The 57,671-nt window shown below is 60.1% G+C and carries 47 protein-coding genes and 3 pseudogenes; 13 read left to right on the forward strand and 37 right to left on the reverse strand.

Going from position 1 to position 57,671, the window contains the following annotated elements; all coding sequences use genetic code 11:
* Positions 1-155: 155 nt before the first annotated feature.
* From NKH28_RS18430 to NKH28_RS18445, 4 genes and pseudogenes are all read right to left on the reverse strand, one after another.
* Positions 156-884, reverse strand: a pseudogene (locus NKH28_RS18430) (helix-turn-helix domain-containing protein); the annotation flags it as partial.
* A gap of 104 nt (positions 885-988) precedes the next feature.
* Positions 989-1,768: pseudogene (locus NKH28_RS18435) on the reverse strand (IS256 family transposase); the annotation flags it as partial.
* 262 nt (positions 1,769-2,030) lie between these two features.
* The gene (locus NKH28_RS18440; protein WP_352979911.1) at positions 2,031-3,281 is read right to left on the reverse strand and encodes an NAD(P)/FAD-dependent oxidoreductase; all 1,251 of its coding nucleotides are present in this window, start codon (positions 3,279-3,281) and stop codon (positions 2,031-2,033) included.
* 10 nt (positions 3,282-3,291) lie between these two features.
* Entirely contained in the window at positions 3,292-4,680 is a 1,389-nt protein-coding gene (locus tag NKH28_RS18445) for an aminotransferase-like domain-containing protein (protein ID WP_352979913.1), read from the reverse strand.
* Between the two features lie 315 nt (positions 4,681-4,995).
* Here NKH28_RS18445 and NKH28_RS18450 point away from each other — a divergent pair, with 315 nt between their 5' ends.
* The 4 genes from NKH28_RS18450 to NKH28_RS18465 are packed head-to-tail and all read left to right on the forward strand — an operon-like array spanning position 4,996 to position 9,333.
* Entirely contained in the window at positions 4,996-6,162 is a 1,167-nt protein-coding gene (locus NKH28_RS18450; protein WP_502906639.1) for an ABC transporter ATP-binding protein, read from the forward strand.
* 5 nt (positions 6,163-6,167) lie between these two features.
* Positions 6,168-7,217 carry an ABC transporter substrate-binding protein gene (locus tag NKH28_RS18455; protein WP_352979915.1) on the forward strand — a complete coding sequence of 350 codons (1,050 nt, stop codon included), beginning with the start codon at positions 6,168-6,170 and terminating at the stop codon, positions 7,215-7,217.
* A 5-nt stretch (positions 7,218-7,222) separates the two neighbouring features.
* On the forward strand, positions 7,223-8,503 hold the full coding sequence (locus NKH28_RS18460; protein ID WP_352979917.1) for an ABC transporter permease: 1,281 nt from the start codon (positions 7,223-7,225) through the stop codon (positions 8,501-8,503).
* Positions 8,504-8,505: 2 nt separating this feature from the next.
* Positions 8,506-9,333 carry an ABC transporter permease gene (locus tag NKH28_RS18465; protein ID WP_352979919.1) on the forward strand — a complete coding sequence of 276 codons (828 nt, stop codon included), beginning with the start codon at positions 8,506-8,508 and terminating at the stop codon, positions 9,331-9,333.
* 672 nt (positions 9,334-10,005) lie between these two features.
* Here NKH28_RS18465 and NKH28_RS18470 read toward each other — a convergent pair.
* The gene (locus tag NKH28_RS18470; RefSeq protein WP_352979921.1) at positions 10,006-10,338 is read right to left on the reverse strand and encodes a helix-turn-helix domain-containing protein; all 333 of its coding nucleotides are present in this window, start codon (positions 10,336-10,338) and stop codon (positions 10,006-10,008) included.
* 46 nt (positions 10,339-10,384) lie between these two features.
* Between NKH28_RS18470 and NKH28_RS18475 the strand changes: the two genes are divergently transcribed.
* Positions 10,385-10,861: a hypothetical protein gene (locus NKH28_RS18475; RefSeq protein ID WP_352979923.1), complete on the forward strand. Its 477-nt coding sequence runs from the start codon at positions 10,385-10,387 to the stop codon at positions 10,859-10,861.
* Between the two features lie 144 nt (positions 10,862-11,005).
* Here NKH28_RS18475 and NKH28_RS18480 read toward each other — a convergent pair whose 3' ends face one another.
* Positions 11,006-11,239 (reverse strand): DUF6429 family protein, encoded by a 234-nt coding sequence (locus NKH28_RS18480; protein WP_352542802.1) that lies wholly within the window; start codon positions 11,237-11,239, stop codon positions 11,006-11,008.
* 668 nt (positions 11,240-11,907) lie between these two features.
* On the opposite strand from NKH28_RS18480, the gene NKH28_RS18485 reads away from it, so the two are divergent.
* On the forward strand, positions 11,908-13,494 hold the full coding sequence (locus NKH28_RS18485; protein WP_352979925.1) for an adenylate/guanylate cyclase domain-containing protein: 1,587 nt from the start codon (positions 11,908-11,910) through the stop codon (positions 13,492-13,494).
* On the opposite strand, the gene NKH28_RS18490 is transcribed toward NKH28_RS18485, so the two are convergent.
* The 15 genes from NKH28_RS18490 to NKH28_RS18560 all read right to left on the reverse strand — a co-directional run bounded on the left by NKH28_RS18490 (position 13,491) and on the right by NKH28_RS18560 (position 29,397).
* On the reverse strand, positions 13,491-13,640 hold the full coding sequence (locus NKH28_RS18490; RefSeq protein WP_352821751.1) for a hypothetical protein: 150 nt from the start codon (positions 13,638-13,640) through the stop codon (positions 13,491-13,493). The two genes, NKH28_RS18485 and NKH28_RS18490, sit on opposite strands and share 4 nt — an antisense overlap.
* Positions 13,640-13,885: a type II toxin-antitoxin system VapB family antitoxin gene (locus NKH28_RS18495; RefSeq protein WP_352818583.1), complete on the reverse strand. Its 246-nt coding sequence runs from the start codon at positions 13,883-13,885 to the stop codon at positions 13,640-13,642. The genes NKH28_RS18490 and NKH28_RS18495 overlap by 1 nt, the downstream gene beginning before the upstream one ends.
* Before the next feature lie 234 nt (positions 13,886-14,119).
* On the reverse strand, positions 14,120-14,941 hold the full coding sequence (gene cysQ / locus NKH28_RS18500) for a 3'(2'),5'-bisphosphate nucleotidase CysQ (protein ID WP_352979927.1): 822 nt from the start codon (positions 14,939-14,941) through the stop codon (positions 14,120-14,122).
* Entirely contained in the window at positions 14,919-16,856 is a 1,938-nt protein-coding gene (gene cysN / locus NKH28_RS18505; protein WP_352979929.1) for a sulfate adenylyltransferase subunit CysN, read from the reverse strand. Before cysN ends, cysQ begins: the two co-directional genes overlap by 23 nt.
* A gap of 2 nt (positions 16,857-16,858) precedes the next feature.
* A complete protein-coding gene (cysD, locus tag NKH28_RS18510; RefSeq protein WP_352979931.1) occupies positions 16,859-17,764 on the reverse strand; it encodes a sulfate adenylyltransferase subunit CysD in 906 nt (301 codons plus the stop codon).
* 341 nt (positions 17,765-18,105) lie between these two features.
* Positions 18,106-19,422: an O-antigen ligase family protein gene (locus NKH28_RS18515; protein WP_352979933.1), complete on the reverse strand. Its 1,317-nt coding sequence runs from the start codon at positions 19,420-19,422 to the stop codon at positions 18,106-18,108.
* A complete protein-coding gene (locus NKH28_RS18520) occupies positions 19,419-20,597 on the reverse strand; it encodes a tetratricopeptide repeat protein (protein ID WP_352979935.1) in 1,179 nt (392 codons plus the stop codon). Before NKH28_RS18520 ends, NKH28_RS18515 begins: the two co-directional genes overlap by 4 nt.
* Entirely contained in the window at positions 20,560-22,935 is a 2,376-nt protein-coding gene (locus NKH28_RS18525; RefSeq protein ID WP_352979937.1) for a GumC family protein, read from the reverse strand. Before NKH28_RS18525 ends, NKH28_RS18520 begins: the two co-directional genes overlap by 38 nt.
* A 47-nt stretch (positions 22,936-22,982) precedes the next feature.
* On the reverse strand, positions 22,983-23,771 hold the full coding sequence (locus tag NKH28_RS18530; protein WP_352979938.1) for a polysaccharide biosynthesis/export family protein: 789 nt from the start codon (positions 23,769-23,771) through the stop codon (positions 22,983-22,985).
* Positions 23,771-24,580 carry a tyrosine-protein phosphatase gene (locus NKH28_RS18535; protein WP_352979940.1) on the reverse strand — a complete coding sequence of 270 codons (810 nt, stop codon included), beginning with the start codon at positions 24,578-24,580 and terminating at the stop codon, positions 23,771-23,773. Before NKH28_RS18535 ends, NKH28_RS18530 begins: the two co-directional genes overlap by 1 nt.
* A gap of 126 nt (positions 24,581-24,706) precedes the next feature.
* Entirely contained in the window at positions 24,707-24,868 is a 162-nt protein-coding gene (locus NKH28_RS18540) for a hypothetical protein (protein ID WP_352979942.1), read from the reverse strand.
* Between the two features lie 261 nt (positions 24,869-25,129).
* Positions 25,130-25,606, reverse strand: coding sequence for a hypothetical protein (locus NKH28_RS18545; RefSeq protein WP_352979944.1), 477 nt, complete (start codon positions 25,604-25,606; stop codon positions 25,130-25,132).
* 800 nt (positions 25,607-26,406) lie between these two features.
* Entirely contained in the window at positions 26,407-27,582 is a 1,176-nt protein-coding gene (locus NKH28_RS18550) for a glycosyltransferase family 4 protein (RefSeq protein WP_352979946.1), read from the reverse strand.
* The gene (locus tag NKH28_RS18555; RefSeq protein ID WP_352979948.1) at positions 27,579-28,643 is read right to left on the reverse strand and encodes an NAD-dependent epimerase/dehydratase family protein; all 1,065 of its coding nucleotides are present in this window, start codon (positions 28,641-28,643) and stop codon (positions 27,579-27,581) included. Before NKH28_RS18555 ends, NKH28_RS18550 begins: the two co-directional genes overlap by 4 nt.
* Positions 28,558-29,397, reverse strand: coding sequence for a class I SAM-dependent methyltransferase (locus NKH28_RS18560; protein ID WP_352979950.1), 840 nt, complete (start codon positions 29,395-29,397; stop codon positions 28,558-28,560). Before NKH28_RS18560 ends, NKH28_RS18555 begins: the two co-directional genes overlap by 86 nt.
* 505 nt (positions 29,398-29,902) lie before the next feature.
* Between NKH28_RS18560 and NKH28_RS18565 the strand changes: the two genes are divergently transcribed.
* Entirely contained in the window at positions 29,903-31,849 is a 1,947-nt protein-coding gene (locus tag NKH28_RS18565) for an acyltransferase family protein (RefSeq protein WP_352979952.1), read from the forward strand.
* Between the two features lie 342 nt (positions 31,850-32,191).
* A complete protein-coding gene (locus tag NKH28_RS18570) occupies positions 32,192-33,898 on the forward strand; it encodes a right-handed parallel beta-helix repeat-containing protein (RefSeq protein ID WP_352979954.1) in 1,707 nt (568 codons plus the stop codon).
* Between the two features lie 186 nt (positions 33,899-34,084).
* Here NKH28_RS18570 and NKH28_RS18575 read toward each other — a convergent pair whose 3' ends face one another.
* Entirely contained in the window at positions 34,085-35,464 is a 1,380-nt protein-coding gene (locus tag NKH28_RS18575; protein WP_352979955.1) for a hypothetical protein, read from the reverse strand.
* Between the two features lie 121 nt (positions 35,465-35,585).
* Here NKH28_RS18575 and NKH28_RS18580 point away from each other — a divergent pair, with 121 nt between their 5' ends.
* Positions 35,586-36,605, forward strand: coding sequence for an acyltransferase family protein (locus NKH28_RS18580; protein ID WP_352980031.1), 1,020 nt, complete (start codon positions 35,586-35,588; stop codon positions 36,603-36,605).
* A 181-nt stretch (positions 36,606-36,786) separates the two neighbouring features.
* Here NKH28_RS18580 and NKH28_RS18585 read toward each other — a convergent pair whose 3' ends face one another.
* The 10 genes and pseudogenes from NKH28_RS18585 to NKH28_RS18630 form a co-directional block, all read right to left on the reverse strand.
* A complete protein-coding gene (locus tag NKH28_RS18585) occupies positions 36,787-37,803 on the reverse strand; it encodes a glycosyltransferase family protein (RefSeq protein ID WP_352979957.1) in 1,017 nt (338 codons plus the stop codon).
* A gap of 72 nt (positions 37,804-37,875) precedes the next feature.
* Positions 37,876-38,616, reverse strand: a complete 741-nt coding sequence (locus NKH28_RS18590; RefSeq protein WP_352979959.1) for a methyltransferase domain-containing protein — start codon at positions 38,614-38,616, stop codon at positions 37,876-37,878.
* A gap of 70 nt (positions 38,617-38,686) precedes the next feature.
* Entirely contained in the window at positions 38,687-39,601 is a 915-nt protein-coding gene (locus NKH28_RS18595) for a hypothetical protein (RefSeq protein ID WP_352979960.1), read from the reverse strand.
* A 94-nt stretch (positions 39,602-39,695) separates the two neighbouring features.
* Entirely contained in the window at positions 39,696-40,967 is a 1,272-nt protein-coding gene (locus NKH28_RS18600; protein ID WP_352979962.1) for a lipopolysaccharide biosynthesis protein, read from the reverse strand.
* Between the two features lie 343 nt (positions 40,968-41,310).
* Positions 41,311-42,084, reverse strand: a complete 774-nt coding sequence (locus tag NKH28_RS18605) for a glycosyltransferase family 2 protein (protein WP_352979964.1) — start codon at positions 42,082-42,084, stop codon at positions 41,311-41,313.
* Positions 42,081-43,200, reverse strand: a pseudogene (gmd, locus tag NKH28_RS18610) (GDP-mannose 4,6-dehydratase). Before gmd ends, NKH28_RS18605 begins: the two are co-directional and overlap by 4 nt.
* A 146-nt stretch (positions 43,201-43,346) precedes the next feature.
* The gene (locus NKH28_RS18615; RefSeq protein WP_352979966.1) at positions 43,347-44,624 is read right to left on the reverse strand and encodes a sugar transferase; all 1,278 of its coding nucleotides are present in this window, start codon (positions 44,622-44,624) and stop codon (positions 43,347-43,349) included.
* A 40-nt stretch (positions 44,625-44,664) separates the two neighbouring features.
* Positions 44,665-45,984 carry a UDP-glucose dehydrogenase family protein gene (locus NKH28_RS18620; protein WP_352979968.1) on the reverse strand — a complete coding sequence of 440 codons (1,320 nt, stop codon included), beginning with the start codon at positions 45,982-45,984 and terminating at the stop codon, positions 44,665-44,667.
* Positions 45,985-46,131: 147 nt separating this feature from the next.
* Complete coding sequence (nusG, locus tag NKH28_RS18625; protein WP_352979970.1) at positions 46,132-46,722, reverse strand: transcription termination/antitermination protein NusG; 591 nt, start codon at positions 46,720-46,722, stop codon at positions 46,132-46,134.
* A gap of 375 nt (positions 46,723-47,097) precedes the next feature.
* Entirely contained in the window at positions 47,098-47,688 is a 591-nt protein-coding gene (locus NKH28_RS18630; protein WP_352979972.1) for a biotin transporter BioY, read from the reverse strand.
* A gap of 115 nt (positions 47,689-47,803) precedes the next feature.
* Here NKH28_RS18630 and NKH28_RS18635 point away from each other — a divergent pair, with 115 nt between their 5' ends.
* Positions 47,804-48,712 (forward strand): MBL fold metallo-hydrolase, encoded by a 909-nt coding sequence (locus tag NKH28_RS18635; RefSeq protein ID WP_352979974.1) that lies wholly within the window; start codon positions 47,804-47,806, stop codon positions 48,710-48,712.
* Positions 48,713-48,725: 13 nt separating this feature from the next.
* Here the strand turns inward: NKH28_RS18635 and NKH28_RS18640 are convergent, their stop codons facing one another.
* Positions 48,726-49,511, reverse strand: coding sequence for a DUF1499 domain-containing protein (locus NKH28_RS18640; RefSeq protein ID WP_352979976.1), 786 nt, complete (start codon positions 49,509-49,511; stop codon positions 48,726-48,728).
* 83 nt (positions 49,512-49,594) lie between these two features.
* The gene (locus NKH28_RS18645; protein WP_352818501.1) at positions 49,595-51,223 is read right to left on the reverse strand and encodes a fatty-acid--CoA ligase; all 1,629 of its coding nucleotides are present in this window, start codon (positions 51,221-51,223) and stop codon (positions 49,595-49,597) included.
* Between the two features lie 175 nt (positions 51,224-51,398).
* Between NKH28_RS18645 and NKH28_RS18650 the strand changes: the two genes are divergently transcribed.
* Positions 51,399-51,785 (forward strand): hypothetical protein, encoded by a 387-nt coding sequence (locus tag NKH28_RS18650; RefSeq protein ID WP_352503741.1) that lies wholly within the window; start codon positions 51,399-51,401, stop codon positions 51,783-51,785.
* Positions 51,786-51,910: 125 nt separating this feature from the next.
* Positions 51,911-52,300, forward strand: a complete 390-nt coding sequence (locus NKH28_RS18655; RefSeq protein WP_352818499.1) for a DUF427 domain-containing protein — start codon at positions 51,911-51,913, stop codon at positions 52,298-52,300.
* On the opposite strand, the gene NKH28_RS18660 is transcribed toward NKH28_RS18655, so the two are convergent.
* The 3 genes from NKH28_RS18660 to ppdK all read right to left on the reverse strand — a co-directional run bounded on the left by NKH28_RS18660 (position 52,301) and on the right by ppdK (position 57,100).
* Positions 52,301-53,038, reverse strand: a complete 738-nt coding sequence (locus NKH28_RS18660; protein ID WP_352503739.1) for a polysaccharide deacetylase family protein — start codon at positions 53,036-53,038, stop codon at positions 52,301-52,303.
* A gap of 141 nt (positions 53,039-53,179) precedes the next feature.
* A complete protein-coding gene (locus NKH28_RS18665; protein WP_352979978.1) occupies positions 53,180-54,160 on the reverse strand; it encodes a glycosyltransferase family 9 protein in 981 nt (326 codons plus the stop codon).
* 261 nt (positions 54,161-54,421) lie between these two features.
* A complete protein-coding gene (ppdK, locus tag NKH28_RS18670; protein WP_352979980.1) occupies positions 54,422-57,100 on the reverse strand; it encodes a pyruvate, phosphate dikinase in 2,679 nt (892 codons plus the stop codon).
* Between the two features lie 187 nt (positions 57,101-57,287).
* On the opposite strand from ppdK, the gene NKH28_RS18675 reads away from it, so the two are divergent.
* A complete protein-coding gene (locus tag NKH28_RS18675; protein WP_352979982.1) occupies positions 57,288-57,647 on the forward strand; it encodes a VOC family protein in 360 nt (119 codons plus the stop codon).
* Positions 57,648-57,671 lie beyond the last annotated feature (24 nt).

Genomic DNA, 57,671 nt, shown 5'->3' on the forward strand with positions numbered 1-57,671 from the left:
CCGCGCTCTATCGCGCATGATGCCTAAGCAAGTCGAGTCAGGGCGAAGAATAGATTTGAATGGGCTGGTACGGCATGAACTCATCTCAGATTTAGGGTCCATTCGACTGTGCGCCCGCTACCGCCGCATGACGGCGGCCGACAAGAAGAACCCCATCGTCGTTTGCGCAGACCGAGACGCTTGCAGGCCGTTCGGAAGGCTTTTGACCGGTAGCACGAGCCGTTGTCGGTCATCACGCGCTGCACTTTGATGCCGAGGCTGGCGTAGTAAGCAATGGCAGCTTCGAGGAAGGTGACAGCGCTCTCCTTGCGCTGGTCGGACATGACTTGGACGAAAGCGAGGCGCGAGGCATCGCCGATGCAGACATGGACGAACTCTCAGCCGATGCCGAGATGACGGTTGACTGCGCCAGGATATCGCCCGGTGATGCGGTGCCCCACAGAGCCGATCCGACCGAGCTTCTTGATGTCGAGATGGATGAGTTCGCCTGGGTGCTCGCGCTCATAGCGGCGCACCGGCTCTATAGGGTCCAGGTCCTTGAGGCGCGACAGGCCAGCGCGTGCCAGCACCCGGCTCACGGTTGCCTCGGATACACCGGTTTCGCTGGCGATGTGCTTGCCGGTCAGGCGCTGCCGGCGCAGCGCTACGATGGCGTCCGCCACTGCGGCTTCGGTTTGCTTCGGGCTTGTCTTCGGCCGCGAGGAACGGTCGGCCATGCCGGCGCTTCCCTCGGTCCGAAAGCGCTCGACCCAGCGCCTCACTACCTTCCCCGTTACACCGTATGTCCGTGCCGCATCGGCTTTGGAAAGACGGCCCTCAACAATCTCGCGGGCCATCTCCTCTCGACGCAGCGGCGTCAGAGGGGCATTCTTGTACACGTTCATTCGGTCCTCCGAGAATCACTGGAGCTTCGACAACCTCAGCTTTCTCGGTCGGGACCGAATGGACGACCTCCTGAAAGCTCACAGCTAGCGGCACGATTGAAGCTCAGCGTCTCCTCGAGGAAGTGCACGTAGCAGCGCTGCCAGACCGCTTCGGGCAGCACTTCACGGATTGCCGCCCTGAGCCCCGGATGGTCGTCGGAGACGACGAACTCGACGCCGGCGAGCCCGCGATTCTTGAGCCCCGTCACGAACTCGCGCCAGCTCGAATGGCTCTCCCCGTTGGCCAGTTCCACGCCCAGAACCTGGCGCCGGCCCTCCCAATCCACGCCGATCGCCACCAGCACCGCCTGGCTGGCGATCACGCCCACCTCGCGAGCCCGTTCATAGCGCGCGTCCAAGATGAGATACGGATAGCTTTCCTCGAGCCGCCGCGTGAAGAACGCCTTGAGCGCCTCATCCAGCCGCATCGTCGCCTCGCTCACCGTCGAGGCCGAGAAGGAATGCCCGCACAGTTCCTCCGTCACCGCCTTCACCTTGCGGGTCGAAACGCCCTGCACGTACATCTCGACCAGCGCCGACACCAATGCCTTCTCCGAACGCTGGTAGCGCTCAAACAACTCCGTCGAGAACCGGCCAGCCCGATCCTGCGGAACGCGAAGCTCCAGCACCCCGACCCGCGTCACCAGCTTGCGCTCGTAATAGCCGGACCGGTAACTCGTCCGCTCCGCCGTCCGCTCGCCTTTCTCGGCCCCGATCGCCTCCGTCATCTCGGCTTCAAGAACCTCCTGCACGACACTCTGCAATGCCTGGCGAAAGCCGTCCTCATCCGACAACAGCAACGCTTTCAACTCGCCTCTGCTCAGTCTAACGTCTCGATTGGTCATGGCACTTCCCCTTCCACGGGAATCGGTGATCGCAACGTCACCACCGTGCCATGGCCTCCCCTCAGAGCAAGCGCCGTTCTCTCTCCAAAACTTTTTGCAGAACCTTCAGCACACTATCCTGGTGCCGCCGCTGAGGTCGCGGTTGCGCCACCCTGGCAGATGGTCTGCTTTCCGCGTGCGAGCTGACCATTGCCAAGGCAGAAAATTCACTCTCCCACCTCCGAACCCAGGCGACGTTGTCTTTTCGCAGCCCGCGTGGACTTCAGGCGCCGAACCTGTCCACCGCAAAGGGTGCTATGCGCGCTGGATCGCCGCGACCAATGATCAGCTCGGCAATCAGGCGCGCCGTGATCGGCGCCAGCGTCAGGCCGAGATGGCCGTGGCCGAAAGCGTGGATCACCCTCGAGCTGCCGCGCGACGCGCCGATGACCGGGCGGGAATCGGGCAGCGATGGCCGGAACCCGAGCCATTCGGATGAAGGCTGGCCGAGTTGTGGAAAGAACTGCCTGACACCGCGATCGAGCAGCGCCAGCCGGCGCGCATTTGGCGGCGCTGCAAGTCCGCCGAGCTCGACGGTTCCGGCGACACGCAGCCGGCCGGCCATCGGCGTCATGTAGAAGCCGAGATCGACCGGACAGACCGGACGATTGAGCAGAGGCGCTTCGGTCGGAAATTCGAGATGATAACCGCGTTCGGTCTCGAGCGGAATCCTGTCGCCGGCCTGTATGGCCAACGCCCGCGATTGCGCGCCCGCGGCGATAACCACCGTGTTCGCCTTGATGTTAAAGCCGGAACCGCTGAGCCTGACACCGTCCGCCTCAACCCGCAGTCCGGTTATCTCAGCCTGCGCCACCGAAACGCCGCGGTCGGCCGCGGCATCGAGCAGCCGCCGCATCACTGTCTCGGGATTGGTGACATTCATCGAGTCGGGGAAGTACAGACCGCTGGCCCCGGTCGCGGGCAGGCCAGGCTCCAGCGCGGCCACCGCTTCCGGCGTCAGAACCTCTTGATGGACGCCAAACCCGGCGCGCAGCGCCCTGCCCCCAGCGGCCTTGGCGAAATCGCTCTCGCGGCGATACAGGTAGAGACAGCCGTTGCGGCGCAGCAGGTCTGTCAGGTCAGCCTCCTCCACCATCTCTTCCCAGGCCGGCAGGGCCTCGGCCAGTAAACCGGCGAGCGCCAGCGCATTGGCGCGGGTTGCGGCGGGAAGCGATTGCCGCACGAATTGAACCAGCCATGGCGCAAGCTGCAACAGCGCCGGCCAGCGCAAGGAAAAAGGGCTGTCGGGATCGAGAAGCAGCTTTGGCAGCGCGCGCAGCAGAGCCGGATTGCCGACCGGCATGCAGGCATATTCGGCGATCGTTCCGGCATTGCCAAACGAGGCGCCGGAGCCCGGCTCATTGGGGTCGATGAGCAGGACTTCGCAACCCTCAGCTGCGAGCCGGAGTGCAGTTGCCAGTCCGACAACGCCGGCACCGACGATGGCGATTTCGACCGTTTCCGACGCTGCCATCTTTAAATTCCTAGACGAAACCAGGCAATTGAAGATGGCCGGCAGATAACAGTTCGGCCATCGAGTTCAGGGCCGTGCGCAGATCGTCGAGCGAGCGCGCAGCGCCGACATTGATACGCACGCCGTGCTGTACCGGCTCGCGCCCAACGGCGAAGGCATCACCGGGGAGCACGGCAACGCCACGTTCCAGGCAGGTGCGAGCGAAACCCGCGCCCCGCCACGGCTCCGGAAGGCGCAGCCAGGCGTGGGTCGAGGTTGGGTGGTTCTGGACATCGTAGCGGCCGAGGATTTCAGTGAGGATGGCCTGGCGCTGGCGCAGCTCCTGCTTCTGCGTTTCTATTATGCGCGCCGCCAGGCCCTCTTCTATCAGCCGCGCGCCGATCAGCGCCGTCAGGGGACTGATGCTCCAGCAGTTGATACGCAACGCCGCTGCGACCTGGCCGGCTATGGCGCGTGGCGCGATCACAAAACCGAGGCGCAGCCCTGGGGCAAGACATTTCGACATGGCGCCGATATGGATCGTCAGTTCGGGCTCGAGGCTGGCAAGCGACGGCAGTGGATTGTCTGCCAGGGGGCGGTAGACGTCATCTTCGATGATTAGGACGTTGTGGCGGCGGGCGACAGCTATCAGCTCGTGCCGGCGCTCTTCGGATAGCGTGATGGTCGTCGGGTTGTGCAGGGTCGGCACCAGGAAGACCGCACGTGGGCGGAGCTGCGCGCAGGCCACATCGAACGCGTCGGCCCGCATGCCGCCACGGTCCATCGCGACGCCTCTGAGGTCGAGCCCATGCACCCGGCACAGTGCGTTGATGCCCTGATAGGTCACCTCGTCGGCGAGCACGACCTCGCCTTGCCTGGTCACCGCGCCAAGCACGCAATCCAGCCCATGCTGGGCGCCCGCCGCCAGCACCACGCGGCCGGGATCGCCTTCCCCGGCCACCGGTCGCATCCACTCGGCGATTGCCATCCTCGCCCAAAGCGGCCCCTCGGGCGGATGATAGTCCTGAAGCGTGGCATAGTGCCGGTCCTTCGACAGGCGCGGCAGCAGCAGCCCAAGCGCATCGAGATAGGCCGAGGTCGCAGGTCTGTTGACGGAAAGATCGATGACGCCGGTGTCGTCGCTCGGCGCTGACACGAAACCTGGCCTTTCGCCGCCATTGCGGGCCGCGACCGTTGTGCCGCGTCCGGGCCGCGCTTCGAGCAGGCCGCGCTGCTGCAGCGTCGACAGTGCGCGCGTCACCGTGGTGACATTGATGCCCAGCGCGCGGGCAATCTCGCGCTGCGGCGGCAGCCGGTCTCCAACTGCAAGTGTGCCGGCCGTGATCCGTTCCGCAATAGCGTCCGCAAGACGCCGATAGACCGGGCCTTCATCCGAGGCGAGTTGCAGGTCCTGAAGCATGCGGATTGGCGGTTTCGGTGTGTTGACGCTCTGGCTATCGGCGCATCTAGCATAAGACAATGCTCCAGACAATAGCACTTGTCCGGCAGGTATTTTTAAAATCCGGCCCGAACAATCTCACACAATCCCGACGAAAGCCGCTTGACGGCCAAACTTGTCTGCATCTATGGTTCTTTTGCGATCGATTGTGTGAGCATACAAGTTTGGTTTGCCGCCATTGTGCGGCAGCGTCATGCGAGACCCATACATGCACGGTAAACGCCAACTCGTTTCGACATGCAGCTTCTGCCGCAGATCGACGGACTTGCGTCCGTGATGGCCGAAGCGACAGCCCTGTCGCGTGACAGCGCCGGTCCTGCACGGGCAGCCGATGCCGGCAGCCAAGGATTTGTCGAATTCATCGATGTCGAGAAATCCTATGACGGCCGCACGTTCGCGGTATCGCGGCTGAACCTCGGCGTTGCGCGCGGCGAGTTCCTCACCCTTCTTGGACCCTCCGGTTCGGGCAAGACGACGACGCTCAACATGCTTGCAGGCTTCGAACGGCCGACCAGAGGCGTCATTGCGCTTGAAGGCCGGTCGGTCGACAGGCTGCCGCCCTACGAGCGCAACATCGGCATGGTGTTCCAGAACTACGCGCTGTTTCCGCACATGAGCGTCGAGGAGAACGTCGCCTTCCCGCTCTCCGTTCGCAAGATTACCAAGACGGAAGTCGCAGCCCGCGTCGGCCGCGCGCTCGACATGGTGCGGCTGCGGCAGTTCGGCGACCGGCGGCCGGCACAGCTTTCCGGCGGCCAGCAGCAGCGCGTCGCGCTTGCCCGCGCGCTGGTGTTCGAGCCGAGCCTGGTGCTGATGGACGAGCCGCTCGGTGCGCTCGACAAGAAGCTGCGCGAGCACATGCAGCTCGAGATCAAGCAACTTCACACGATGCTCGGTGTCACCATAGTCTATGTGACGCACGACCAGAGCGAGGCGCTGACCATGTCGGACCGCGTCGCCGTTTTTAACAATGGCGGGATTGCCCAGCTCGGTTCGCCGGATGATCTCTACAACGCGCCGCAAACTTCGTTCGTCGCGAGCTTCATCGGCGAGAACAACACCCTGCTCGGCAAGGTCGAGCGCGTCTCTGGCAAGGAGTGCCGCGTCGCGCTGGACGGCGGCGGTTCGGTCACGGCGCTCGCCATCGGTGTTGCGGAGGGCGATGCCTGCCATGTCGCTATCCGCCCGGAGCGGCTGAAGCTTGCGCCCGCCTCGAACGGAGCAAATGGGCTGGCCGCCACGGTTGAAGGCCGCATCTATCTCGGCGACCACCAGCGTCTTTTGGCCCGGCTGGAAAACGGACAGGTGCTGACGGTCAAGATCGGCCCCGAAACGACCATGGGCAACGGGGGACCGGTCACGGTTTCCTGCGCGCCCAACGACTGCCGTGCCTTTCCGGCAGATGCCGCAACGGACGGTTCCATCTCGAAAACAGGGGAATAACAACAATGAAAATTACAAGAGCCCGGCTGTTCGCCTTTGCGGCAGCCACAGCATTCATCACCTCAGGACATGTCGCCTTCGCCGACGAGCTTTCGATCATGGCCAGCGGCGGCGCCTGGCAGGATGCCCAGCGCAAGGCATGGTTCGAGCCGTTCAGCAAGGAGACCGGTGCCGAGATCGTCGAGCAGGAATATCTCGGCGATCTCGGCAAGGTCAAAGCCATGGTCGACACCGGCAACGTGCCGATCGACCTGGTGACGGTCGAGACCGCGACCGTGCTGCAAGGTTGCGACGCCGGCATTCTCGAGCGCCTCGACTATTCCAAGATCGCGCCGCGCGAAAAATTCCTCGAAGGCTCCGCGCTCGACTGCGGCGTCGGCCTCGACGCCTATGGCGACGTGCTCGCCTATGATCCCAACGTGCTGAAAGAGGCGCCGACCTCGGTGCTCGACATCTTCGACACGACCAAGTTTCCCGGTAAGCGCGCGATGCGCAAGTTCCCGGCGCAGAATTTGGAATGGGCGCTGATGGCCGATGGCGTCGCGCCGGCCGATGTCTACAAGGTGCTGGCCACGCCGGAAGGCGTCGACCGCGCCTTCAAGAAACTCGACACCATCAAGAAAGACATCGTCTGGTGGGATGCCGGCGCACAGCCGCCGCAGCTCCTTGCATCCAAGGAAGTGGTGATGACCACCGCCTGGAACGGCCGTATCCAGAACGCCATCGACAAGGACGGGGCGCCATTCAAGATCGTCTGGAACAACCAAATCCTCGAATACGACATGATCGCCATTCCGAAGGGGGCCAAGAGCCCGGACCTGGCCTACGAGTACCTTGCCTATATCAGCCAGCCGGAAATCAACGCCAAGCTGGCCAGCTACATCACCTACGGGCCGGTGCGCACCGATGCAGCGTCCTTTGTCGCGCCGGACGCCTTACCCAAATTGCCGAATGCGCCCGACCATATGAGCGCTTACCTGGTCGCCGACACCGAATTCTGGGGCGATTACGGCGAGGATTTGGTCAAGCGCTTCAACGCCTGGCTCGCGCAGTAGGAAAAATGACTGCGCTTGAGCCCACGAAGCTGGAACGGCCGCGCCTCGCGCGCGACCGGTCGGCCGCCGATATCAAGGCGGCGAAATCGATCACGGCAAAACTTCGGCGCGCCGAGTTCGGCGATCGGCTGCGGTCACTGGCGCTGGCGGCGCCTTTGCTTGTGCTCCTGGCGCTGAGCTTCGGCATCCCGATCGTCCTGCTGCTATCGCGCGCCGTCTATGACCCGACGATTGCCGACGCTTTGCCGCAGACCAGCCAGGCGCTGCTCGGCTGGAACGGCGCGGGACTGCCAGGAGATGCCGCCTTCCTGGCCCTTGCCGCCGACCTCAGGGACAATCAGGCCATGGGCACGGCATATGAGCTCGCCAAAAGCCTGAACGCCCGCCTGCCCGGTGCGCGCAGCCAGGTGCTCAAGACGGTACGCCAACTTGAGGCTGCCGACAGGCCGCCGCTGGAGGTGATGAAAGCCGTGCCGTTCTGGTCGGCGCCCGGCACGTGGCCGGTCATCGAGAGCGGCACCCATAGCGTGACGTCGTTCTACCTGCTGAGCGCGCTCGATCTGCGCTGGAACGCCGATGGAGGCATTGAAAGAGTGCCGCCGCAACAGGCGATCTTCCTGCAGGTGTTCATGCGCACATTCTTCGTCGCCGCGGCGGTGACGCTGGCCACGCTGATACTGGGCTTCCCCCTCGCCTATCTCATCGCCTCGGTACCCAAGGGCCTCGCCGCCATCCTCATCGTCGCGGTGCTGCTGCCATTCTGGACGTCGATCCTGGTGCGAACCGCCGCCTGGACCGTGCTCCTGCAGAAATTCGGCCTGGTCAACGACCTGCTTTTGTGGCTCGGCATTGCCGACGACCGGCTTGACCTGATGTACAGCCGCATCGGACTGATCATCGCCATGACCCATATCCAGCTGCCGTTCACGCTGCTGCCGATCTATAGCGTTATGCGCACGATCCCGGCCTCGCAGATGAAAGCCGCCTATTCGCTCGGCGCAAATCCCTTCACCGCGTTCCGCCGCGTTTATCTTCCACAGGTTTTTCCGGGCGTCATGGCCGGTTGCCTGCTCACCTTCATTCTGTGCCTCGGCTACTACATCACGCCGGCGCTCATCGGCGGTGCAAGCGACCAGCTGATCAGCAATTTCATCGCCAACTACGTCAATGTCGAGCTGAACTGGGAGATGGCGGCAGCACTGAGCTTCATCCTGCTCGTCTTCACCCTGGCGCTGTTCGGCATCTTCGCCCGCATCCTCGGCCTCGACCGTCTCAAGCTGGTGTAGCCATGCTGCTGTCTCCCTATCCGACGACAGGCGAAAGAATCCGCATCATCCTGCTGTGGCTATGGTGCGGCATGGTGATCCTGTTCCTGCTCGTGCCGATCCTCGTTCCCGTCCCCTTGTCGTTCAACAGCGGCGCCTTCTTCATCTTTCCGCTGGAGGGAATTTCGACGCGCTGGTACGCGGTCGTGCTTGGCACCCAACGCTGGCAATCGGCGATCGGCAACAGCCTGATCGTTGCGTTCGGGACGACGCTGATCGCGACGGTACTCGGCACGTTGACAGCGATTGCGCTTTCCGACGAAAAGTTTCCCGGCCGCCGCATCGTCATGCCGCTGCTGCTGTCGCCGCTGATCGTGCCGGTGGTGATCACCGCCGTCGGCTCTTATCTGTTCTATGCCCGCGTCGGCCTGGCCAGCACCTATGCCGGCATCATCCTGGCGCACACCGCGCTCGCCAGTCCCTTCGTCGTCGTCACGGTGGGAGCGAGCCTCACCGGCTTCGACCGCAATCTGATGCGCGCTGCCGCCATCTCCGGAGCAAAGCCCATCACGTCGTTCTTCAGGGTGATGCTGCCGCTGATCCTGCCCGGCGTACTGTCAGGCGCCGCTTTCGCCTTCGTTACCTCGTTCGACGAGGTCGTCGTGGTACAGTTCCTGGCCAGCGCCAACCAACGCACCATGCCGCTCGAAATGTTCATCGGCTTGCGCGAGAAGCTCTCCCCGGCAATCACCGCCGCCGCGACCCTGATGATGGCGCTGTCTATAGTGCTCCTGGTCGTCGCCAACCTTCTGGTACGGCGTAGCCAGCGTCGGCCAAGCGCGAGCGAGTAACTCGTGGCCTTGCCGCTCCAATGTTCCCGCAGTTTATGGAAGTGTTCCCGGTCCCTGGTCGGCGATCGTCGGAAGAGACGGGATGGGCACGAGGCGGTCATTGAAAGGTCCGTTCGGGATCTTCGCCTTTGGGTCAGTTGAGACTGCAGTCCCACCTGCTTGAATGTCTGCCATCGCTTTTAGGATGGCCAGAAGCTGCAAGTCCGCTCCCGGCCGCCACGACAGCGGCTGAACTGCCGGACCATCTTGGCCGCGGATAGCACGTGCCGACGTTCTCGCCAAGTCGCAGAAGATGCAGTCGGGAACGCAAGGTGCGACAACACACGGCGGCTGACACGTTGGGTGATGGCGCCGTCGGCGGCAGGACAGCGAACGGATTGAGCCCGGTCCGGTCGCTGGTGCGCGGTACGCTGCACCTCAGCGTCAACGACCCAAATGGCGGCGTCTCTCGCGTCGCAGATGGTCCTGTATCGCGACGACGGGCGACCGCCCAAGAGCGATCGGCGAGCCCGCTCCGGCGCCTCGGACACACTGTCGAGCCCTAAATCCCCATAGCCCCGCCCGCCATCCCGCGGTTCAGTTCAATCAGGCTTTAATGTAGTCGCGACCCGTGCGTGCCCAATCGCGCCCGCGACTAGACAGAACCCTCCAGATTCATTTTGAACCTCCTTTTCAAATGGCGGAAAATAGCGATTCCTGGTTATCGTCGTGGATGCGACGCGGAGTATTGCGCGCCAGTTCGGCCTTGATCCGTTCGTCTTCGAGGTCGCTGGCGCGGATCTGGTAGCGCGCGCCGCGCATGACCTGCTCGGCGGGTAAGAGGCCATCCCTGATGAACCGGCGGATTTTGACGTGCGACGCGCCAAGCTTCGCGGCCGCATCCGACATAGTGAGCCACTCGCCATTCTTGTCGGACGAGCGATAGCCGCTGATCTTGTGCACCGTGCGCAGCGATTGGACGCGTCGCGCGGTCCAGGTCTTTCCCTGACCGGTCTGCATGCCCATGCGGTTGAGTGTGGCAGCGATTTCGGCATCCGACCACCGGGTTGCCATGGAGCATGATCGCCAGAGCCTCCTCAGGCGTACGCTGGCCATGCTCTCCGGATTTGGGCTTGCGAACCCGTACCTGCGAGTGCTGGCCTCCATGCCAGTGGATCGTCAAGATCACGTCGCGCGAATGGTCATCGACATCCGCCACGATGTCCTTGATGAGCGCGCGCAGCAGTTGCTGACGACAGCGCATGTCGACACCCGGCGCATTCCAGGTGGCCTTGAGATCCTGGGCAAGGCCCGTGAAGTCCGGAACCGCGTCGACAGGCTCCACACGCTGGACTTCGCTCAGCCGGGCCTCGCAGGTCCCCACGCGCCTGAGCGTGGCTTCCCAACTCCTCTCGAGCTGGACCGCAATAAGCCGGTTCTCCGGGTCGCAGGCCGCTTCGCCGGCAGAAGCATCTTGCGGATGGTGGACCTCGCGACAATGCCGTTGATTGAGGGCCGCGGCTGCGCTGTTCTCTGCCACTGCCTTTAACAGACTGGATGCACCCGTTGGCGTAGGTGACGAATACCAATTTGTCCGCCACGGCGAGAGCACTGGCCGTCCCGCCTGCGGTCAGCGCGGCGCCGGTGTCGAAATTCAGCCATGTGCGCTATCAGCTCGCAGGCGCCCGTCCACTCAGGGCGCCGGGCGGGTGAACAGGGTTCGGAATAGCTCCTCAGCACGCCGCAGTCCTTCATCTGTCAGAACCACTGACTTCGCCTTGTTTGCCGGATTCGCGATCAGCCCCTTCTCGTGCAAGCGATCCAGAGCATTCCAATCCAACCCCTTCCAGGCGCGCCTCTCTTCATGCAGCGTCAGCCAAAGCAGGCCCAGAACGGCTTCGTCGATCTTGTCGGCGTCGATCTCCATGCAAGCAGTCTAACACGCGAAAAGGCCGCTGCCACGATCCACACCGGATGGTTATTCCCTGCCGCGAGCGTTCGCCTGAAAACAGGCGCCTCACTCAGGCGTCGCATCCGCGACGGAGTCATTGGGGCGCGACGAGCCGGGACGGGATTGGAGTTCATCATGATGCCTAAGCGGCCGTGGCAGCGTTGCCGCTGGCAATGAAATGCAAATTGGCGAAATCCTCGTCTTCCCTCAGGTTGCGCTTACCGCAGGCGAGCGGCGCACTATCCAGGTCCGCGTCATGCTGCCGGCAACGCGCGCCGCCCCGCCGCGGTGGCCCATTCCATAGTCGACCGACGCGCGGATACGTTTTGCGGGACGCTTTCTTTTCCGACCCGCTCTCCGACTGCAAGTCTCAACCTTGTCAGAGGTGATTTTTGACTCCTGAGCGGTTATCGCGGAGCGCATTCCGGGCCACAAGCGAGTTTGCGACATCCCCTTCACTGATTCATTGCCCGTCCAGCGCCAGAATGCGAAATCCGCTGTGAGCGGTCGGGGCTTCGCAACAACCGCTCAAGGTCGGTCCGACGTTGCAGGGCTGACCTGTTTTCATCGAGCCAAGACTGACTCTGGTACCGTGCCGGGAATGAGCTATAGTTCACATACTAAGACGGCCGGGCGCTTGCACAATGGCTGGACTGGGTGAACAGATTGCGCGTCAGCAGCGCACCATGGGACCGCTCCTGGTGGCGGCAGTGGTCATCGGCCTTGTCGGTCTGCCCGTTGCAGCCTGGCTCGACCTCCGAGACCTATCGGAACGGATGCTGCGCAGGCAAGCCAGCGAAATCAGCCGCATCATCGACGAAATGCGCGGATTCTACGGCAGCGACGTCGTGGGACGCGTGCTGCAAGCTAACGGCGCCGTGACTGCGACGCACAACTACCGGGACGTGCCAGGCGCGATCCCTATTCCAGCAACCCTCTCGATCGAACTGGGCAACCGCATCAGCGCTCATGACGGCTCGGTCAAATATCGGTTCGTCTCGGATCTGCCTTTCAAAGGTCGCGCGACCCACCAGCTCGATGCGTTCGAGCGGAATGCAATCTTGGCTTTGCGCGCCAACCCGAAGGAGCCGATCATCGAGGTCTCGGGCTCACTGTTTGACCGGCAGGTGCGCGCCGCGGCCCCTGTCATAATGGGACAAGTGTGCGTGACCTGCCATAACTCACACCCAGACAGCCCCAAGACGGACTGGAAGGTGGGGGATGTCCGAGGGATCCAGGAGATATCAGTCAATCAGCCTATTGCTGCGAACGTGCTGACCTTCAAGTATCTGCTCCTGTATTTCGGTTTCGCTGCGGCGGCGGGCCTGACGTTCATTCTCCTGCAGCGTCGGCAGTCCGCGTTGATTCAGGGCATCAACAAGGAGCTTTCGGAGGCAAACGACTTCCTGGCCGCCATTTCATTGAAGATCGCCAAATACCTTTCGCCTCAAATCTACAAAAGCATCTTCAGCGGCCAGAAGGACGTCACCATCGCGACCGAGCGCAAGAAGCTCACGATCTTTTTCTCCGACGTCAAGGATTTCACCGCGATCGTGGAACGGCTCCAGCCCGAGGATCTGACGCTTCTCCTCAACGAGTACTTTACCGAGATGTCGACGATCGCGCTCAAACACGGCGGCACCGTCGACAAGTTCATCGGCGACGCGCTTCTTGTGTTCTTCGGAGACCCCGAGACGCAAGGCGTCGAGGAAGACGCGAGAGCCTGCTTGCGCATGGCTGTCGACATGCAGCGTCGGCTGGAGCAGTTGAACAGGGTGTGGCATGACCGCGGAGTTGAACGGCCCTTCCGAGCTCGCATGGGCATCAACACGGGCTATTGCAACGTTGGGAACTTCGGTTCCGATGATCGGATGGACTACACGATCATTGGAGCCGAGGCGAACTTGGCGGCCCGGCTGCAGTCGATTGCCGAGCCCGGCGGCATCTGCCTCAGCTATGAGACTTACGCGCTCGTGCGCGACCTTGTCCGGGCGCGTCCGTTAGCACCCATTGCCATGAAGGGGATCAGCCGGGAGGTTGTCCCCTACGAAGTCGAGGGCCTCCTGGGTGAACTCGCCCAGCGCCCTCAGGTCATCAGCGAGCATGCGACTGGTCTCGACTTGTTCCTCGATGTTGAGGCAATCGACGAGAACGGGGTGGAGCGGGCGAAGAAACGACTTTCAGAGGCGCTCCTGGCCTTAACCATCCGAAGCAAGCCCGCCGCACTTTAGGTTCTTGAACGTGATCCAATCTGGACCGTGGCCAGCCAAGTAAAGTCCGGTTCAACACCGTTCAGGCGCGCCGGGTCCCGGCCAGGAGTTCGCGCATCATCCTCGTTGGTCATCAGCGCCGTCAGGGCCGAGGCGTCGGTGAACATCAGTCATTCTCGTACAGGCTGTCGCGAAACGCCTTGTCGGCGGGCCTGCCGCGATCAGGCTTGCCCCGGGCTCGCAGATCACGGCAGAACCTGACGCCGATCTCTACCAGGGACCGTCTAGCCTGTTCGCGCTCAAGCTCATGCTTGAGCGCGGCATGGACGGCCTCTGTCAGACCAGTCCTCTTAACTGCGGCGAGCCGGCGGGCCAGTGCGTCGGTCTCGGGATTTTTGATGTGGAACGCCATCACTCGCTCGTATAGCCGTTCAAGTCTATCGGTATACAGCAATTTGGATACACCCGTGTGAAGGCCCCGCAGCATCGACCGCACACGAAGCGAATCGGCCACGCCGACCCAACTGTCGGCTGGATGGGATCGTACCGCTGTGTTTACAGATCTCGAGCAGTATCTGAGGTCGCTTGCATAAGTCACGTGCAACACCCGCACTTTCGTACGGGTCTGGAACGGCGCAATCACCGTCTAGCCAAATCCAGCAGCCTTGCCGCTGGCGATAAAATGCGGGTTGGCGAAATCCTCGTCGTCACTCTGGTTGCGCTTGCCGTAGGCGAGCGGCTCACCATCCAGCGTGCGCGTCATGCCGCCGGCGGCGCGTAGCACCGCGTCACCCGCGGCCGTATCCCACTCCATGGTGCGGCCGAAGCGTGGATAGACGTCTGCCTCGGCGCCAGCAACGAGACAGAATTTCAGCGACGAGCCGACCGAGACGATCTCGGCAGCGCCAAGCGCGCGGATATAGGCGTCGGTTTCCGGCGTGTTGTGGGAGCGGCTGGCAACGACGGTCAGCGGCACCATACCGGCCCTTGCCGAAATCGGCTGGCGATCGACGATCTCGTAGTCTTGATTGATCTCGATCGTTTCCGCTTTGCCCGGCCGGCCGGAAAAGAAGCGGCCGGTGCAAGGCGCGAAGACAACGCCGATCTCAGGCACGCCGTGGCGAACCAGCGCGATGTTGACAGTGAAATCGGTCCGCCGGTTGACGAACTCCTTGGTGCCGTCGAGAGGATCGATCAGGAAGAAGGCGTCGCCGAGATCTGGCGCCATGATGCCGGCCGAAGCTTCTTCCTCGGCCACGCACGGAATCTCGGGAAATGCGGCGCGCAGCCCGGCAAGGATGATCTTCTCGCTCTCGCGATCCGCCTCCGTCACTGGCGAACTGTCCGACTTGCTGTCGACCGCACAGCCGGCACGAAAGACGCGCATCACCTCGCGCCCCGCCGCCAGGGCAAGGTGCTCGAAGACGGCGAGCACCGCTTCGTCGTCAGATACCGCCGCCGCTGTCATATTGGTCTTCGGCAATGTCCCGCTCGTTCAGCCAGTGTTCCAGGGCGTCCACCATCTCCTCGGCCGATCTGCCGAGTGTCTTGAGATGAATTTCGGGCTTTTCCGGCACCTCATACGGTGAATCGACGCCGGTGAAATTCTTGATCTCGCCGTTCAACGCCCGCGCATAGAGACCCTTCGGATCGCGCCTGGCGCATTCCTCGAAGGGTGTGTCGACAAACACCTCGACGAATTCGCCGTCGGCCATCAGTTCGCGCGCCATGCGCCGCTCGGCGCTGAACGGCGAGATGAACGACACGATGACGATCAGCCCGGCGTCGGCCATCAGGCGTGCCACTTCGGCGACGCGGCGAATGTTTTCGACACGATCGGCGTCGGTGAAACCGAGATCGCGGTTGAGGCCGTGACGGACGTTGTCGCCATCCAGAATGTAGGTATGGCGCCCAGTGGCGAACAGCTTCTTTTCGAACAGATTGGCGATGGTCGACTTGCCCGAGCCCGAAAGCCCGGTGAACCAGAACACGGCCGGCCGCTGGTTCTTCATATCGGCGCGGGCGCGCTTGCCGACATCGAGCGACTGCCAATGGATGTTTTCGGCGCGGCGCAGCGAATGCAGGATCATGCCGGCGCCGACCGTGGCGTTGGTGATGCGGTCGATCAGGATGAAGGCGCCGGTGGTGCGGTTTTCGGCAAACGGATCGAAGGCGATCGGCGACCGCGTCGAGATATTGCAGATGCCGACTTCGTTCATTTCAAGCGACTTGGCCGCCTCATGGGCAAAGTCGTTGACGTTGACGCGGTATTTCAGGTCGGTGACGGTGGCGCTGGTCTGGTCGGTCTCGGTGCGCAGGATGTAGGAGCGGCCGGGCAGCAGCGCGTGTTCGTCGAACCAGACGATGTTGGCGGCGAACTGGTCGGCGACCTGCGGCCGCGCCGCCGGCGACACCAGCATATTGCCGCGCGAGACTTCGACCTCGTCGTCGAGGACAAGGGTGATGGCCTGGCCGGCAATGGCCTGCTGAAGGTCGCCGCCATGCGAAACGATGCGCCTGACACGGGAGGATTTGCCGGATTTGGCGACGACCACCTCGTCGCCTGGCGCAACCGACCCGGAGGCTATGGTGCCGGCGAAACCGCGGAAATCGAGATTGGGGCGGTTCACATATTGGACAGGAAACCGGAACGGCAATTCGACCGCGGCCTCGTCGACCGAGACGGCTTCGAGATGTTCGATCAGCGTCGGGCCGGAAAACCAGTCCGTCCTGTCGGAACGGCCGGTAACGTTGTCGCCATAGCGGGCCGACATAGGGATGGGCACGATCGTCTGGAAGCCGAGCTCACGTGAGAACTGTGCGTAATCCGCGACGATCCGTTTAAAAACCGCCTCGTCGAAACCGACAAGATCGATCTTGTTCACGGCGAGCACGATGTGGCGAATGCCCAGAAGCGAGGCAATTATCGAATGCCGCCTTGTCTGGCGCAGTACGCCCTGGCGAGCATCGATCAGCACGATGGCGAGATCGGCGGTCGATGCACCTGTCGCCATGTTACGCGTGTACTGTTCGTGGCCGGGCGTGTCGGCGACGATGAACTTGCGCTTTGGCGTGGCGAAGAAGCGATAGGCGACGTCGATCGTGATGCCTTGCTCGCGCTCGGCCTCGAGGCCGTCGACCAGCAGCGCGAAGTCGACGTCGTCGCCGGTGGTGCCGTGCTTGCGCGAATCGCGCTCGAGCGTGGCCAGCTGGTCCTCGAAAATCTGCTTGGTGTCGGAAAGCAGGCGCCCGATCAGCGTCGACTTACCGTCGTCGACCGAGCCGCAGGTCAGGAAGCGCAGCAGTGATTTTCGTTCCTGCGCCGCCAGATAGTCGCGGACGCCGTCGGTCGGGGCGAGGCTCTTGGCCATGATATGGCGCATACTCAGAAATACCCCTCGCGCTTCTTCTTTTCCATCGAGCCGGCTTCATCACGGTCGATCAGGCGACCTTGCCGCTCGGAAGTGCGCGCCGTGAGCATTTCGCCGACTATCGCCTCCAGAGTGTCGGCCTCCGAGTCGATCGCGCCGGTCAGCGGATAGCAGCCGAGCGTGCGGAAGCGCACCATCCGGTTCTCCACTGTTTCGCCGGGCCGCAGCTGCATGCGCTCGTCATCCCTCAGGATGAGCATGCCATCGCGCTCGACGACCGGCCGCTCCTTGGCCAGATACAGGGGCACGATCGGGATGTCTTCCTGAAGAATGTACTGCCAGATGTCGAGCTCGGTCCAGTTCGACAACGGGAACACCCTGATCGATTCACCGGCAGCGACGCGGGTGTTGAAAATCTTCCACATCTCGGGCCGCTGGTTCTTCGGATCCCAGACGTGCTGGGCGTTGCGGAACGAGAAGATGCGCTCCTTGGCGCGCGACTTCTCCTCGTCGCGACGGGCACCGCCGAAGGCTGCGTCAAATCCGTATTTGTCGAGCGCCTGCCGCAGGGCAACAGTCTTCATTACATGGGTGTGGGTGTTGGAGCCGTGGTCGAACGGATTGATGTTGTCGCGCACGCCCTCTTCATTGACATGGACCAGGAGGTCGAAGCCGAGCTTTTGCTGCATCTGGTCGCGAAAGGCGATCATCTCGCGGAATTTCCAGGTCGTGTCGACATGGAGAAAGGGAAAGGGCGGCTTGGCCGGATAGAATGCCTTCATCGCCAGGTGCATGAGCACGGACGAATCCTTGCCGACCGAATAGAGCATCACCGGCTTGGCGAAGGCCGCGGCCACCTCGCGAAAGATATGGATGGATTCAGCCTCAAGCCGCTGAAGGTGCGTAAGTGCGATATTCATGGACTGCGAGCGTTCTTTCGTACCGATCCACAGAAAGGGCTGCATCGGAGGCGACCTTCAGCCGCCCGATTCAAACTGCACTTCCGGACAATCTATTCTCGTGCGGGCGTTCTAGCAGATCGTTGCGGTCCAGAACAATGCAAGACAGGCTTGCGGCCGAATGGTTCGGGAATGAATTTTCCGTATGGCCGGCAAAATCGGGAAATTTCTGCTCAGTGAACGATTGCACTTGGTAGTGGCAGGAAAATGTTGCCTGAGCCTCGGAACCCGAGAGCCAGGAGCCGGCTCGCCTCACAGCGGTCCGCCATGTTCTGGCGGCGCCAGCCGTGGCGACGAGGTCGCTAGGACGAAGTTCCGATGGGAACAAACAGCTTGTCACCGTTGTGATCGATCTCGATCATCTCGCTCTTGCGGCTCAAGCGTTCGGCAAATCCTTTGTGGAAGATGATGGCGTTCATATAGGCAAAGGTCATCGCCAGCGCCCCGGTTCGCAGCGGATAATCGACCAGCGAATGAATGAGAAGAAAAGACACAGAGAGGAATGCCGCCTTCTGAAGGGGGTCACGGCGAACCCTGGCAAGTGCAGCGAAAAGCAGTACGAAATAGCCTGCCATAAGCAGGATAGCAGGAATTCCCCCTTCGAAGGTAATTTCAAGGTATTCATTATGAGCATGATTGACGTATTGCCTGAAAATCATGCCCTCCCTTTCGTATATTTGATAGGCATTTTGAAAATTCCCAAATCCGACGCCGGTCGACCAATTGTCCTCGATCCCCTTGATCGTCGTTCGGGCGAATTCTCCGCGCCCGAACGCCGGATCGATTGCCTCCACGTCGATCTTCGTCCACGCGCCCATCGTGTAGATCGAAAGCCCGACAAAAATCAGAAGAACGCTGAACCCGCTCACCCTCGAGCGAGCTGAGAGAAAGACCACGGACAATACGGTGATCGCCAACCCGATCACAACACCGGCACGCGAACCAGCTGCCAAAAGCAGCAGCAAAAGTGTGACCAGTCCAAGCGACCCGGACAAAAGTCGCCCACGGAAGAGACCATGATAAACGACGAAGGGGATCGAGACAAAGAGCAAAGCCGCAAAATGATTCCGGTTCGCAAAAAGCCCGGCGTTGATCGTGAAAGGCAACAGTCCCTTGATAGCGACGTCGTCTGAGAGCGAATATTGAATCGCTCCCGCCAATCCATTGCAGATGACGCCCATGAAGAAGAATGGAAGAAGCGCGCTGACCTGCTCGGCACGCAAACGCAACGCGGCCAAAAAAAACGCTGCAGCGGCCAGAAGATAAAGCAGGCATTCGACCGTGCGGCCGACCCCAACGCTGATGAAGCGAAATCGGCTTTCTCCAACCCAGGGATGTCCGAGCAACAGCTCCGGCCGCAACCCATTGAATATGGCTGCCGGCAATGGGACGATTTGCAAACCAATCAATGCCACGGCGAAGACCAGCAGCCAAAGAACAGGCCGGGCGATTGTTTGGCTGGGGGTTTGCGAAAAGACGGCCGCCGCCGAAACAATTGCCGTGACCTCGATCAGAGTGTCTGTGTAAAGGCCGCTCGCTGTACCCCCGCCGATCAGCAGCGATACAAACAAGACCGTGCCGAGGAGATATTTATCCCATTCCGACGGCCGGTCGTTCAAGATGGAAGTCTCTCAACGCTCAATTTGTGCATTATCAAGGTGCCGACATATCGAAATCGCCAGCTCTCGGCAATGGCGGCAGTCTCCAGCCTCAACACTTGCATTCGACATGTGTCCGGACCAACCGAAAAATCTTGACTCATGGTCTGGCGATTGAATGTGCCTTCGGGAATATTGAAGCGCGCGATTTCACCGCCGGGACATCTAATTGACCAGAATAATTCCTTCGGAAGCTTGAGATTTCTCGCTGATGCAACCAGAGAAATCCTATAGGATCCAGGAGGCAGCTCGATATACTGCTGCAGAGCGGAATTCTTCACCGGCGTGTTCAAGAACCGGACTGTCGCCCCGCCCTCACCCTCCACCGCATCCTGGGATGTCGCAAACGTCACCTCCAGGCCGGACTGATCATGGACCTGCCAATCAAACGGCCTGCCGCTGGGGATCGGTTCGAATGTGCTGTTGAAGACGTAGCCGGCCAACTTACGCTCCTGGTCAGACAAGGTGAAAAGAAACAGCCGATATGCTTGTTCAAATTCCCTTTGACGGATGTAACCGTTGATCACAATGGCTAACTCACCCAATTTCGGTCGCGCGTTCGATCCAGTCAGATCGAGCAGCAGTCGGTTTGCGTAGTCGAGTCCCTTGGGATTATTGGCCAGTGCAACGAAGAGGCTGGGTCTCCAAGGCGTCTCCGCCGTAATAGCCGTCAGCATGGCCTGATATCCGTCGGGATTCGAAAGGATCGCCGGCAGGCCATCGGCGATCGCCGGAAATTGGTCTGGCCACCGCCGCAGCAATATGTCGATTTCGCCGACGGCCTTCGACAAATCACTCGTCTCCGTCGAATGGCCAATAGACCTCTGGAGCGCATGGATTTCCGTTTTGGATAACTTACGAGCCTGGTCGAACAACTCATAGGCTTCGTCTTTCTCGCCTTGTCGATATTTGATCTCGCCGATCAGGCTGTAGAGGCGTGCGTCGGCCAAGTTGAAACGAAGCGCGTCCTTGGCCTTAGCAAGCAAGCCCTCGAGATCCGGAGTGCTATTCGTATCGCTCAGATCATCGGTAATCTCGCTTATCAGCGCATCGACGTTCAGCGGATCCAGCGCTAGAGAAACGGCTGGTGTTTCCGTTTCAAGTAGCCGACTTAGCCCGATCGACGAAGCTGCCAATACTAGAACGGAGGCGACGAACCAAACGCTTGAACGCCGGAGATTTCGCATAAGCGGGCTGGTCTGCTCCATCATCCACTTTGCCCTCAATCTTCGCTGTATCTGCGCCATAGTTATAATATTGGTAATTCATGTACTTGTAGGCGTAGTTATAGTCGAACTTGTTCACCGCGAATTTTGACATCGCGGCTCCAACAACGTTGGCACCGGCGGCTCGCATGCGCTTCAATGCCGCCTTTGCAGACTTGCGTGTCACCTGATTGGTGGAGATGACCATCAATGTACCCTCGGCAAGCCGGCTGAGGATGGGCGCGTCCGAGAGGCCGACGATCGGCGGCGCGTCGATGATTACAACATCGAACCGCTTCCCGAGATTGGTAATGATCAGAGCCATCTTCGGTGACGAGAGCAGATCCGCGGGATTTGGGGGAATCGTCCCAGAAGTCAAAACGGTGACGTTTGGATACTTCGTTGCCCTGAAAATGCTCGCCAGGTCCTCTTTGCGGACAGTGTTCGTCAGCAAATTGCTCAGGCCGATTGTGTTGTCGAGACCAAACAGGCGATGAAGATTCGGTTTCCGAAGGTCTCCGTCGACAATGAGAACCCTTGCACCGAGTGCCGCAAAGTCCTGCCCGAGCTTGAACGATGTCGTCGACTTGCCCTCCGCGGGCTCGGAACTTGTCACCAGCAATGAACGTGGTGCTCCTTCGGCGCCGGAGAATTGCAACGACGTTCGGAGCGAGCGGTAAGCCTCAGAGAGCCCGGATTTCTGATCGGTGATGCTGGCCATGAGTTCGCGGTCGTCGACGAGCGGCAATATGCCGAGCATCGGCAGCCCGAGTTCCTTTTCGATCTGCTCGGGATTGGTGAAGGTGTTGTTCAACAGCTCCATGATGTAAATTATCGTCGCGGTCAGGACAACGAAAAGAAATAGCGCGATAGCAAGATTGATGCTGAGACGTGGAGAGTATGGGCGATCTGGGAGCGCAGCAAAATCAACGATGGCTGCACTCTGTGTCTTCAATTCCGAGCTGACGCCGACTTCGTTGAGCTTGGAAATAAGACTGTCGTATTGCGACCGGTTCGAATCGACCTCACGCTTCAAGATCGTGTATTTGATATTCTTATCGTTGAACACGACCTGCTGCTTTTCCATTTCAGCAAGCTTGCTCTTGAGGTCAGCTTCCTTGTTCTGCGCCTCCTGATATTTCAAGCGTAGCGAATCCGTAATGGCCAGAACGCCATTGTTGTAGAGCCGCTGCAACTCTTTAATCTGCGCCTGAAGCTGCTGCATTTCAGGAAAGCCGGGTTTCAAAATACCCAGCTTCTGTTGGTACTGGCTCGTCAAGTCCGCAAGCTTGTCGCTCAGCTTCTGCAGGCCTTCGCTTTCCAAGACCGGCCCGAGACTCGAGCCGCGGCCTTTATCGATCTGGTCCACCGCCCGTCCTGCATCGAGACGGTCCTGGATTGCTTTCGCAAGTGCCTCGTTCAGAGCCTCGATATTCGAGCCTATCAAGGATTTGTCGTCGCCGGTTACCGTGATGCCGGCATCCTTGGCGTAGGCTACCAGTTCCTCTTCCGATTTCTGAAGCTTTTGCTTCACCTGCAAGACTTGCTCCTGGATGAACTGGCGCGCTAGGTCGGACGTTTCGCTGGTCTGGTCGAGGCGCTGATCTATAAAGCTTTGCGCGACCTGGTTGGCGACATCGCTTGCGTATTTCGGGTTCTGATCGGCGAAAGTGATCGACAGCAGACTCGTGTTGGTGACCAGATTGACCGTGAGTTCATTCAGAATGCGCTTTATCGCGATCTCTTCACGTTCTTCGGGCGTCTTCTGTTCGATGGAAGGTGACTTGGAGATTCCGAAGGCGCGATAGAAGATATTGGAGAGCGAGAAGTTCGGCGTAGGGAAAAGGAAGTCCGGTTTTTCGCTCAAGCCCAATTGGAACACAACGCGCTGCGCCAATGCCCGGCTTTTGAGCTTCTCACGTGCGGTCAGGAAGGCCCGTACATCCGCATTTTCAGAAACGACCTCGATGTCCTGGAAGACCTTGGCGGAGGGGACCAGCACTTCCAATTGCGTCGTTGCCTGGTATTTTGGCGTCTGCATCATCGTAACAATGAGGCCTGCAACAAGCCCGGCTGCCACCATCATGACGAACAGCCACCTATACTGGACGACGTAGAAGAGCAGCTTGAGCGGATTGAAACCCTGTTCCTGCTCCGAATAGTCTCGGCCATAAGGGCTGTAGTTTTGCCCACCGTCATAATAGAGGTCGGCGGACAAAGCCTGGCCATGTCCTGGACCTGCAATTTGCTGCCTGTTGCGATCGAGCATGGCGCGAGGTGTTCCTAGATTTCGAGTATATTCTGCTCGGCTGCGACCTATAACCCCGGAACCACGGCAATTCGGGCTGCACTTGAGGCTATGCCGAGCGCGTCCTTGAGATTGTTCACCGCTATCTTCGAGCTTGACGCGAAGACGACGACCTTGTCGCCACCGTAGATGCGCGGGTTACGGGCCTTGCCGGCACGAATGGCTTCCACATTGTAATTGGCGACCAGCGTATTCGTGCCGATGTTACGGTAGATGAAGACCTTCTTTGCGTCTCCTATCGGACTGAAATTTCCTGCCAGAGCGATTGCGTCCAGAAGCGAAGAATTGCTCGACACCGGATATATGCCGGCTTTGTTGACCTCTCCGTCAACGGTTATGCGTTGCCCAATCGATTCCTTTACGAAAACCGTCACGTCGGGCGACTGCAGATAATTGGAACCGTAGGCAGTTTCGATTTCCTGCTCTAGTTGGCGAACGGTTTTTCCTGCCGCGGTGACAGTGCCGATAAGCGGAAGCGAAATTTGTCCGCCGGCGTCGACTTGAACGGTTCTGTTCAAATTATCGACCTGGAACACATTCACCTCGAGCACATCGTTCGGAGACAAAGGCTGCTCGCTGCCGTTCTGGGTGTTTTGTGGCGCAGGCAGGTCTTTTACCACCTGCAGAGCGCCACCGCTCCCAAGTGGCGTCGACGATGACGTCAATTGCAGCGCATCGACCGAACTCGACGAAGACGGTGTCGTCGACGAGGTACTCGTGCAGGCCGACATTGCTAAAGAAGCGAGCACGACGGATGTAGTGCCCACATGGTTTCTTGCGAAACGAAAAATTCCCATCACGCTGTCCCGCCCTTGAACAAGCGACCAAATCCTCCAAAACGGCCACTGTTGGCGGTGTTTGGCTTTTTCGGACGCGCTTTTCCCACCGCCTCGATGGTCCGGTTCGCCAATATTTCGCCTGGACGTTTCAACACCATGTTGCGGGCCTCGTCTTCCCCGCACCGCTTGGCAGCAGCAGCAACCGCCTGCGAAAGCCCAGGACGCCGGCGCGTAGCGCTATGGGTATCCGATGCGATGATATCCACCCTGCCTTCGTCAATCAGCTTTTCCGAATAGTAAAGCGCCGTGCGTCCAAAAGCACCAATAATCGAATCTGCGGTAAGCTGGATAAGGCAGCCGACAGCATTTAACCTCTCGATAACGTCATAATTCGTTTTGATCCAGGTCAAACGCTCAGGATGAGTAAGAATCGGGACAAAGCCGGCATTTATCAGGCGTAGAGCAAGACCCTCCATTCGTGGAGGTAGAACATGATGCGGCGGTTCGAACAGAAAATAGCGGGACCTGTTTAAGGTCGGCACGCTGCCCGCCGCCAATTGGTCCGGAAGATCCGGCGCTATGTGAACGTCTGCACCGACGTAGAGAGCAAGTGGTATGGCGGCGTCGCGCAGCGCCTGGTGTAACTCTTGAACCGCCCGAACAATGTTCGATGTTCCATTTTCGTATACGCCGGGCGTCACGTGTGGTGTGCACGCCATGTGGGTTGTTCCGTCGGCCACCGCCAGTCGAGCCATTTCCAGCGATTCGGCAAGGCTGGGCGAGCCGTCGTCGAGGCCAGGCAAGATATGGGAATGCAGATCGATCATGGGCGTTTGTGACTACAACGAAGCAACATGGCGGCGTCATCGCGAAAAACCGAAAATGCGTCACCCGCAGGGCTGCGAGCGACGCGCTTGTCAAGCTCATGCAATAGGATGAATGCCAGGTTCCAGCTACTGGCTGACAGAGTCGTCATCATGCAGGCCGATGATCACCACCGCATCACCGATATCAGCGCCGCCCAACAGAACTGGAGCAAGGCCAAGTCTTACGCCTAACGTATCCAGCGCTCCGCTCATGCCGCCTACAACTGAATCGACTTTGATCGTCGCCACAATGCGAGCCTGCAATTCACGCCTACACGCCGCAAAACCGAAGGTTTCGGCCCCGTCGCGTACAAATGCCCGGATGGACAGGCGCTCCGGCCCTCATGCCGTCATATCCGCCGGCATCAGACATCCGCACGCCGCCTTGGGCCTAAGCCTCTCCGATCGTTACTCCAACGTTTAGCCCAAGGCACTCGTGTCAGCAACAACAGGCGCGCAGCAGAAGCACTCTGCGCCTCCGCTGCCATTATCCCGCTATCTACAGCCAGCTCAATTGCTGACGCCGTGATCTTTGTCCGCCGTTGCAGCCAGAACACCAGCCCCAAGAGCCATGCCGCCAAAAATAAGGGCCGGCGTGTAGTTGGTGCTGTTGGTATTGCCCGTCTGGGCGGTCTTCTCAGAACCCAAGACATTGAGGCAGATCTTATTCTCGACACGCGAGATATCGAGCGTCGAATTCGCCGGGACGCTCACATTGCAGCCACCAACCTGAACCGAAGCCGAGCCCTTGGAGCCAACCACGACACGGCTGCCGAAATCAAGCGCGCCGCCCGCTTGCGCCGGGCCATAGCCAGCCACCTGCGAGATCATCACGTCGCCATTGACGCTGCCGAGCGATCCAATCGGATTTACGCCGTTATAGGCAGCTGCACAGGTGCACGACCCATCCTGCGCGAAAGACGACACCGGGGCGAAGCCGGCCAACGCAACAACTCCGGCCAACGCACTTTTCAAAACTAGGTTCATCCGCATCAATCCTTCTGACCCACGTTACCTGAGGCCCACCCAACCGCTAAGGTACTCAAAAGCGCGTAACAGCTTTCTGCGCCAATTCCAACCCATTTCGCAAATGCGAGATAATTTTTGGTTTCGGTGTGGTTGGTAGAACACACCGTCAGAATATCGTAACGAGCCATCTTTACAGCCGGGTAATAGCGGGCTACCGGCGGACCGATCTGCCGCTACAGTCGCTCAGACACACTACACAAACCCTTGCAATCGACAATGTCGTGACATCGTCCGTCCAGCCTTCTTCCATTCGAGGCAAGAACTACGAACCTGGCGCGCAAGCCTTGTAGGTCGACCCCGCCTGCGCAGGCTGCACGCACAGAATGCCTGCCTCGACGAGCTTTGCAGCCAGATCCGTGCCGTCGGAGGTGAGGCACTGCACGACGACGGCGTCACGAAATTTGGCGCGACATTGCCGTCGCACGGTGTCCCTAAGCCCACGGGTTTGCATGTCAATGCGAGTCCTTGATAGTCCCGGCGCATGGCCTCGGTGACCATGACCCGCATTGACTGGGGCTTGGTAAATGCGACACCGCACAGCACGATCTTGCGGCCGGCGACCCGCAGATCGTCGACTGATTAGACGTCAAGCTTGCCATCGAACGATGTGGGGCATCCACCGGCTTCGGCGCCTGTGCGCGAATATTCGTTCCCTTGTTGATGACGATGAAAAGAAAGCCGCCCGCAAACGCCAACGCTATGAACGCAAGTACGGCCATCTTCCCGATCGACAATTTCCCACTGCCGATTCAATAAAATTAACGCGCGGCGGTTTTGGTCTTTTCAAACAAGGCAAGGAGTGCTGCCGCATAATCCCGTCGGCGGACCTGTTGCCGGCCTTGCAGCACGGTGACACTGTCGCGGACAACAGTCGGGCGCTGCCCGATTTCAAGGAGACGCCGCGCCAGGATTTCGGCGTTGTCCGGCGGGAAGAAGAGCGCGTCCGGAGCCTGCTCGCGATGCAGCCGTATGTCGGACAGCAACATGGGCGCGCCCAGGGATTTCGCCTCTTCAACGGTGGTCGACCACCCCTCGAAATGGGACGGGTTTATCAGACAGTCCGTTGCACCTATCAGGGCGACGACGTCGTCATAGGGGATCAATCCGAGGTGTCGAAAATGGCTCTCGACCCGATACGTTTGCGCAAGGCCCATCAGACGCTTGAACAAGGTCGGGTCGCGCGGGTCGGTCGTGCGCCCGGTGAGGATTATCGGCGGCAACGAGCCCAACGCCCCAAGTCGGTCTATATGCCTCAACGCGTTGACGACCAGCCCGTGATTCTTGTGCATCCAAAACTGGTTGGGCAGGAAAAAGAAGCGCTCGGGCAGATCATGCGCCCGGCGTGCCGCGTCGGTGCGCGCCATGACGGCGCCTGGATCGAGATCGATGGCGAAGCGCACCACGGCAGTTTTGCCGCGCGAGGCTGGGTAGAATGTTTCGCAATCGGCGAGCGCATCCTCGCTAGAGAGCATTATGGTGCGGTTGCCGGACGTCTGCAGACGGAACCCGAGATCTCTGCGCCACCAGGCGCGACGCGGAAACAGATGCGGCAGGCGACGGTGCTGAAAATCTGGAATCCACGAAATGACCGGCAGTGGAAATCGGTTGCCTAACCACTGAGCGACTTCAAATACGAGATCGACAGCGTGTGCGACCATAAGATCGGCAAAAGCCCGATCGCTTCCGCCAGCGAGTGCGATCAGCCCTCGCTTGTCGAGCCCGGCGCTTATCACCCGCTCATCAACGATAGCAGGCGCAGCCAACGTATGATCAAAGGACGCGCCAACAGTTGAATGCTGCTCGGGCGTCAAAAACAGCTTCGCCTGAACCTTGCCGCCCAACTCCGAGGCGATGACGCTCAGCATATTGCGCAGATAGGACTCGCCGCCGGACCACGTCCCGCGGCCAATGAGCGTGAAGCCGACGGTGATCAAGGCGCGAAGCGTCGCAAATCGCCGACCGGCTCGCCGAGAACCTCGGCGCGATACCAATCGACATATCCCGCAATGCCCTTGCCGAGCGGCATCTGCAACCGAAGTCCCTCCGGGACGCCGGAGGGATCCGAGATCAGATTGACAGGGTCGCCCGGCCGGGATTCTCCCGAAAACGCGAGGCGATGCTTCCCGCCCCAGGCTTCCAAGACCATCCCAGCAATCGTGCTGACGGACGCGGCGGCGCCGGCACCGCCATTATAGACCGCGAAATTTGCTGCATTGGCGGGCAAGACGCGATGGATCAATCGCACGACATCCGAGACATGGTGCCAATCCCGCATTTCCGCTCCGGTGCCACCAAGCACAATGTCGGTTTCGCCTGCCGCGAGCCTGCCGCAGAGGTCCCAGAGAAGTTGCTTGCGCAGTCCCTCGCCGTAGACAGAGAAAAGCCGTGCCACAGAGACCGGCTGCCCGTATGCCGCGCAGTATGACCGGCCGAGTTCCTCCACCATTCGCTTGTGATAGCCATAAGGGGAATAGGGATCGAGCGCGGCGTCGACCCCGATCGGGCCGAAATGGCCGCCGCCATAAACGGCAGCGGAGGATGCCAGAACGACGGAGACCCCGGGTGCGTGGCGACGCAGGAAATCGAGGACACAAGCCGTGGAACCGACGCTTTGTTCAAAGTCCTTCAGCGGCTCGGCAATCGACCGGCCTACCGTAGAGCCGCCTGCCAGGTGATATACGGCTGCCGGGCGACCATATGCGGCTAGAGCAGCGCCCATTGTTTCCGCGGTCACCCCGCCGGAAAAAAAAGCGCCGCCAGTTGCGATGGTGAACCCAGACGCTTTGCTTCGGCCGAAGCCAAGGACAACGTGGCCCTGCTGGGCAAGAAATCGCGACAGGTACAGGCCGATGAAGCCACCGGCTCCAGTTACCCAGACAGGCTTTGCCTCGTTCAACTGCGCCACCAAATCAGCCCTTCCCTTGCTTATGGCAAAGGAAAGACACCAGCCGCCCGGGCCGACGGTCAAGCAGTGCCGCAGCACCGGCAACGGCACCGAAGGGTAGCGGGGACAAAGTCAAGCGCGCGAGCCCCGACAGGGGACCGAAGGCCGCAGCGAGCCTCTCGCGAATTTCGGATGCTGTCATCGGATCATAATTCACAACCGATTGGAAAGAGTTCATTTCACGATCGATCGTCAGCCCTGCCCCTTCGAGAGCAGCGCGGTAGTCTGCCAGCGTGAAGGCATTCTCCCCGCCGTAGAGATGATGCAACGGATGAGCGCGCAGAAACGGTTCCAGTTGTTTCGGTCCGGAAATCACATGGTCGCGCAACGACAGGAACGTCGCGCCCTTGCGGGCGAGCCGCACAACTTCGCGGCAGAATGCCGGTAGGTCATGCGCATGATGAAGCACTTGCCTGGCAACGACCAGATCATAGCCGGCGGCGGACAACGGAATAGCTTCGCCGAATGCCTCGATCACACCGATGTTCGTGCCTGTCTTCTCAGCAAGCGTCCGGATTGCAGCAGCACCGACAAGTGCACTGGGATCGGGCTCGACGGCGGTTACCGACCAGCCTTCGCGCGCCAGGGCATAGGAGAGGATACCGTTGCCAGCGCCGAGGTCGAGGGCACGGCCCGCCTCGCGCGGGATCATGCTGCGAACCGCCTGGAACTCTGCACTTTCGTGATAGCGCTTTGCGGCCACGACCGGCTCGTCGAAATAGGCAGCGCGAGCGAGCTCCTTCATCGAAGGCTCGGCCATGCACCAGCGCACGGCGTCTTCCCAAGTCATGGCCGCTTCAGGCATCGAGTGAAACCTTCTCTCTGACTTTCCGACGACAACTGCGTGAGGTGGCGCGTTCTTGATCACAATGATCTCGCTCTCCCGCCAGATCAGATTGCCCACGATGGCCACCGCCAAGGCTTAGCTTGACCAGTGCGATAGCGCTTCGGTCGTAAGCCCGCATGCTTCGCCCTTCCACCGTTCCAGGATAGTTATCAGCGTCGAGAAGCACGGCTCAAGCCTCTGTCACTTTTGCAGCAACGCGTCGATCACGCTTTAGTCAGGAGGTTGTTCTGAGCATTCAGCTACGCTACCGTTTCCGGGCTCGTCAAGTTCAGATCACGAGAATTCGAACCGCGTGAATTTCGACCGCGCAAAACTCGCTGGCTCATCCCTTCGTAGTATCTAGCTGAGTCTCTCTCCCGAAGTCCCTTCCGCGGATGGCGATTATCGTAGCAGCTTAGAGTAGCGCCCCGGCTCTGGTTCTTCTATAGACGGGGTCACTGCCTCGGGGACCTGAACACTCAACATGCACACCAGAGTCGGAAGTGCGGATTCGCACCTCATTGGCTATCGGGCGGACGTCGATGGCCTGCGCGCGGTTGCCGTCATTTCGGTGATAGCTTTTCACCTGTCAAGATCATGGTTGCCGGGAGGATATCTGGGCGTCGACATTTTTTTCGTGCTCTCCGGATATCTGATCACGTTGATTTTATGGCGTGAAGCGCTCAAAGGGCAGTTCTCGATCTTACGGTTCTACGAGCGGCGAATCCGCAGGATCATGCCGGCTCTTCTCCTCCTGCTGTTTTTCACCACCTTAGCCGCGATCGTCTTGCTGCTGCCAGCCGACTTGCTAGGCTATGGAAAGAGCATGCTCGCCACGCTCGGCTTCGTGGCAAATGTCTATTTCTGGAGAGACACGGACTATTTTTCGAGAGCTGCCGAAGCCAAACCGCTCCTGCATGTCTGGTCATTGGGCGTCGAAGAACAGTTCTATATCATTTTTCCCCTTTTGATTGCGGCTTTCGCGCGCTTCTGGCCGCGTGCAACTTTTCCCGCAATCGCCCTGCTCACGGTTCTGTCCCTGGCGTTCAATATCCTGGCCCTCAAGATCGGCGGCGCATCGCCTGCGTTTTTCCTGCTACCGACTCGGGCGTGGGAGCTTGGCGCCGGTGCCATGGCTGCACTTCTGCCACTCCGCCTGATGCCGCGAGGAGCGGTTGCCGCCTTGCTCGGACCGATCGGAGCGGCCGCGATTGTCATCGGCCTCATCAGCCCCCTGCAGAAATACGGTTCCATTCCCGTCGCCCTGCCGGTGGTGATCGGCACGGCATTGGTGATTGCCGCCGGTCAGGGCAAGCAATCGCCCATCAGCCAATTGCTGGCATTCGGCCCGCTCACCTTTGTCGGGTTGATCTCCTACTCGCTCTATCTCTGGCACTGGCCGTTCATCGTCTTCTCGCAATACTATCTGGTCCGTGATCTCAATCTCGGCGAGATGGCCGTTGCCGTCGCCGGCATGACGATCTGCGCCATCCTCTCCTGGCGATATGTCGAGCGTCCCTTCCGCAGCCGAACCATCGCGGCACGAGCCGTGTTTCTCTCCGCCGCCGCCGGCGCCGCGGCGCTCGCGGTGGCGGCGTCGGTGCTGATCTGGTCAAACGGGCTGCCCGGCCGCATGGGCGGCCAAGCTGCGTCCATCAACGCTGCCGTCGGCACCAATTATCGCTGCCCCGTCTCGAATTTCCTTCGCTTAGGCCAGTCGCGCGCTTGCGTGCTCAATCTCCCGTCGCGCAATCCTGCCGATGCGAGAGTTGTTCTATTGGGAAACTCGCATGCACAAATGTATGCGCCTGTCTGGGAGTCGATCTTTGCCGAGGCGGGCCTGCCCGGCCTGCTGGTCCCGGCGAACGGCTGTCTGCCGACGGTGTCCGTCAACATCTCGCGGGAGTGCGTCGATATTGCCGCCGGCAACCTAGCCGAGCTCGGCAAGCTGGCAAACACCGGGACCGTCATCCTTGGCTTAACGTGGGAACATGCCGCGGATGCGCTGGTCGATGCAAACGGCAAGACTGTCGACAACAGCAATAACCGGGCACTCGTCGGCGGGCTCGATGACCTGATCGGCCGGCTGCGGGGATTTGGCAAGAAAGTCGTTTTGATCGGCCCGATCGCCTATCCAGGCTGGGATCTTCCTTCCGAAATGAGCCGCGAGCTCGCCTTCGGCCGGCCGCTGGACAAACCGGCCTCTCTGCCGGCCGAGGAATTCCAGCGGCAATACGGGGCAATCATCCAACATTTCGAGAGCCGACACGACATCGGCTTCGCGCGTCCGGACAGGGTGTTGTGTGACACAAGTCGATGCCGTTATGTTCTGGAAGGACGATCCATGTTTGCGGACGCCAGTCACATCGCAAAGGCGGAATTGTTCCGTTTCCGTGCCATCTTCAGCCAAGCGCTGGCCTCGCAGCGCTGAGCTTTTCTGCATCGACGGTCAGGCTCTCCAAAAAGGCCCTCACCTCGCCGCAATTTCGGTTTCTGATTATCCACATCTCGGTCCTCGTAGGTTGGCCGGTCGAGCGTCCCTGCCGTCCAGCCGGATCGGTGTAGGGGCGTTCGGCTGGCACTCGACCGGTGAACGCTCCTGCGGTGACGAAGGGCGCCGAATGCGGCGCGATTGAAGAAAGGTGCGAGCCTCGCAATGATCGCCGATAACAAGCTCTCCCTGACCCGCCGCCGTCTGCTGACAGGAGCTGGGGCGCTTGCGGCCTTGACCGCCGGATCAGCCGCCTCGCCCATCGGTCAATTCCAGAGTCGCATGCCTGAACACACCTGCTCGACGCAGGCGCTTAGTGGTGGTCTTGTCGTCTTCGGGGACGACGGGACCGATGTCGCCGCTTGCGCACGCGCCCTTGCCCGGATCCAATCGATGGGAGGCGGGACCCTGATGTTCCGCCGCAGGGCCTATAACTGGTCCTCGACGGACCTGAAAGCGCTGGGCCATCCGGGGATCGCGGTACCGGCCAACTGCACCATCGACGGCAACGGATCGATCATCAACATTACCGGATCGGACCATACCTTCTATGTTTTTAGCGCTGTCGACGTCTCCAAGGTCTCCGTCGCCGATCTGACCGTCATCGGCAATAGCATGTCGAACGGCTACAACAACGGCGCCTTCATGAAGTTCGCCCTTAGCGCTGCCGCAACGGCCAGCATCGATACGTTCACGATAGACACTGTCGAACTTCAGAATTTTAAGGCACCGTGGTGGGTCTTCGTCTACAATGAAAATCCTTCCAGTCTCGAGGTGCGGCATATACGCATCAACGGCCTGCGGGGCATTTCGCGGCCGGGCAACTCGCTCGACCCGGCCAACCGTGGCGCCAACTCAGCCGTCGTCAACATCAGCAGCGTGGCATCCGAAGCCGCCGATGCAGCCCGGGCGATCGTTCGTGACGCCATCGTCACCGGCTTCTACGCCGAAGCGACGCACATCAAGCAAGGCATCATCTTCGACAACAATGTCCACGACAGCGAGATCCGCAGCGCCGTCGTCCACAATGCCGGACTGATGGGAGGCCATGACGACACCGGCTGCTACGCGCTGCAGATCTATGGCGCCAACAACCGCAACATACGCGTCACGGATCCCGTTCTGATATCGCCGCGCGACAATGGCATCTACGCGGTCAACGGCTCCGGCCTGGTCATCCAGAACGCGACGGTGCGCGGACAGACCAGCACCGCCGACTGGACATTGCCCAAGGCCGGGATATCAATAAACAGCGTCCGAGACGTCGTGATTTCAGGCGGAACATTCAACAACAACGTGACGGACCTCTATCTCGGAATCCGCGGCAGTGGGGCCAATGTTCGTGTCGAGGGCGTGCAATGCGCCGAGGCGTCCAAGGCTGGTATCTTGTTGCAAGGCGCTAGCGCCGGGGTCGGCGGAGTGACGATCACCGGGGCGCGGGTCGCCGCTGATGCGACGGCGCATGCACTCCTTTCCCCAAACGACACCATTCACTATGTCAACGACGTGCATATCGCCGATTGTAACTTCGCCACCAAATCCCTCACCGCGGTGGCTGTGTCCGCCTCACCCACGCCGGCTCGAAACTGGAGTTTCAGCAACGTGATCTGCACGTCGCGTGGGACACCGTTCCAGGCCACTCAATTTGGCGGGCGGATGACGATCCAAGGCATGCGGCTGGTGCTGTCAGGTGGCGGTACGGAGGGGTATAGCGCTTTCCGCTGCTTTGGCGCCGGCGCGATGATCGTCGACGGCTTGACCATCGCCGGCCAAAAAGTCGGCACCACGATGGACACCCGGGGTTTTATCGGATCGTTGACGAACGTCCACGCTGAGAACTCCCACACCCGCCCCGTCCCAGCCTCAGTGGGGACCGTCCGGCCGACATTCCCGGGCTTTCCAGGCGCCCGCATTCAGAATCTAGCGCCGGGCGCGGGAGGGCACCGAGAGTGGCAGTGGCAGCACGGAGGATGGGTCGAGACGGGGTGAGCGAACAGGTCTCTCCTACGACCTATATAAATCCGCCAGCAAGCCTCCTTCTCAGTCTGCTATTGTCAGTCCATACGAGGAGAACGATCGGCTTGCTCGTGCGCCGACCAGCCGACCAGGGAACGCCAGCCAGGGTGACCAGAAAACGATCCTCGCCAAGCGCGGATAAGAGGAGCCTGGCCTTCATCAGGAAAGTCGGGACGGCATGGCGTGATCCCGACAGGCCCCCCCCTGCTTGCGTGACGCCTGGGGCTGCGGCACGCCATAAGCTATCATCATGATCATAATCAGACCGCCGCCGGTGATAAGGCTGGTGAAGAGCGACGAGTTTCCAAGAGACATGATGAACGGGATCGAAACGGTCGCTGCGAACGGCAACCGGTCCGGGGTCACGACCTTGTTGGCCAAGCCGAGAAGCAGGCCGAGAACCGCCCCCATGATCACCACGCCCGCCAAACCGTAGGCTGCTACGCCGTCCGTGGCCCAGAAATTGGCATTGGCGTTGAACCCGCTTCCTCCGACGAGATGGGCGCCAGCGACATATCCGAGCGGTACCTTGTATGGATAGTCGATGATCATGTTGATGATGTTTACATGTGACCAGTAGGTCAACGGATTGACGGAAAACACATCCGCATACACGCCGGTCATCGCACCTTGAATGCCAAGGGTCCGCATATAGATCAGCGCGACGGCATCCATGGCCGATCCAACCGGCTGGTAATCTGTAGCTATAAGAATTGCGAGCGCGGAAAATGTCAGCGCCACAAATCCGAACGCAAGGCGGGACGTTGCAATGCGGCCCTTGCTGTTGATGACGAAAAAGTAAAAGCCGAACGTCACGATCAGGATCACGAGCATCATCTTTCCCGCGAACGCCATGAAGACCAGTATCTGCCCCACAAGCCCGAGTGCTATCGCCCAGCGCCGCGTTCGATCAAACAGTCCAACCGCCAGAAGATAGGGGTTCATCGCATTGGACAGCCACCCCGTTAGATAGAGCGCGAGTGTGCTCGTCTGCGCGGCGCCAAACTTGGCGCGCTGGTCGTAGATTTCGTCCATGCCGGAGAATGACATCATCCCCCTGTAAGTCGCGATATAGAAGGTTATGGCAGCCAGATAGAACGCGAGGAAGAAAAAGAAGAAAGTTGTTACCGAAACCTGACGAATGAGTGAATACGACTTGAAGTGGATCATCTTCGGGATGTAGAATATCAGAAAAAATGACGCAGCCACTGAAACAATCAGCCATGATGCGTCAAATGATGTATATCCTTGCCTTGCTACGATGAGAATCGATGGGATAAAAAGCGTCAGATACAGCATCCAGCAAAAAAAATCGGAATACCTCTTAATTGAAATTGGAAGGATAAAAGCAAATGCAGCTATAATACAATAAGCAAGAACGGAATCATTTGCGTTGTAGACATAGCTAAACCCGAGATAAAAGAAACTGACAGATGCCCAATCGATATAGACATCCACAAACATGATGACGTAGACAGCCACCCAGAGCAGGACGAACATCCGCGCGTAGCTAATATTCTCCGGTCGCAGGTATTCCAATTGCCCCGTCCTTGTCGAACTGATATGCGGCGTAGATACCGTATCGTCCAAGCCTTACCGCCGCCAAAAAGGTGCGTCCATAGCTAATTCGCCCTCCCGCCCCTCATTCCTGGCGCTCGACCTGCTGCGCGGGGCATCGGCGCTGGTCGTCATGATGGCACATCTGCGGGGCTATTCGCTGCCCGCCTACGGCGCGCTGCCGGCCTCCGACCAGGGTCTGATCACTGCTTTGTTTTACGCCGTCACTCGTCCCGGACATCCGGCGGTGATGGTGTTTTTCGTCCTCAGCGGATTTCTCGTGGGCGGGCAAGTCATCCGCCATGTGCGGGATGGACGCTTCGATCTCCCGCGCTATGCCGTCGATCGGGCGACCAGGATATTCCTTCCGCTAATACCAGCCCTGTTGCTGACGGCCCTTGTCGCAATCAGCGTTGGCTCTGCCTTTCCGATCCAGGACGTTGTCGCACATATCGCCGGCCTCAACGGCATCGTCGTCCCCACCGTGCAGGCTAACGCACCGCTATGGAGCCTTGCCTATGAGATCTGGTTCTATGTGCTGATGGGCTGCGCCGGATACGCGTTTTCGCGACGCTCTCTGCCCGCCTGGTCGTTCTTCGGGCTCGGCGCCGCCGGCTTGGTCTTCAGCGTCCTCGAAGCTCAATACTTGCTGTTTTGGCTGCTTGGAGCGCTCGTGGCCGCCTACCCGCCGCGATCATTGTGGGTCGCATATACAGGGGTAGTAGCTTTCATAGGCGGCATTTTTGTTTCGCAAATGATGTCGGATGGCGGGCCTTGGGCCGGACACGCAACGGGCCCGGCCGATGCGATCATGTGCGCCGGGCTCGCCGCACTCCTTCCGGCCCTCTGTCACGAGCGGGCGAATCGCGTCCTCGAGCCCGCGGCGTGGCCGATCCGAAGCTTGAGCGCGATGTCCTACTCGCTCTACATCTTTCACTATCCGGTGCTCGTCTACCTGACCGCCAACTACATGCCCACGGCACCAGGGTTGGGTGACGGAGGCACCACATCGCTGGTCGTCAAGGGTGCCGTCTGCTTCGCAGTGTGTTTGGTTTTCTATCTGCTCTTCGAGCGACGGACGGTCGCCTTCCGCAACCGGATCAACGGCACGGTTTCGGCCTAGCGTCAAAGCCTGTAGCGGAGCTTATCGACGCCCGAGAGAAACAGATTTTGCATGATTGCCGACCACACTTCACCGACGGCAAAGATCGTACTGGCTACGTGTCGGTCGCGCACTGCCAGCGCTGCGCCTCGGTGCAGTCGATTGCTATAGGCTTGCAGCGGTTCGGCGATCGAATCATCCGCTATAACAGTTCGAGAAAACGCTCAAATTGTCGTTTCTTGCTGTACTCTTCACGAATTGCGCGGTGCCCGGCCCAGCCGATCGCGTCCCAGCTTCCGTCGTTCAACTGCCGTTCGATTCTTTCCGATGCGTCCTGCGGCTGCTCATAGACCGCCATGGTTTCCCCGTCACGCATGGGTGCGGGATAACTGCCGGAGTCAGAGACCAACAGAGCTCCGGCCCCCATGGTTTCGAAACAACGCATATTGCCACGGTCCGGGCCTGCCATATCGATCGAGGCATTGACCACGACCTTGGCTCGTCCAAGCTGTTCGTACATTGCGCGCCCGAACACGGGAGGCGCACTGACGTTGCGGATCGCGGGCGGGCGGCGCACCGCTTTCAGAGGACCGAACCAGCCAAGCGGCGTCTCCGCAAGCGGCGTATACCGTGACAGATCCAAATGGAAAACAACCCGGCGGCGGCCGGCAAGACGGGCGACCGCTTCCAGTATCTGCCTACGGCGCTGGTGATGGCGGCTGTAGCCGCCGAAGAAAAGAACATCGATATCCCTGTTCCGATTCTCGGCCACGCTGTCGAGTTCCGGATCGTGAGCTGGAAAAAAGTGAGCCGTCATGGCGCCCTGTTCTTCCCAGAGCTGCCGCATCGACGGAAAATTGCACAGCACGAGATCATAACCGGAAAAGTCAATCTTGCCTGGCGCGGCGCGCCAGGCAATCTTGCGTTTCACGTGCCCAGGCAAGCGGCTCACAAAAGCGGCGTCGTAGCGAAATGGATCGAGATTGTAGAAGACATCCGTCTTGTGATGCTCGATCTGGGCAAGAAGGATGTCGGCCAGCGGCGTATCGTTGCCCAGCCCGTTTTCGCGTGCCCACGCCCGCTGCAGCGATTCGTCGTCGCCATTGGTAAAGAACACCTCCGGACTGCGCTCCAGAATCGGCAACAGAATATGTGCCGCGCCGTAGCGATCGTTCAGAAACACGCCCTTCTGCTGCTCGAAGCTGCTGATCCCCGCCACGAGGCCGGTAAGGCGGGGCCTATAGCTTGGGGCAATCCCAGAATTCTGAAAAAGTCGCATAATTCCGTCTTGCTACCGGGTGGGTTTTGTAGCGCTGATGACGAAGCCGGAACAGAAGATGCGCCAGTTCAGCAATGCGCAGAGATTCTCGAACAGAGCGACGGAAAGGTACGCGGGCAAGAAGAAGGCAAAATAGTCGCTGGCACGGTAGAACGACTTGGCGTCCACCTGCTCGAATCCCTGACTGCGAAACAGTTTAGTCATATCCGAAGGGGAGCAATGGTCGAAAAACGCCGGATAGCCGGTAACTCCGACTGCCGCTGGCCTGAGGTATGGGATCAGCCATCTCTGCATAACGGGTCCGACGATCCGCAATGCCACTGAATAGGGATGCCACTTCGACGGGACATAGTGGTGCATTACGCCGCCCGGCCGGAGCGCCAAAAACATCGAGCGCGCCGCCGCCCTGTTGTCGGGCACGTGCTCCATCAAGGTGATCGAAATGAGCATGTCCGCTTCGACATCAACGGGCTGCTCGATCGACTGGACGACAAATTGGTCGTAGATGCGATAGCAGTCCGGTTTTTCCTCGATGTCGAGACCGATATAGGTGAAACTGGTACTTCGCTCCAGAAGCGGCCTGTCGATACCGCCGACCTCGAGGATGGCCGACGGCTTTAGGCGCGCAACATCCTCGGCAATGCGCCGCTCAAGCTCCGCCTTGTAAGACGGCGCGCCGAAAACTCTGGGAAAGCGGCGTTCGAGCCATGCTGCGGCGTCCCTGTTCCAACCAATAAACGACCTGAGAATCACCGCACCCCTTGTCTGCAAACCGGCAAAGACCGGACATCGAAAATCATAGTGCTGTTACGGCTTGCACTGGCTACGTTAGTTCGCCCTGCTTTTCTCGCCGCATGAACTGGTCCTTCACGTGATTCACGAAGGCGTCAGGAAGGGACGCATTATCGCGGAAACTCGTTTCGCGGGTTGGATCGTCATTTACCACGACAATCGCTTGGTTTGGGTAAGTGATCCGCGGAACCTGCCCAAAAAAAGCAGCCCACAGGTTGAAGTTCGAGCCGGCACCGATGATCGCACTTGCCTGAGCCATTTCCAGCATGTGCGTGACGGACTCCGCGTCATTCGCCCGGAGCACGTCCGGGAGACGAAGGAGTGGCACAAGCTCGGTATCGTCCCCATCGGAAAAGACACGGGCTGGCATGTTCGTGCCCAAGGCCTCACGAAGAGCAACAAGGCTGTCGCAGTACCAGTCGATCGGAAGCCGTTGATTATGGGTCTTGGCCTCCACTCGATTCACGTCGAAACGGGAGAAGTCGCCAAGGCGGACATGGACAGCCACGAAGGGCGCGGCCGGCGCTTCCGGCAGGTACTTTTTGCGGGTAATCCTGCGAAAGGCGTCGTAGAGCACGCGCCCATGGCCGCGGACTTCATGGAAATGTTTTTCGAAGTTTGACGCCACGGTATTCTTGAAGACAACGACTGTGTTTCTGCCGTCAAATGCCGTTGACGCAGCTGTATCCGAGGGAATCTTGCGTGCCGCTGCGAGAAGCACGGTGCGCCACGGCTCGCCCACATAGCCGTGATTGGTAAAAAGCTTGAAATATTCGCGCCTGTCCCGCTCACGGCGCAAATAAGGACCTATGCGCGGGCGGAACCAGCGCGGTCCGAGCATCTGTGCATCGTTGTTTCGACACCATATCTCACAACGCGCCCAGGCGAGCATGCTGTGACCAAGACCGAAACGGCCGATATCTGGATAGCCATAAAGATGTGCCATGAGCGTCTGCCTTCTCAGCGCCAAAACTCAGTCGATGTCCGGCAGACAGCGCCGAACCGATGGTTGAATTGCTCAGCAAAGACGGGGCTCACCCTCATAGTGTCGTTTTTCCGTTTTCTGTTGCCTGCAAGCTCACCATTCTCGTCGCACGATCAGCCAACACAAGGTGAATGGCATAGGTTACAGCGGTGGCAAGCGCGTACCAGACCATGACAGTGGTTGGATTGTCGACCCCTACCCAGCCGAGTCCGCCGAAGACACACAAGGTGAAAAGAAACCGGCATATTTCCCAAGTGAATTGAAGCGACTGGCGGTCAATAACGACAAGCGTCATGGTCAACGCCGTGGCGACGAAGCGCACATACGCGATTGGAAATCCAATCACGCAGAGTTTGCCGGCCATGGTCCAATCCGCCCCGAAGACGAGCGGAACGAGGCTTGGCGAAAGTATCATCCCGAGCACTGTCGGCAACAGACCGATGGCAAGAAGCTGAAAGAGCGAACGTCGAAACGCCCTGTTCAAGCCCTGCTTGTCGGTACGATAGAGTGTTGACAACTCGCCAGTGAAGACCTGCGAAACGGCCACCGCGATGACGCCAACCGGCATCAAGATAAATCGCTCGAGGAGAGCGTACTGCCCCGCTACTTTCAGGTCGAACAGCGCAACAAAGGCGAATGGCGCGACCGCAGCGCTAAGAGATGACAAAAGTGTTCCCGGAAAAGTGAGGAGGCCAAATTTCTGGAAACGAATGGCCGTAAACCTCATCTCGGAAAAAGAGATTCGAGAAATCAGAGTTCGCCAGAGTTTGCCGCTCCCAAAGAGGACCGTGATCGCCCCGAAGGCTCTACCGAACACATCGGCAAGAACGAGACCAACTCCAATGAAAGGAAGAAAGGCAAATCCAAGCGCGCCAAATGAGAACCCCACCGATTGCAAGATCTTAGACCGTGCGCTTAGGCCATAGTTACGCTCGCGGATTGGCAAGAAGGTGAGCATTTGGTAGATCCCCGCTACTGCCATCGCGACGGGTAAGAAAAAGATAATGCCGTGCAGAGATGGCAGGGCACCCGGGATCAACAAATTGGCAGCGCCGGCAAGAAGAAGGGTCGTCATGCTGGTCAAGATGCAGAGCCGAAATGTCAACTTTAACAGATTTTCAAAAACCCTTCCCGGTCGCGCGCTCAAAATTGCAACCTCATATCGAAATGCGACAAACATAACCGCCACATTCAGTATTGAAATATAGATCTGGTATCGGCCGAACGCTTCAGCATCATAGAGCCGCGTCAGAGCAGGAAGAGCAGCAACGGCAATGGCCTGCGCAATCACTGACCCCGACAGCACGGTCAGGATGCTTCGAAACATGCCAAATCGCCAATTGTAAAAATCGAGACAATTTTCCCCTGACGCAAAACATGGCCGGCAAACGGCCGAACGGTCGCGGAGAGCAAATTTCCTAGGCCAGGCCGTTCCGTAACGAGGTTCAGGACATAAACTCCGATCGGCTTATTCTTGAGATTATCCATCGGTGGGGTTCTGCGCCTTGTGGATGTCGTTGGTTGTTCGCGCACGGCCACGGTGTATCGCGAAACTCGGTGATCGCAAGTCTCGATGCATATACATCTCGGGGCGCACCCGCTAGGCACCCCGCGCCCATGGTGCAATGAGCTACAACGCCTCGACCACTCGCCACCGAGATTGCAGCCATCTAAGCGAGACTATCGTTGCCAGAGTGCGGCTTCGAGAAAAATTGTCCGAGTTTGCGCATTGGCTTGGCAACAAGCGCGTAGTCAAGAGGACCCGATCCGAGCCAGCGGCGGCGTGCCCGCAGCGCTTCCAGATTGTGGCCGATATGCGAGGCAAGGCTTCGCGTGCTGGCCCCACCAACCATCATATCCACAAGCACGTGGCTAGTCGCAGCGATTCGGAACCCGTGGAGTTCAACGGCTCTCAACATCCAATCATAATCCGATGCCACTTTGAGGCTGAGGTCGAATGCACCGACCGCGTCCGCAACCTTTCGCTTGACGTAGAACGTTGGATGAGCCGGCATCCAGCCGGCGCGAAAACCTTTGGCGGGCCGGGTTGCGGCACGCCAACGGCGTACGACGCGCTTACTCAGATGGTCTTCGACAAAATCCAGGTCGCCATGCACGATGTCGGCCTGTTCGAGCCCTGCCGAGATCCGTCCCAGCGCCGTACGATCGTGGAAGCAATCGTCTGAATTCAGCACTCCAACCGCATCTCCGGTATAGAGGCGCAGCCCCTTGTTGAGCGCATCATACATCCCGCTGTCGGGCTCGCTGACCAGGCGGATCTGGTCCTGTGGGTACGATTGGACTATTCGCAGCGTATCGTCCGATGAATTGCCGTCGATGATCACCAGTTCTTTGTCGTAATGATTCTGGACCAGGAAGCTGTCGATCGTATGCCTGATCGTCGCCGCGGAGTTCCAACAGACGGTCAAGACCGAGATTTTCATATCAACCCGGTCCGACGCCACTTACTGTGCCGCAACGCGAATGCGATCCTCATCGAGGCGCCGATGTTCGGATTCCCGCCTTACCGTTTGGAGGTCGGACTGGACCATTTCCTGGACCATTGTCGCCAGCGACGTTGTTGCCTTCCACGCGAGAACGCGCTCCGCTTTCGAAGCGTCGCCGATCAGAAGCTCAACTTCGGTCGGTCTGAAATAGCGCGGATCCACCTCGACCAGAACAGCGCCCGATTTTGCGTCGATGCCTTTTTCTTCAATTCCGGAACCAACCCATTGGATTTCGGTGCCGACTTCGTTGAACGCAAGCTCGACAAAGCGGCGGACCGAGTTCTTGACCCCAGTTGCAAGGACATAATCGTCGGGCACCTCATGCTGAAGAATTCTCCACATGCCTTCGACATAGTCGCGGGCATGGCCCCAGTCGCGTTCAGCTGACAGATTGCCGAGATAGAGTTTGTCCTGAAGGCCGAGGCTTATCGCGGCGGCCGCGCGCGTGATCTTGCGGGTGACGAACGTCTCGCCGCGCATCGGACTCTCGTGATTGAACAGGATGCCGTTGGATGCGTGGATGTCGTAGGCTTCGCGGTAATTCACCGTGATCCAGTAGGCATAAATCTTTGCCGCCGCATAGGGTGACCGGGGATAGAAAGGCGTCGTCTCCCGTTGCGGGATCTCCTGCACCTTGCCGTAGAGCTCGGACGTCGATGCTTGATAGAAACGCGTCTTTTTTGTCAGGCCAAGCAGCCGGATCGCCTCGAGCAGGCGCAACGTGCCGATCGCGTCGGCATTCGCCGTGTATTCCGCGGTCTCGAAGCTCACCTGGACATGCGATTGTGCGGCGAGATTATAAATCTCGTCTGGCTGCACTTCCTGAACAATGCGGATGAGGTTGGTGGCGTCGGTCATATCGCCATAGTGCAGCGACAGCCTTACGTCCTTTTCGTGGGGATCCTGGTAGAGATTGTCGATGCGACCGGTGTTGAACGACGACGACCGCCGCTTGATACCATGGACATTGTAGCCCTTTGCCAAAAGAAGTTCCGCCAGATAGGCGCCATCCTGGCCGGTGATGCCGGTAATGAGTGCGGTTTTCCTAGTCATTGTGCTTCTCCGGGGTCGGTAAGACGATATTCTCAACGCTGATCAGCGTAGCTTTGGACATTACAAAATACCCACTTCAAAAACTGAAGATGTGAGGCTTGCGAGCGGCGGCTTGGTTACGTCGACTAGCGATCTTTGTCGCCCTGTCAACGTGCGCCAAAGCCCGTCAGCATGGTTCGGATGGTACGAAACACGATCAGCACGTCGAGCCAAGGGGAGAAATTCTTGATATAGTAGAAGTCGTAGTGAAGCTTTTCCAAGACATCGTCAACAGCCGCGACGTGGCCCTGGTTGACTTGCGCCCATCCGGTAATGCCAGGCCGCACGATGTGCCGGTATCGATAGAATGGCAACTCCGCCTCGTACCATTTCGAGAGCACGAGCGCTTCCGGCCGCGGGCCGATCCAGCTCATCTCGCCGCGCAGGATGTTGAAGGCCTGCGGCAACTCGTCGATCCTGGATTTTCTCAAGAACTGTCCCAAGCGGGTGATGCGTTCGTCGTCGGCCTTCGTGATGGCCGCTTCCTTCTCGTCGCGAATGATATCGCTGAGCTTCATGGTCCGAAACTTATAGACCTCGTAGGGATGCCCCCTGTAGCCCATTCGCTTTTGCTTGAATAGCGCCGGTCCAGGCGAATCGACCTTTACGGCAATCGCGACGAAGAACAGCAATGGCGAGAAAACCACAAGAACAAACAATGCAGAAGCCAAGTCTATCGCCTGCTTTATTTTCAGATAAGCCTGGTTTGGATTCAAGGAACCCAGGGTATTTTCAGAAAGATGCTCGATTTCTACCCTGCCGGTGAGCGATTCGCTGATTTGCTTGACATGGTAAACCGGCGTTCCCGAGAGAGCGCGGTCGGCAATATACCGCTCCCACTCATCCGAAAGGTCGGCTCGAAGATCGGCCACCACGCCGCTTGCGTACTCGATAACTGTGGCGGGCGAATGAATCCTATGCCAGCTCACACCCGGTATGCTCTCCAGCCTCTCGACGTCTCCGCCTGGGATTACCGCCAGCCGGTGTGCATCGAGCCGCCGGGTGGCCAAGCTCAAACCAAAATACCACAATGTCGATTGAATGAAGCTCGCTGCTGCCTGGAACCGGCTGTAATCGAACCTGAAGAAGAAGATCGTCGCGAACACCAGGCCGTAGGTCAGGGCGAAGGTTGGCAGGATATAGCCGGCCGCTGCAACGCCCGGGAAATTGCCGATGCGCTTATAAAAGAAATAACCTGTCGTGTGAGCGACAAGCGCCGCAAAGATCGTGACCTGCAGGTTCGGTGACCGGATCACCTCCTGATCGACCGACAGGCGGATCAGCGCCGGCAGCAGAATCGCGAATGTCAATCCGCCAAGCAGCTGAAAGCGCATCCGGAGCAGCAGATGCCGTTTATTGGGTAAATGGATGGTGGTGGTGTTCATAGTGAATCCCGCCAAGCAGGCTTCATGAAAACGGGTACATTCACCTGACCAGATGCCGCTCTCGGCCGACGCTCGAATAGGCTATGCCTTCCCTAACGACGTCCTCGCCGCGGTAGACGTTTCGCAGATCAACCATCACCGGCGTCGCCATGAGTGCACGGAGCCGCTTCAGATCCAACGACCGAAACGCATTCCACTCGGTGACGATGACGATCGCATGCGAGCCGTCGGCTACCGCGTATGCGCTATCCCCGAACGCAATGCCCTCGATCATCTTGCGCGCCTGCTCCATGCCGACCGGATCATAGGCCTTGACCGAAGCGCCCGCATCCTTGAGCGCCTGAATGATGGCCAATGACGGCGCATCGCGCATATCGTCGGTGTTCGGCTTGAACGTAAGGCCGAGGATACCGATGGTCTTGCCACGAACCGAGCCGCCGCAGGCCTCGACTACCTTGCGCGCCATCGCCCGTTTGCGCTGGTCGTTTATCGAGACCGTCGTTTCAATAAGCCGCACCGGGCTTGCCGCGTCCTGCGCGGTCTTGACCAGCGCCAGCGTGTCTTTCGGGAAACAGGAGCCGCCATAGCCCGGCCCCGCGTGAAGAAACTTTGCGCCGATACGATTGTCCATGCCGATGCCGCGCGCGACGTCCTGCACATCGGCCCCCAACTGCTCGCAGAGATCGGCAATTTCGTTGATGAAGGTGATCTTCATGGCCAGAAATGCGTTGCCGGCATATTTGGTAAGCTCAGCCGTACGCCGGCTCGTATAGAATATCGGCGCGACATTCAACGAGAGCGGACGGTAGATCTCGCCCATCACAGCTTTGGCCCGTTCTGCATCGGTCCCGACAATGATGCGGTCGGGCCGCTTGAAATCCTCGATGGCCGATCCTTCGCGAAGAAACTCCGGATTGGAGACCACCGCAAAATCGGCGGTGGGATTTTGCTCGCGAATGATTCGTTCCACCTCATCGCCGGTACCCACGGGGACGGTCGATTTCGTCACCACAACCGTAAATCCCTTGAGCGAGCGGCCGACTTCGGCGGCCGCGTCGTAGACGAAAGACAGATCGGCATGCCCGTCGCCACGCCGTGACGGCGTGCCGACGGCTATGAAGACGACATCCGATTGAGAAACGGCATCGGCCAGATTGTCGTCGAAACGCAAGCGGCCTTGCGCGGTGTTGGTGGTGACGAGGTCGTCAAGCCCCGGCTCGTAGATCGGTATCTTGCCAAGTTTGAGCATGGCAAGCTTTTCCGCATCCCGGTCGACGCAGCAGACCTGATGGCCAAAGTCGGCGAAGCAGGCGCCCGAGACGAGCCCCACATAGCCGGCACCAATCATTGTTATTCGCATACCGTGTACTCTCCATCAGCGCCGATGAAACGATCTCGCCAGACAGCGCCTTTTCCCCACCGAACGACGGCTACCGCACTCCCGGGTGAAAACCCGAGAGCGCATCCTATAACAATTTACATCACGACGCCGCCTTGCTGTTCGCGGCTACGCGATTGCTACGAGATCCCTGGCATCCAGATCTACAGGGATTTCGCCATTCATGATGGCCACTAGAACCCGGGCTCTTCCGGCTGGATCGAGCCGGTCAAGGCGACCGATCTGTTCCGCGAGAGGGCCCGAAAGGATTCGGACCGAGGCACCGGCTGCGAGGCCTCCACTGAAATCAAGCAGCCCGTCCTTACCGGTCAATGCAATGAAACGCTCTACCAGACCCGAGGGGACCGGCAAAGGCCGGTCGCCTTGCGTGACGAGGGAACGCACACCGAATGTTCCATTGACCGAACGCCAACGTTGCAGTCCGAGGTCAAGGGCGATGAACATATAGCCCGGGAAATAGGCCGCCGACCGGGTTTCGAGACGCCGGGCATGACGCACGGTTTTCTCGCAGCGAGGCACAAAGGGCTCGAATCCCTGGATCCGGAGATGCCGCTCTGCGACATGCTCCTTCCCGGGAAAGACGCTGGCCGCATACCAGCGCGTTGCCGGCGCGACGGTCGGCTCAGGCGACAGGGCTGTTGCCTTGCTCGTTGTTTTTTCCGCGCTACTCACGTGTCTTCCTTCGGCGGTCGGCGGCATGATCTCAGGTCAACGGTTACGACAGTGTGTGGATACCAGCAAGCAACCAAGCCACTAAAGTCAAGGCGGTTGGGTTAAGAATTTCCTACACATTGTCCAGAAATTTAGCTGTGCCTAAATAATCATCGAGCCGCTTTCTTTTTCAGCTGGCTGAGATGCTATGTCGAGCAATTTATTTCCATACGTAGGTGCTTGGTTACGCTGGTCGTGACGAATCGCCCGTCGGTTCTGGTACTTAGTCCGTCGACTTGAAGCTAATGTGACGGATGGCGTCGCGCACAAGCCTGCCGCCAGCGACAAAGATCCTACACGGCCACACCAACTACGGCGAAAAATCACTGTCGCGCAGAACAGGTAATCACCGCTCGACCGGCTTCACGAACGCTTCAGCAGCGACCAGACAGCCGGCACCAGGCTCGCGGCCAGCGCAACCTTGATCAGATCACCGACGATAAAGGGCACCACCCCGAACTGCCAGGATTTTTCCGGGCCGATCAACAGCGCCAGCCAGGCAAAGCCCATTGCCATCATGACGATCTCCGCCACCAGCATCGCATTGAAGAGCTTGATAGGATGGCGATCCCAGCCACGGTCAGCAGCCCAGCCGACGATCGCCGCCATGACGACGAAGCCGGCTAGATAACCGCCGGTCGAACCGAGCATGTAAGCGATACCGATGCCCTTTTCGGGCGTGCTCTGGAAGACCGGAAGGCCCAGCGCGCCCTCAGCCATGTAGAGAAGCAGCGTGGCGACGCCAAGGCGCATGCCGAAGGCGGCAGCGATCAGCAAGACGGCGAGCGTCTGCATCGAGATGTCTACCGGTCCGAGCATGACCTTGGTCCTGGCCGACAAGATCAGCAGCAGCGTTCCGGCGATCGCCAGCAAAAGCTGTCCCGCCAGGCGGGCCGTGCCTTTTTCGGGCAAAGCGAGAGAAATGAGCGGACGCATCGTGGTTGCAATTGCCATGGTCTTCCCCGTTCCGGATTGCCGCCGAACGCGGCCTTGCGTTTTCCTATATTGGCTTCCGTGCTATGCGGCAATCGGTTTTGCCCTCCTCCCAAAAAAGGTCGCGACGTTCGCCATGGCGCTGAAATTCGATACCAGCTTCGATCCGGCCTATGGCCAGGGCGTAGCCGTTGCGCCTGGTATTCAACGCGTCACCGCCCCGAACCCAAGCCCATTCACCTTTCACGGAACCAACAGCTATATCGTCGGGCGCGAGACGCTGGCGGTGATCGATCCGGGTCCTGATGACGAGGCACATCTCCGAACACTGCTCGAAGCGATCGGGACCAGGCCGGTCAGCCATATCTTCGTCAGCCACACGCATCGCGACCATTCGCCGCTGGCGCCTCGGTTAAAGCAGCATACGGGTGCGGCGGTTCTGGCGGAAGGCCGGCATCGTCCGGCGCGGCCGTTGCGTACCGGCGAGGTCAGTCCGCTCGATGCCAGCGCCGACACCGACTTTGTTCCTGATATCGCGCTGCCGGACGATATGGTGATCGACGGTGACGGCTGGGCGATCCGGACGGTGCTGACGCCCGGCCATACCGCCAATCACGCGGCCTTCGCGCTGGAAGGAACCGGCATCCTTTTCTCGGCCGATCACGTCATGGCGTGGGCAACCACGATCGTCGCACCGCCGGATGGCGCGATGGCCGAGTACATGACATCGCTCGATCGGCTGATCGAACGTGACGACCGGCTGCTGCTGCCCGGTCATGGTGGGCCGGTGACCGAGGCGCGCAGCTTCATGCGCGGCTTGAAAACGCATCGCAAAATGCGCGAACGCGCAATTCTGGAGCGGATCAACAGCGGCGACCGGGCAATCAAGGACATGGTGGAGGCGATCTATCGAGACACCGACCCGCGCCTGCATGGCGCGGCCGGCCTGTCGGTGCTTGCCCATCTGGAAGACCTGGTGGCGCGCGGCCTGGTCCACACCGACGGTGCGCCGGCTATCGACGGCATCTATTCGCCGGCAAAGTAGTACACTTCGGGTATCACCCCGCCGGCGCCACGCCCACCTGGCCGGCGACTTCCTGGTCGAGCTCGGCAAGGAAATCGATGATGCGCGCTGCATTGTCGCCAAGGTCGTAGCGGCCGTAACGCGAGGCCGAGCGCATATCGACGATGACCGCGTCGCCGTCGTCGGTCACGCGGATGGCGACATCGGCGGGAAGACCAACCAGCAAGCTCTTGGCCAGCGCATCGACCGTTACGTCGCTTTGCCCTGCTGCGTCTGGAAACGGCGCCGTGAGCTGCCAGCCGCGGCGATCGAGCACCGTTTTGGCCGCCTCCAGAACGCGATCGAAAGGCAAGGTGTAGCTGCGTCCGGTAACAAGCGGATAAGCTTCGATTTGCAGGCGCTGCTCGCCGGGTGTCGGCGGCAAAAGCTCGTTCATATCCTTTGTCCGGGTGGAAATGTCGAGCACCGGTGGGTCGTCCAGGTCCGTCGAGATGTCGCGTAGCGGCGGATAGGTGGCCACCCAATAGGCCGCAACGCCGTAAGGGATGAGCACCAGAACCGCCAGCAAGGCGCCGACGGTCAGGTCGTGGCCGCCGCGATCGCCGAAATTCCATAGTCGCGCAAAGGCAAACCCGGCGAACAAAAGCGCAAATGCGGCCAGCAGGGCGACAATGCAAAGCACCCACAGGAATGCGGGCGTCTCGACGAGGTCATAGCGATGGCCGATGAGAGCGGTCAGCAGCAGGACTGCCGAAAACGCGCCGGTGCGCCGCGACCAGCTGGCAGCCCTCGACGTCTGTCGCTCGGGAATTCCCGTCATTGTTTTCCGCGCTGCCCCAACCCGAACACAGGCATAGTGCCTTTCAGCGCCGGCTTGAAGGCGCAAAGACGCCGCATCTCCGGTCAATCCGTCGGCAGGTGATAATCCCGGAATTGCTGGCGCAAGGTAATCTTCTGGATCTTGCCGGCAGCCGTGTGTGGGATTTCGCCGACAAAGGCGACGTCGTCCGGCATCCACCACTTCGCCACCTTGCCGTCCATGAAAGCGAGAATATCCGTCTTGGTCGGCTCCCTGCCCGGCTTGCGCACGATCACGAGCAAAGGCCGCTCGCCCCATTTGGAATGCGGAATGCCGATGGCGGCGGCCTCCGCCACGTCGGGATGGCCGACAGCGAGGTTCTCGAGCTCGATGGTCGAGATCCATTCGCCGCCCGACTTGATCACGTCCTTGGCGCGATCGGTGATCTGCATGTAGCCGCCGGGGTCGATATGCGCGATATCACCGGTATCGAACCAGCCGTCTTCATCAAACTGTTCGGGTCCGATGCCGCCATAATAGGCGCGCGCGACGGCCGGCCCGCGGACTTTGAGTCGGCCGAAGGTCTTGCCGTCCCATGGCAGCTCGTTATCGTCGTCATCCGTTATCTTCATTTCGATGCCGAACGGCGTAAAGCCCTGCTTCTGCTGGACGGCGAGGCGAGCCTCGCCCTTCAGCCCGACGTAATCCGGCTTCAAGGTGCACAGCGTGCCGAGCGGCGACATCTCGGTCATGCCCCAGGCGTGGACGACCTGGACATCGTAATTGTCCTGGAACTTCGTCGTGATCGCGCGTGGACAGGACGCGCCGCCGATGACGACTTTCTGCAGATAGGGCAGTTTCTTGCCAGTTTCTTCCAGATGCTGGAGGAGCATCATCCACACCGTCGGCACGGCGGCGCTGAAGGTCACCTTCTCGGTGTCGAGCAGCTCGTAGATCGAAGCGCCATCCATCTTGCAGCCGGGCATGACCAGCTTGGCGCCGATCATCGGCGCGCTCTGGGCAAGGCCCCAGGCGTTAGCGTGAAACATCGGCACGACCGGCAATACGGTATCGCGCGACGACAGGCCCATGGCGTCGGGCATCGCTTCGATCATGGCGTGCAGCACGTTCGAACGATGGCTGTAGAGGACGCCTTTCGGATCGCCCGTGGTGCCCGAGGTGTAGCACATACCGGCGGCGGTGTTTTCGTCGAAAGTCTTCCAGGCGAAGTTGCCGTCGGCTTCAGCAAGCCATTCTTCGTACGCAACCACATTGGGCAGCGCAGTCTCTGGCATATGCGCGTTGTCGGTCAGCACGATAACCTGCTTCAGCGACTTGACCGCGTCGGCGATCTTTTCGAGCAGCGGCAGGAAGGTCAGGTCGACGAAGATCGCCTTGTCCCCGGCATTGTTCATGATCCAGGTGATCTGCTCGGGAAAGAGCCGCGGGTTGAGCGTGTGATAGATGGCGCCGACACCCATGATGCCGTACCAGGCCTCGATATGGCGCGCGGTGTTCCAGGCCAGGGTCGCGATGCGGTCGCCGAGCCCGAAACCATCACGCTCGAGCCGCTCGGCGACCTTCAGGGCACGATCATGGATTTCGGCATATGTGCTGCGCACGATCGGCCCCTCGATCGAACGCGACACGATTTCGCGGCTGCCGTGCTGCCTCTCGGCATTGTCGATCAGCTTATGGCAAAGCAGCGGCCATTCCTGCATCAGCCCGAGCATCTTGTTCCTCCCGTTATTTTTTCGCCATTGTGGGACGAACCGGCGGATTGTCCAGCCAGGATCGGGCTGGAGCGGGGCATGGAGCCAATTGAGGCCGAATTCGCCACAATCCGGCCATGCTCGGCGTTAACGTTGATTAACGGCGGGGCGCGATTGGCGAATGAAAGAGGTTCGCATGGACGCGCAGCTCGACGACAAAGCCTTGGAAAATACGCTTGCCGAAAGCCTGGCCGATCTGGTGGCCGCCGATGTGGCGCAGGCCGATCTGGTGCCTGACGCCAAAACCGTTTCCGAAGATGAATTCGTCGAGGTCGTCGGCGGCGCCCTCGAAGCTGTCGGCGGCACGCTCTTGTTCAAGATGTGCGTCGAGAACGAGGGCGAAGCCCAGCACGTCGCCGCCGCATCGGTCGGCGATGGCGGCAATCGCCAGTTCCTGCTGCTCACCTTGCCAACCAACGGTGGTGCTTTGAAGGTCGAGACCACCTCGAAAAGCACCAATCCGGTGGCCGGGATTGCCGCCGCCTATGCCGGGCTGATGGACGCTTTCCAGGCCGCCGCCTGATTTTAGGCGCGATACCGGAGGAAAGCGCAAGACTGCCAGCCGGGGGCGATGCCCGCCGGTCGCTTGCAGGTCTTGCGCAACGCGCTTGCCAGACACATCTTGGGGTAGAGGCAAGGAGATCCGATATGGACCAGATCGCAAATCCGTCACCCGGCTTTCAGCGCAATCCGGACAAGGTGATCACCGTCGAGCCTTACAAGGGCACCGTGACGGTGCGCGCCGGCGATACCGTTATCGCCTCGTCCAGCAAGGTCAAGGTGCTGACCGAACCTCCCTATCCGCCCGTTTTCTACATTCCGTTCGGCGACATCGACTTCAAACAGCTTGGCAAGACCGAACACTCGACCCATTGCCCCTATAAGGGCGATGCCAGCTATTGGAGCGTGCTGCCCGCCGGCGATGCAGGCAAGGATGCGATGTGGGCCTATGAGCGGCCGTTCGACGAGATGGCCGATATCCGCGACCACGGCGCGTTCTATCCGAACAAGGTGACCATCGAGGCCACGCCCGACTGATCAGTCGGTGGTGCCTTCATCGCCGATGCCGTCGGCGTCGTCGAGACGCACGAAGGTGAGGCCCTTGGCCTTCAGCGCCAGAAGTCCCTGCACCACGCCTTCGCCAGCCGCATGGGTCGGCTGGTTGATGTGAGCGATGATGACGTCGCCGTCCTTTGCCGCGGCAATGCGCCGGGCGGTCTCTTTTGCGCCGAGCAATGAGCCGCCATCGCCGTTGATTGAGAATCCGGCGATCTTGAAACCAAGTTTGCGTATCATCGCGATTGCCGACGGGCTGTATTCCGCGGTTGCGCCGCGAAACCATTTCGGCGCCGGTTCGCCGGTCACGGCAAGAGCGGCAGCACCCGATTCGACTTCGGCCAGCACGGCCTGCGGGCTGCCGGCACTGCGAATGCCGTAGATCTTTTGCGGCGTGTCGACGGCCGGGACGTGGCGGCCGCCATGGTTTTCCAATTCAAACAGTTCGGGATGCGCCCTCATGATCTCGACGGCGGCGGCGTTGTGCTTCAGCCAGATGCCGGTGACGAAAATGGTGGCAGGAATCTTGTTTTCCACCAGCGCCGAGAGAATCCGTGTGTCGGTCCTTCCGCCGCACGCATCGAGCGTCAGCGCGACGCGGCCGCCGCCCGCCTCGGCCTTGATGTGCAGCGTCGGTGCGACGAGCAACTGGGCGTTGCCAGGAGAGACAGCCCACAGCGATATCGCAACGGCGCAAAAATACTTTTGGAACAGGCGCATCGATTTATTTCCAGGTCGGCCGGATCAAAGTTGAAGCGGCGACCCCAAGACCGGCATCAAGGCGGAAATCGGGACGGTGCCCCAACAAAACCGTCGGCAGCGGCAATTTGACCGCCGGCCTGACCTTTGGCAAGCGCGAGGTCACAACGCGTGCTCCACGTCCTTAACCTTATGTGAAAGGATCGCGAGCACCGCGTCGACCACCGCTTTGACCTCAAGTCGCCAGACGCAGCAAGCCTTGCTCGGATCGGGTCGGCGGCACAGGTCCCTGGCTATGCACTCGCAAGGCATGGAGGGCCGCGGCGTAACACTGGCCACGCCGACAGGCCCCCAGACCGCCGGGTCGGTCAGGCCGAAGAGGCCAACAACCGGCGTTCCCGCGGCGGCGGCGGCCATGTGCATCGGCCCACTCTCGTTGCCGAGAAACAGGCGTGCCTGGCCGAGGACCGCCAGCAGCGTTGCCAGTGACAGCGCCCCGACCACGTTGACGACCGGCGAAGCGGCCTTGGCGACGATGCGCTCGGCCGATGCCCGTTCATCGGGGCCGCCGACAAGCAGGAAGTCCAACCCGGTCTGCCGCGAGATCTCGTCGATGGCCATCGCAAAACGTTCCGGCTGCCATTGCCGCCCCCGGAAGCTCGCTCCTGCATGAACGGCTATGAAGGCGTTACGCCGGAGATGATGCCGGTCGAGAAGCGCCAATGCCCTGGCGGTCTCCAGCGGCAGCGGCTCAATCATTGGGACCGGCGCACGCAACTCCACGCCAAGCGCCTCAAGCGGCGAAAGATAGCGGTAGAGATAATGCTGGCCACCAAAGCCAAACGGCTTGGCCAGGACGTTGGCGGGCTGGCGTTCCAGCCAGCGCAACGGTTTTTCGGGAGGATCATATCCGACGCGGGTCTTGGCGTTGACGAGCCTGACGATGATGCGTGAGGTTTTGGAATCGGCCAGGTCGATAGTCAGGTCAAACCGGAACCGGCGCAGAGCGCGCACCGTCGCGTAAAGCTCGCGACCACGCTGCACAGGGGTGCCACGCATCCGTACGCGTCGGAACGCCACCACGTCCGAGGCGATGCCATGAGCCAACACGAAACTGGCAAAGTTCGCCTCGTAAAGGAACACGATCCTGGCCTTTGGATATTGGAGGCGCAGGTTTCTGGCAAGCGCGGAGGCGAGGACAAGATCGCCGATGAATTTCGTCTGGAGGATGAGAATCGAGCGGACGTGCGTGGGCGGGTTCTGCAACATCTGTTTCTGGCACCGGGGCGGGTTCGGGGGCCGGAAACTGGGCAGAAACGATGTCGGGATTTGGAGCCGACAGACGCACGTTCGCGTGAATTCGGTTACAAATCGGTAAGGTCAGATGCCGGTGGACTCCAACTCCTATCTGCGGCCGTTCTTTGCAGCCTGCACCGCCGCTTGCGCGGCGGCCAGCCTGGCGATCGGCACCCGGTATGGCGAGCACGAGACGTAGTCGAGGCCGACCTTTTCGCAGAAATGGATCGAGGCCGGGTCGCCGCCATGCTCGCCGCAAATACCGAGCTTGATGTCGGGCCGCGTCGCCCTGCCCTTTTCGGCCGCCATCCGCACCAACTCACCGACACCCTCTGTGTCGAGCGACACGAACGGATCCTGCTCGATGATGCCTTTTTGCCGGTAGGTCTCGAGGAACGAGGCCGCGTCGTCGCGCGAGATACCGAACGTGGTCTGGGTCAGATCGTTGGTGCCGAAGGAGAAGAATTCGGCTGCCTCGGCGATGATTTGGGCGCGGATCGCGGCACGCGGCAGTTCGATCATCGTGCCGGTCAGATAGTCGATCCTGACACCGGTCTCCTCCATCACGCTTTTGGCGACCGCATCGATATGTGCCTTGACGAAGTCGAGCTCCTTCGCCAGCCCGACCAGCGGCACCATGATTTCGGGGACCACCAGCGCGCCGGCCTTCCTGCCGGCCTCGATGGCCGCCTCGAAAATGGCGCGCGCCTGCATCTCGGCGATCTCGGGATAAGAGACGGCAAGCCGGCAGCCGCGATGGCCGAGCATCGGATTGAACTCGTGCAGCGCCTCGGTGCGCCGCCGGAGCTTGTCCGGCGACACATTCATGGCGGCGGCGACCTCGGCCACCTCCTCCTCGGTCTTGGGCAGGAATTCGTGCAGCGGCGGATCAAGCAGGCGGATCGTCACCGGCAGCCCGGCCATGATCTCGAACAGTTCGAGGAAATCCGAGCGCTGCATCGGCAACAGCTTGGCCAGCGCCGTTCGACGGTCCTTTTCCGTATCGGCCAGGATCATCTCGCGCATGGCAATGATGCGATCGCCGTCGAAGAACATGTGTTCGGTGCGGCAAAGCCCGATGCCTTCGGCGCCGAAGGAGCGCGCCATGCGCGCATCCAGCGGCGTCTCGGCATTGGTGCGCACCTTCATGCGGCGCGCGCCGTCGGCCCATTCCATGATGGCGGCGAAATCGCCCGAGAGTTCGGGCTGCAGCATCGGCACGGCGCCCTTCAGCACCTGGCCGTTGGAGCCGTCGATAGTGATGATGTCGCCCTTGCGGAAGGTCGCTCCCATCGCCATCAGCGTGGCGGCTTTGTAGTCGACGCGCAGCGAGCCGGCTCCTGAGACGCAAGGCTTGCCCATGCCGCGCGCCACCACAGCGGCGTGGCTGGTCATGCCGCCGCGCGTCGTCAGGATGCCTTCGGCCGCATGCATGCCGTGGATGTCTTCGGGGCTGGTCTCGATGCGGACCAGGATCGCCTTGCGGCCTTGCGCCTTCGCCTCCTCGGCGTCATTGGAGGAAAAGACGATCTCGCCGGTGGCAGCACCCGGCGAAGCCGGCAGGCCGACGCCGATGATGTCGCGTGCCGCCTTCGGATCGATCGTGGGATGCAGCAACTGGTCGAGCGAGGCCGGATCGATGCGCGCAACGGCCTCCTCCTTCGAAATCAATCCGTCCCTGGCCATGTCGACAGCAATCTTCAGCGCTGCCTTGGCGGTGCGCTTGCCTGACCTGGTCTGCAGCATCCATAATTTGCCGCGCTCAATGGTGAATTCGAGATCCTGCATGTCGCGGTAATGCTTTTCCAGGCGGTCGGAGATGCTGACGAAAGCCTGGAAGGCGTCAGGCATCAGCTTTTGCAGCGACGGCTTGTCGGAACCGGCGGCAATGCGCGCTGCCTCGGTGATGTTCTGCGGCGTACGGATGCCGGCAACGACATCCTCGCCCTGGGCGTTGACCAGGAACTCGCCGTAGAGCTGCTTTTCGCCGGTCGATGGATTGCGGGTGAAGGCGACGCCGGTGGCCGAGGTGTCGCCCATATTGCCGAAGACCATGGCCTGGACGTTGACCGCCGTGCCCCAGCTTTCGGGAATGTCGTGCAGGCGCCGGTAGGTGATGGCGCGGTTGTTCATCCAGCTGGAAAACACCGCGCCGATGGCGCCCCACAGCTGCTCGCTCGGATCCTGAGGAAACGGCTTGCCGAGCTCCTCCTCGACCTTGGCCTTGTAAAGCGCGATCACGCCTTGCCATTCTATGGCTGTCAGCTCGGTGTCGAGCTCATGGCCGAGGCCGCCCTTCTGGTCCTCGAGGATTTCCTCGAAGACCTCATGGTCGAGGCCCATGACGACATCGGAATACATCTGGATGAAACGGCGGTAGCTGTCATAGGCGAACCGCGCATCGCCTGAATCGGCGGCAAGTGCCTCGACCGTCTCATCGTTGAGGCCGAGATTGAGCACGGTGTCCATCATGCCGGGCATGGAAGCGCGGGCACCGGAGCGCACCGACACCAAAAGCAGTTTCGACGGATCGCCGAAACGGCGCCCGGTCAGCCGGCCGATATGGTCGAGGGCGACCGCCACATCCGCTTCCAGCGAAGTCGGGTAGGTGTGGCCGTTGGCGTAATAGGCGTTGCAGACCTCGGTGGTGATGGTGAAGCCTGGCGGCACCGGCAGGCCCAGGCTGCACATTTCGGCAAGATTGGCGCCCTTGCCGCCGAGCAGATTGCGGTCGCCGGCACGGCCTTCCGCCGCTCCATCGCCAAAGGTGTAGACCCATTTGGTCATGCTTGCTCCCCGGTTGCAGGAGATTGGAAATACTGACAAATCGAGCGATATGATGCTGCAGTGCGAAAGGCAAGGCATCGACCAAGCCGGCCGGCCTCTACAATCGATTAATGAAAAGCGGCGCCGAAAAGACTTGCTTTTTGGAAAGTTTTGTTTTAGAACATAACGTGAACAAAAGGCTGAAACGATGAGAATGACCGGAAAGCTCGACTATCTGGAAATGCCGGCGACAGGCGGAACGCTGGACAGGGTGAAGGCTTTCTACAGCGCGGTCTTCTCGTGGTCGTTCACCGATTACGGGCCGACCTATTCAGCTTTTGTCGAAGGCTGGACGGCGGTTTTCAGGCGGATGGCGCAAGATGCGCCGGCCAAGCCGCTGCCCGTGCTCTATTCCGAAAGGCTGGAGGAAACATTGAGCGCCGTCGAGAGTGCCGGCGGCACCATCATCAAGCCGATCTTTTCATTCCCCGGCGGCAGGCGGTCCCATTTCGTCGATCCGGCCGGCAATGAAATGGCGGTGTGGGGTGAATATGTCCGTTCAAAGTGACGATTGCAAAACTGGTGAATCGGT

The organism is Mesorhizobium sp. M1227 (genome assembly GCF_040318315.1).
Taxonomy (GTDB): Bacteria; Pseudomonadota; Alphaproteobacteria; order Rhizobiales; family Rhizobiaceae; genus Mesorhizobium.

Coding starts and splice junctions, on each gene's coding strand:
- NKH28_RS18440 (WP_352979911.1), bottom strand. CDS start 3,281: ATGGCAGCGTCGGAAACGGTCGAAATCGCCATCGTCGGTGCCGGCGTT.
- NKH28_RS18445 (WP_352979913.1), bottom strand. CDS start 4,680: ATGCTTCAGGACCTGCAACTCGCCTCGGATGAAGGCCCGGTCTATCGG.
- NKH28_RS18450 (WP_502906639.1), top strand. CDS start 4,996: ATGGCCGAAGCGACAGCCCTGTCGCGTGACAGCGCCGGTCCTGCACGG.
- NKH28_RS18455 (WP_352979915.1), top strand. CDS start 6,168: ATGAAAATTACAAGAGCCCGGCTGTTCGCCTTTGCGGCAGCCACAGCA.
- NKH28_RS18460 (WP_352979917.1), top strand. CDS start 7,223: ATGACTGCGCTTGAGCCCACGAAGCTGGAACGGCCGCGCCTCGCGCGC.
- NKH28_RS18465 (WP_352979919.1), top strand. CDS start 8,506: ATGCTGCTGTCTCCCTATCCGACGACAGGCGAAAGAATCCGCATCATC.
- NKH28_RS18470 (WP_352979921.1), bottom strand. CDS start 10,338: ATGGGCATGCAGACCGGTCAGGGAAAGACCTGGACCGCGCGACGCGTC.
- NKH28_RS18475 (WP_352979923.1), top strand. CDS start 10,385: ATGGAGCATGATCGCCAGAGCCTCCTCAGGCGTACGCTGGCCATGCTC.
- NKH28_RS18480 (WP_352542802.1), bottom strand. CDS start 11,239: ATGGAGATCGACGCCGACAAGATCGACGAAGCCGTTCTGGGCCTGCTT.
- NKH28_RS18485 (WP_352979925.1), top strand. CDS start 11,908: ATGGCTGGACTGGGTGAACAGATTGCGCGTCAGCAGCGCACCATGGGA.
- NKH28_RS18490 (WP_352821751.1), bottom strand. CDS start 13,640: ATGTTCACCGACGCCTCGGCCCTGACGGCGCTGATGACCAACGAGGAT.
- NKH28_RS18495 (WP_352818583.1), bottom strand. CDS start 13,885: ATGGCGTTCCACATCAAAAATCCCGAGACCGACGCACTGGCCCGCCGG.
- cysQ (WP_352979927.1), bottom strand. CDS start 14,941: ATGACAGCGGCGGCGGTATCTGACGACGAAGCGGTGCTCGCCGTCTTC.
- cysN (WP_352979929.1), bottom strand. CDS start 16,856: ATGCGCCATATCATGGCCAAGAGCCTCGCCCCGACCGACGGCGTCCGC.
- cysD (WP_352979931.1), bottom strand. CDS start 17,764: ATGAATATCGCACTTACGCACCTTCAGCGGCTTGAGGCTGAATCCATC.
- NKH28_RS18525 (WP_352979937.1), bottom strand. CDS start 22,935: ATGCTCGATCGCAACAGGCAGCAAATTGCAGGTCCAGGACATGGCCAG.
- NKH28_RS18530 (WP_352979938.1), bottom strand. CDS start 23,771: ATGGGAATTTTTCGTTTCGCAAGAAACCATGTGGGCACTACATCCGTC.
- NKH28_RS18535 (WP_352979940.1), bottom strand. CDS start 24,580: ATGATCGATCTGCATTCCCATATCTTGCCTGGCCTCGACGACGGCTCG.
- NKH28_RS18545 (WP_352979944.1), bottom strand. CDS start 25,606: ATGAACCTAGTTTTGAAAAGTGCGTTGGCCGGAGTTGTTGCGTTGGCC.
- NKH28_RS18560 (WP_352979950.1), bottom strand. CDS start 29,397: ATGCCTGAAGCGGCCATGACTTGGGAAGACGCCGTGCGCTGGTGCATG.
- NKH28_RS18565 (WP_352979952.1), top strand. CDS start 29,903: ATGCACACCAGAGTCGGAAGTGCGGATTCGCACCTCATTGGCTATCGG.
- NKH28_RS18570 (WP_352979954.1), top strand. CDS start 32,192: ATGCCTGAACACACCTGCTCGACGCAGGCGCTTAGTGGTGGTCTTGTC.
- NKH28_RS18595 (WP_352979960.1), bottom strand. CDS start 39,601: ATGGCACATCTTTATGGCTATCCAGATATCGGCCGTTTCGGTCTTGGT.
- NKH28_RS18600 (WP_352979962.1), bottom strand. CDS start 40,967: ATGTTTCGAAGCATCCTGACCGTGCTGTCGGGGTCAGTGATTGCGCAG.
- NKH28_RS18605 (WP_352979964.1), bottom strand. CDS start 42,084: ATGAAAATCTCGGTCTTGACCGTCTGTTGGAACTCCGCGGCGACGATC.
- NKH28_RS18615 (WP_352979966.1), bottom strand. CDS start 44,624: ATGAACACCACCACCATCCATTTACCCAATAAACGGCATCTGCTGCTC.
- NKH28_RS18620 (WP_352979968.1), bottom strand. CDS start 45,984: ATGCGAATAACAATGATTGGTGCCGGCTATGTGGGGCTCGTCTCGGGC.
- nusG (WP_352979970.1), bottom strand. CDS start 46,722: ATGCCGCCGACCGCCGAAGGAAGACACGTGAGTAGCGCGGAAAAAACA.
- NKH28_RS18630 (WP_352979972.1), bottom strand. CDS start 47,688: ATGGCAATTGCAACCACGATGCGTCCGCTCATTTCTCTCGCTTTGCCC.
- NKH28_RS18635 (WP_352979974.1), top strand. CDS start 47,804: ATGGCGCTGAAATTCGATACCAGCTTCGATCCGGCCTATGGCCAGGGC.
- NKH28_RS18640 (WP_352979976.1), bottom strand. CDS start 49,511: ATGACGGGAATTCCCGAGCGACAGACGTCGAGGGCTGCCAGCTGGTCG.
- NKH28_RS18645 (WP_352818501.1), bottom strand. CDS start 51,223: ATGCTCGGGCTGATGCAGGAATGGCCGCTGCTTTGCCATAAGCTGATC.
- NKH28_RS18650 (WP_352503741.1), top strand. CDS start 51,399: ATGGACGCGCAGCTCGACGACAAAGCCTTGGAAAATACGCTTGCCGAA.
- NKH28_RS18655 (WP_352818499.1), top strand. CDS start 51,911: ATGGACCAGATCGCAAATCCGTCACCCGGCTTTCAGCGCAATCCGGAC.
- NKH28_RS18660 (WP_352503739.1), bottom strand. CDS start 53,038: ATGCGCCTGTTCCAAAAGTATTTTTGCGCCGTTGCGATATCGCTGTGG.
- ppdK (WP_352979980.1), bottom strand. CDS start 57,100: ATGACCAAATGGGTCTACACCTTTGGCGATGGAGCGGCGGAAGGCCGT.
- NKH28_RS18675 (WP_352979982.1), top strand. CDS start 57,288: ATGAGAATGACCGGAAAGCTCGACTATCTGGAAATGCCGGCGACAGGC.